Source organism: Stenotrophomonas sp. 22385, assembly GCF_052045085.1.
Lineage (GTDB): Bacteria > Pseudomonadota > Gammaproteobacteria > Xanthomonadales > Xanthomonadaceae > Stenotrophomonas.
In genome coordinates, this window is the sequence record NZ_JBQEOG010000005.1 from 29,556 (window position 1) to 87,226 (window position 57,671).

The 57,671-nt window shown below is 64.5% G+C and carries 39 protein-coding genes and 1 tRNA gene (1 of these 40 only partly in view); 14 read left to right on the plus strand and 26 right to left on the minus strand.

Features of this window, described 5'->3' with window-relative positions; all coding sequences use genetic code 11:
- Positions 1-66: 66 nt before the first annotated feature.
- From ACTJI4_RS10195 to ACTJI4_RS10240, 10 genes are all read right to left on the minus strand, one after another.
- Complete coding sequence (locus ACTJI4_RS10195; protein ID WP_440869283.1) at positions 67-1,350, minus strand: OmpA family protein; 1,284 nt, start codon at positions 1,348-1,350, stop codon at positions 67-69.
- Between the two features lie 121 nt (positions 1,351-1,471).
- Complete coding sequence (gene pgaD, locus ACTJI4_RS10200) at positions 1,472-1,951, minus strand: poly-beta-1,6-N-acetyl-D-glucosamine biosynthesis protein PgaD (RefSeq protein WP_392921288.1); 480 nt, start codon at positions 1,949-1,951, stop codon at positions 1,472-1,474.
- Positions 1,948-3,195, minus strand: a complete 1,248-nt coding sequence (pgaC, locus tag ACTJI4_RS10205) for a poly-beta-1,6-N-acetyl-D-glucosamine synthase (RefSeq protein ID WP_440869284.1) — start codon at positions 3,193-3,195, stop codon at positions 1,948-1,950. Before pgaC ends, pgaD begins: the two co-directional genes overlap by 4 nt.
- Before the next feature lie 7 nt (positions 3,196-3,202).
- Positions 3,203-5,095 (minus strand): poly-beta-1,6-N-acetyl-D-glucosamine N-deacetylase PgaB, encoded by a 1,893-nt coding sequence (gene pgaB / locus ACTJI4_RS10210; RefSeq protein ID WP_440869285.1) that lies wholly within the window; start codon positions 5,093-5,095, stop codon positions 3,203-3,205.
- 10 nt (positions 5,096-5,105) lie between these two features.
- Positions 5,106-7,142, minus strand: a complete 2,037-nt coding sequence (gene pgaA, locus ACTJI4_RS10215) for a poly-beta-1,6 N-acetyl-D-glucosamine export porin PgaA (RefSeq protein ID WP_392921296.1) — start codon at positions 7,140-7,142, stop codon at positions 5,106-5,108.
- 359 nt (positions 7,143-7,501) lie between these two features.
- Positions 7,502-8,713 (minus strand): CynX/NimT family MFS transporter, encoded by a 1,212-nt coding sequence (locus tag ACTJI4_RS10220; protein ID WP_392921298.1) that lies wholly within the window; start codon positions 8,711-8,713, stop codon positions 7,502-7,504.
- A gap of 169 nt (positions 8,714-8,882) precedes the next feature.
- A tRNA-Pro gene (locus ACTJI4_RS10225) sits at positions 8,883-8,959 on the minus strand.
- A 48-nt stretch (positions 8,960-9,007) separates the two neighbouring features.
- The gene (gene cydX / locus ACTJI4_RS10230; RefSeq protein WP_440869286.1) at positions 9,008-9,151 is read right to left on the minus strand and encodes a cytochrome bd-I oxidase subunit CydX; all 144 of its coding nucleotides are present in this window, start codon (positions 9,149-9,151) and stop codon (positions 9,008-9,010) included.
- Positions 9,152-9,261: 110 nt separating this feature from the next.
- Positions 9,262-10,416, minus strand: coding sequence for a cytochrome d ubiquinol oxidase subunit II (gene cydB, locus ACTJI4_RS10235; RefSeq protein ID WP_440869287.1), 1,155 nt, complete (start codon positions 10,414-10,416; stop codon positions 9,262-9,264).
- A 15-nt stretch (positions 10,417-10,431) separates the two neighbouring features.
- Positions 10,432-12,021 (minus strand): cytochrome ubiquinol oxidase subunit I, encoded by a 1,590-nt coding sequence (locus ACTJI4_RS10240; protein ID WP_440869288.1) that lies wholly within the window; start codon positions 12,019-12,021, stop codon positions 10,432-10,434.
- Positions 12,022-12,248: 227 nt separating this feature from the next.
- Here ACTJI4_RS10240 and cydD point away from each other — a divergent pair, with 227 nt between their 5' ends.
- Complete coding sequence (cydD, locus tag ACTJI4_RS10245; protein WP_440869289.1) at positions 12,249-13,976, plus strand: thiol reductant ABC exporter subunit CydD; 1,728 nt, start codon at positions 12,249-12,251, stop codon at positions 13,974-13,976.
- Positions 13,973-15,643 (plus strand): thiol reductant ABC exporter subunit CydC, encoded by a 1,671-nt coding sequence (gene cydC / locus ACTJI4_RS10250; RefSeq protein ID WP_440869290.1) that lies wholly within the window; start codon positions 13,973-13,975, stop codon positions 15,641-15,643. Before cydD ends, cydC begins: the two co-directional genes overlap by 4 nt.
- A 37-nt stretch (positions 15,644-15,680) precedes the next feature.
- Here the strand turns inward: cydC and ACTJI4_RS10255 are convergent, their stop codons facing one another.
- Both ACTJI4_RS10255 and ACTJI4_RS10260 read right to left on the minus strand, forming a co-directional pair.
- Entirely contained in the window at positions 15,681-20,549 is a 4,869-nt protein-coding gene (locus tag ACTJI4_RS10255; protein WP_440869291.1) for an RHS repeat domain-containing protein, read from the minus strand.
- Positions 20,550-20,657: 108 nt separating this feature from the next.
- Positions 20,658-21,692, minus strand: coding sequence for a hypothetical protein (locus ACTJI4_RS10260; RefSeq protein ID WP_440869292.1), 1,035 nt, complete (start codon positions 21,690-21,692; stop codon positions 20,658-20,660).
- Positions 21,693-22,070: 378 nt separating this feature from the next.
- Between ACTJI4_RS10260 and ACTJI4_RS10265 the strand changes: the two genes are divergently transcribed.
- From ACTJI4_RS10265 to ACTJI4_RS10300, 8 genes are all read left to right on the plus strand, one after another.
- Positions 22,071-23,558 carry a hypothetical protein gene (locus ACTJI4_RS10265; protein WP_440869293.1) on the plus strand — a complete coding sequence of 496 codons (1,488 nt, stop codon included), beginning with the start codon at positions 22,071-22,073 and terminating at the stop codon, positions 23,556-23,558.
- A gap of 26 nt (positions 23,559-23,584) precedes the next feature.
- Positions 23,585-25,909 (plus strand): hypothetical protein, encoded by a 2,325-nt coding sequence (locus ACTJI4_RS10270; RefSeq protein WP_440869294.1) that lies wholly within the window; start codon positions 23,585-23,587, stop codon positions 25,907-25,909.
- Between the two features lie 77 nt (positions 25,910-25,986).
- Positions 25,987-28,326 (plus strand): hypothetical protein, encoded by a 2,340-nt coding sequence (locus ACTJI4_RS10275; protein WP_440869295.1) that lies wholly within the window; start codon positions 25,987-25,989, stop codon positions 28,324-28,326.
- Between the two features lie 39 nt (positions 28,327-28,365).
- On the plus strand, positions 28,366-31,281 hold the full coding sequence (locus ACTJI4_RS10280; protein ID WP_440869296.1) for a hypothetical protein: 2,916 nt from the start codon (positions 28,366-28,368) through the stop codon (positions 31,279-31,281).
- 26 nt (positions 31,282-31,307) lie between these two features.
- Entirely contained in the window at positions 31,308-36,089 is a 4,782-nt protein-coding gene (locus ACTJI4_RS10285; protein WP_440869297.1) for an RHS repeat domain-containing protein, read from the plus strand.
- 21 nt (positions 36,090-36,110) lie between these two features.
- Entirely contained in the window at positions 36,111-38,120 is a 2,010-nt protein-coding gene (locus tag ACTJI4_RS10290; RefSeq protein WP_440869298.1) for a hypothetical protein, read from the plus strand.
- Between the two features lie 59 nt (positions 38,121-38,179).
- Positions 38,180-40,834 (plus strand): hypothetical protein, encoded by a 2,655-nt coding sequence (locus ACTJI4_RS10295; protein WP_440869299.1) that lies wholly within the window; start codon positions 38,180-38,182, stop codon positions 40,832-40,834.
- Complete coding sequence (locus ACTJI4_RS10300) at positions 40,831-42,282, plus strand: hypothetical protein (RefSeq protein ID WP_440869300.1); 1,452 nt, start codon at positions 40,831-40,833, stop codon at positions 42,280-42,282. The genes ACTJI4_RS10295 and ACTJI4_RS10300 overlap by 4 nt, the downstream gene beginning before the upstream one ends.
- A 129-nt stretch (positions 42,283-42,411) precedes the next feature.
- Here the strand turns inward: ACTJI4_RS10300 and ACTJI4_RS10305 are convergent, their stop codons facing one another.
- Genes ACTJI4_RS10305 through ccmA form a run of 11 tightly spaced genes read right to left on the minus strand, consistent with a single transcriptional unit; the run spans position 42,412 to position 51,033 of the window.
- Positions 42,412-43,005, minus strand: coding sequence for a DUF1294 domain-containing protein (locus ACTJI4_RS10305; protein WP_440869301.1), 594 nt, complete (start codon positions 43,003-43,005; stop codon positions 42,412-42,414).
- Between the two features lie 3 nt (positions 43,006-43,008).
- Complete coding sequence (gene metX / locus ACTJI4_RS10310; RefSeq protein ID WP_392921351.1) at positions 43,009-44,121, minus strand: homoserine O-acetyltransferase MetX; 1,113 nt, start codon at positions 44,119-44,121, stop codon at positions 43,009-43,011.
- 59 nt (positions 44,122-44,180) lie between these two features.
- Positions 44,181-45,176 (minus strand): tetratricopeptide repeat protein, encoded by a 996-nt coding sequence (locus ACTJI4_RS10315; protein WP_440869424.1) that lies wholly within the window; start codon positions 45,174-45,176, stop codon positions 44,181-44,183.
- Complete coding sequence (locus ACTJI4_RS10320) at positions 45,170-45,625, minus strand: cytochrome c-type biogenesis protein (protein ID WP_392921354.1); 456 nt, start codon at positions 45,623-45,625, stop codon at positions 45,170-45,172. Before ACTJI4_RS10320 ends, ACTJI4_RS10315 begins: the two co-directional genes overlap by 7 nt.
- Before the next feature lie 46 nt (positions 45,626-45,671).
- The gene (locus ACTJI4_RS10325) at positions 45,672-46,253 is read right to left on the minus strand and encodes a DsbE family thiol:disulfide interchange protein (protein WP_392922015.1); all 582 of its coding nucleotides are present in this window, start codon (positions 46,251-46,253) and stop codon (positions 45,672-45,674) included.
- Positions 46,254-46,287: 34 nt separating this feature from the next.
- Positions 46,288-48,207 (minus strand): heme lyase CcmF/NrfE family subunit, encoded by a 1,920-nt coding sequence (locus ACTJI4_RS10330; protein WP_440869302.1) that lies wholly within the window; start codon positions 48,205-48,207, stop codon positions 46,288-46,290.
- Complete coding sequence (gene ccmE / locus ACTJI4_RS10335) at positions 48,208-48,669, minus strand: cytochrome c maturation protein CcmE (RefSeq protein WP_392921360.1); 462 nt, start codon at positions 48,667-48,669, stop codon at positions 48,208-48,210.
- A complete protein-coding gene (locus tag ACTJI4_RS10340; RefSeq protein ID WP_392921363.1) occupies positions 48,666-48,851 on the minus strand; it encodes a heme exporter protein CcmD in 186 nt (61 codons plus the stop codon). The genes ccmE and ACTJI4_RS10340 overlap by 4 nt, the downstream gene beginning before the upstream one ends.
- On the minus strand, positions 48,848-49,615 hold the full coding sequence (ccmC, locus tag ACTJI4_RS10345) for a heme ABC transporter permease CcmC (RefSeq protein WP_392921366.1): 768 nt from the start codon (positions 49,613-49,615) through the stop codon (positions 48,848-48,850). Before ccmC ends, ACTJI4_RS10340 begins: the two co-directional genes overlap by 4 nt.
- Before the next feature lie 54 nt (positions 49,616-49,669).
- Positions 49,670-50,365, minus strand: coding sequence for a heme exporter protein CcmB (gene ccmB, locus ACTJI4_RS10350; RefSeq protein WP_440869303.1), 696 nt, complete (start codon positions 50,363-50,365; stop codon positions 49,670-49,672).
- On the minus strand, positions 50,362-51,033 hold the full coding sequence (gene ccmA, locus ACTJI4_RS10355) for a heme ABC exporter ATP-binding protein CcmA (protein WP_440869304.1): 672 nt from the start codon (positions 51,031-51,033) through the stop codon (positions 50,362-50,364). Before ccmA ends, ccmB begins: the two co-directional genes overlap by 4 nt.
- A 112-nt stretch (positions 51,034-51,145) precedes the next feature.
- Here ccmA and ACTJI4_RS10360 point away from each other — a divergent pair, with 112 nt between their 5' ends.
- The 4 genes from ACTJI4_RS10360 to ACTJI4_RS10375 all read left to right on the plus strand — a co-directional run bounded on the left by ACTJI4_RS10360 (position 51,146) and on the right by ACTJI4_RS10375 (position 54,730).
- On the plus strand, positions 51,146-52,294 hold the full coding sequence (locus ACTJI4_RS10360) for a pyridoxal phosphate-dependent aminotransferase (RefSeq protein WP_440869305.1): 1,149 nt from the start codon (positions 51,146-51,148) through the stop codon (positions 52,292-52,294).
- The gene (locus ACTJI4_RS10365; RefSeq protein ID WP_392921378.1) at positions 52,294-53,115 is read left to right on the plus strand and encodes an amidohydrolase; all 822 of its coding nucleotides are present in this window, start codon (positions 52,294-52,296) and stop codon (positions 53,113-53,115) included. The genes ACTJI4_RS10360 and ACTJI4_RS10365 overlap by 1 nt, the downstream gene beginning before the upstream one ends.
- Before the next feature lie 137 nt (positions 53,116-53,252).
- The gene (locus ACTJI4_RS10370) at positions 53,253-53,687 is read left to right on the plus strand and encodes a hypothetical protein (protein WP_392921382.1); all 435 of its coding nucleotides are present in this window, start codon (positions 53,253-53,255) and stop codon (positions 53,685-53,687) included.
- A gap of 116 nt (positions 53,688-53,803) precedes the next feature.
- Positions 53,804-54,730, plus strand: a complete 927-nt coding sequence (locus tag ACTJI4_RS10375) for an RHS repeat-associated core domain-containing protein (RefSeq protein ID WP_440869306.1) — start codon at positions 53,804-53,806, stop codon at positions 54,728-54,730.
- A gap of 61 nt (positions 54,731-54,791) precedes the next feature.
- Here ACTJI4_RS10375 and ACTJI4_RS10380 read toward each other — a convergent pair whose 3' ends face one another.
- The 3 genes in view from ACTJI4_RS10380 to ACTJI4_RS10390 are tightly spaced (at most 15 nt apart) and all read right to left on the minus strand, a layout consistent with a single transcriptional unit that may run on beyond the window.
- Complete coding sequence (locus ACTJI4_RS10380; protein WP_440869307.1) at positions 54,792-56,519, minus strand: pseudouridine synthase; 1,728 nt, start codon at positions 56,517-56,519, stop codon at positions 54,792-54,794.
- Positions 56,512-57,513 carry an SMC-Scp complex subunit ScpB gene (scpB, locus tag ACTJI4_RS10385; protein WP_440869308.1) on the minus strand — a complete coding sequence of 334 codons (1,002 nt, stop codon included), beginning with the start codon at positions 57,511-57,513 and terminating at the stop codon, positions 56,512-56,514. Before scpB ends, ACTJI4_RS10380 begins: the two co-directional genes overlap by 8 nt.
- A 15-nt stretch (positions 57,514-57,528) precedes the next feature.
- On the minus strand, positions 57,529-57,671 hold the 3' end of the coding sequence (locus ACTJI4_RS10390; RefSeq protein WP_392921394.1) for a segregation and condensation protein A. Its footprint extends 763 nt past the window's final position; the window shows 143 of its 906 coding nt (coding positions 764-906); its start codon lies beyond the right edge, outside the window — the gene reads right to left on this strand; its stop codon occupies positions 57,529-57,531.

Here is a 57,671-nt window from a genome sequence, read left to right on the forward strand (position 1 = left end):
CGGGGGGGAGGGCGTGAACCCCCCCCTCTTTTCCCCCCGCTCCCGGCAGGTAACGACCGTTGGTCGTTACAACGCCCTATAGGCAATCCGCCGGTTCGCCGCGCGGCCTTCCTCGGTGCTGTTGTCGCCCACCGGTCGGTTTGCGCCGAACCCGCGTGCCAGTAACCGGTCCGCCGGTACATTCCGGGCTTCCAGCGCCGCCACGACCGACCGTGCACGTTCTTCGCTCAGCTTCTGGTTGGTCTCGGCGTTGCCCTGGTTGTCGGTGTGTCCCTCCACCTCCACCCGCAGCCCTGCCGGCGCCGCCTGGATCGCTTTTGCCGCACCATCCAGGATCGACTCACTGCTGCGCGTAATCACCGCTGACCCGGTTTCAAAGGTGATTGTGGTCTGGTTCAATGCCTGGGTCAGGTCTTCACTGCTGAACCCTGGCGGTAGCGCACCCAGTGCCGCGGCGCCTTTGTCGAACAGGCCCTCCACCTCCAGATTGCCCAGCTCCTTCTGGAACAGCTGGCTGACCGCCACCCGCTCGGGTTCCGGTAGTTTGCTGGTATCCAGTTTGAGCGAATCACCGTTCAGCGCGAACTGCAGCCCGCTCTGTCTGAGCGCGGGAAACAGCACCGATACGCTCTTCAGCCAGCTGTGCTGCTTCACCCCGGTATCCACCTTGATGTCCGCGCTGACATGGTCCTGGCCGTAGGCAGCGACGGCGTCGCCCAACAGCTTCGCCTTGTCGGCGACCGTGCCCAGCGTTCCGTTCAAGGTGACCTTGCCGTCGGTGTTCTTGAACGACAAGGTGGGTTCCTTCGATACCGCAGCGACGTTCGCGGACGGGGCAGCAACCGGGGGCGCCTTGGCCACGTTGCGGGAATGCCACCCGCACCAGGCGAGGGCAAGCAATGCCAGCAGGGGCAACAGCCAGCGCCAGCTCCGGTAGGGTGACGTCTTCTTTCCCTTCGCACTCAACAGGCCCGTAAACGCCGCCGGAAGCGCGGTGGGCATCACCCCGCCGGAGGTCACCGCACGGATGATCGGCGGCAGCGCGGTTGCCAGCAGCGTAGGGGCCACGCTGGGAGACACCCCGGCTTTGCTGGCAATGTCCTCGATGCTCTGTCCGCCCAGCGCGCTGCGGATCTGTCCTGCATCGACCGACCGCATGTTGGGTTGGCCTGACAACCAGGAGGTGAAGATATCGCCGAGTCCGGCAGCGGAGAACCGGTCGGCCAGGCCGGCCAGGCCGCCGGGCTGCTTGAAGATGTACTCGATTACGACACCGATGAATTTCCGGGCGTTCGGTCCAAGGCCGGTAGCCCGGGCCACTTCAGTGACCAAAGTCTCGATAGACGACATGATGTATCCCCTCACAGTGAAGTGCGGGATGTCTCCGAGGCGGAGCGTACGCCTCGGCCGGGTCAGGGATGTGAAGGGTTCTACACATCCCGGGCAGCCACGCGGGGCGTGGCGCTACGCGTCATCTGATCTGGATGCGCTGGTCAGTCAGGCCTATCGGCCTCGCATGGTCATCCATGTGCAGCGTCACCGCCTTGCCGTTGGCCAGCTGCGCGGCCAGCGCCGGGCTGGCGCCGAGGTTGTGCGCGATCTCTTCAAGCGACACGTCCGCGCGCGGGTTGCGCCGGTCCTTGCCCGCAAAGCGGATGCGGTTGTACTCGGCCCATGCGATCAGCAGTACCGAACAGCACACCAGCATCACCGGCAGCGCGATCACGATGAACGGGTCCACCGACTGCTTGTATTCGTACAGCTGCACGAACGCAAGCCGGCCACCCAGCAGCCAGGAAATGGCGGTGATCAACGGCGCCCACAGGTAGAAGTAGAAGGCCCAGAAGGCAATGGTCACGAACCCCCACGCGGTGCGCTGCAGCCGCGGCTGCTGGCGCGATTTCCGGATCAGGCGCGAATCGTAGCGGCGGCTTTGCTTGGCGGTGTTCATCGTATTCCCCGATCAGGACTGACCCAGATCGCCCGCTTGCCACGACGCTTGAGCAGCGTCTTGGGCAGGGCCACCAGGGTCGTGAACAGGCTGATGAGCCAGTACGCCATCGGGTACCAGATCACCCAGAAGTAATTGCGGCCAATATGCGTTTCATAACGACGATCGATGATCAGGCTGCTGGCGAACTGCAGCAGGCACACCAGTGCCAGGATCACGCCATGCCACTGCGGCAGCAGCGAGGCGATGTACAGGTCCTGCGGCAACGGCATCAACCTGCCCAGCACCCACAGCACGATGATGGCCAGCATCGTGTAGGCCCACAGCACGCTGAACACATACTCCAGCAATACCCCCCACATGCGCCGCTTGCGCCAGTCGAACAGCGAACGGCCGTGCCGCAGCAGCACCTCCACGCCGCCCTGGGCCCAGCGCAGGCGCTGCCGCCACAGCCCCTTGAGCGTCTCGGGCATCAGGATGAAACACAGCGCGTTGGGCTCATAACGGATGTCCCAATGGTCGAGCTGCAGGCGCCAGCTGATGTCGATGTCCTCGGTGATCATGTCATCGGCCCAGTAACCTATGCGGTGCAGCGCGGTGCGGCGGAAGCCGGCAATCACACCGGAAATGGTGAAGATCCGCCCGTACACGCGCTGGGCGCGCTTGATCATGCCGATGATGGAAGAGAACTCGGCCACCTGCAGCCGGCCCAGCAGCGTGGAGCGGTTGCGGATGCGCGGGTTGCCGGTCACCGCGCCCACGCGCGGGCCGGACGTGAGGTGCCACACCATCCAATGCGTGGCATGCTCTTCCAGCATCGCATCGCCATCGATGCACACCAGGTATTCCGAACGTGCCGCCAGCGCGCCCATGCGCAGTGCGTTGGCCTTGCCCAGGTTGCGGTCCAGGTGCACCACGCGCAGGCGCGGGTGCTGGGCCGCCATCGCGTCCAGCCGCGCCCCGGTATCGTCGCGGCTGCCATCGTTGATGGCGATCACCTCGAAATCCGGGTACTTCTGTGCCAGTGCAGCGCCCAGGGTGTCGGCCAGGTTGTCGGCCTCGTTGTGGCACGGAATCAGGATCGACGCGAACGGGTAGTGCTCCATCGGCGGCGGATCGTCTCGCAGGCGCGACCTGCGTTCGCGGCGGAAGAAGTAATACAGTCCCCCGGACATCCAGAAGAACGCCATCACCATCGGGTAGAAGAAGGCGAACTGGAACAGCAGATAGAGGAACGGATGCATGGCGGCCTCACTTTTCCTCGTAAGGGAAGGTGCGTGCCGACATCGCCGCGCGCGCATCATAGGTGGACGGCTTACCGGCAATGAAGTCGTCCGGGTACCAGGCGAAATGGCGCACGCCCTGGGCCTGCAGGCGACGGATCTGGGCGCGCAGCACGGTGCCGGAAATCGGCGTCTGCGTGCGCCAGTCCACCGTCTGCAGCTCGAACATCGTCTGCGACAGCTGCGGGTCGTGCTCGCGCACGGCCTGCACCAGCCGGTCCAGCCACTTCTGCGGGTCGCGGCTGCCTTCCATCCACGGCATCGCCATCAGCGCGGTGTGGTCGTAGGCCTTGTTGAACAGGTCCAGGCGCTGGGCGAACCAGCTGGCGCTCTGCGGCTGCAGCACCGGCTGCGCGTACAGGTTGCGCACCGTGGCCAGCTTCGGCCGCCAGCGCTGCGCGGCGTTGCGCAGCTCCAGGGTGAAATCGATCAGCGCCTGGGTGCGCGCGCCGTCGTCGCCTTCCTGCGGCAGGTTGGCCAGTTCGGTATCGCGCAGGTAGGCATCGTCGTGGAACAGCAGGCCCTCGAAATACGAGTTGATGGCCAGGTCTTCGTAGATGTCACCAATGATCTGACGCACCTTCGGGCGGGTGAAATCGAGCCGGAAGATGCCATCGCTTTCCGGGCTCTCGATCGCCAGTGCCTTGCGGATGCCCGGGTCCTTCAGCTCATAGCCGAGCACCGGCAGCCACGCATACACCTTCACCCCGGCGCGGGTCTTGAGCTGCCAGGCGACGCGGTTGAACAGGTCCGCGCGCATCGGCAGGTGCCGGTTGGGAAAGTACAGCGCGTCGGCCGAGCCGTTGCCGTCCGGATCGGCGAAGGCCTGCAGGAACACATGGGTCGGGCCGATCTTCTTGACCCGGTCGATCAGCGCGTCCAGGTTCTTCGCCTGCTGCGCCGGGTTTGCGTCGTACACCGCATCCAGGTCGATCTGCAGGGCGCGCACGCCATCGCGTTCGACGTCGCGGCGCAGTTCATAGGCCAGTTGGGTCACCGCCGGGTTGCCGGTCACCAGCAGGCGCGCCAGCCCGTGCAGGTCGCGGGTGACCGGCGTGCTGCGGCCTTCCAGGTCGAACGACACCGGCATGCCCAGGTCTTCGGCGATCCGGTTGCTCAGCGCGTTGTAGGCCGCGTACGGCCACACGATCGCCTTAGGGCTCACGCCCACGTTGTCCTGGATGCGCTTTACGCTCAGGCCAAGGTCGGCGCGGATCCGTGCCTCGTACTGCGCGGCGGTTTCGTACTTCTGCGTGGCCGGGTCGTAGGTGCGGGTAATCACCGCCGGGGTCGAATTGCCCTGCGGGTTGGACTGCACGCCATGGTGCAGGTTGTCGGTGTGGCTGGCCAGTTCGATCAGGCCGCTGCGGTTCATTTCGCGCAGCTGTTCCCAGGTCAGGAAGTCGTCGCGGGTGAACGGGCGGTAGCCATAGTCGATCTTGCGCTCGGCCGGCATGTCCACGTAATCGGTGATCACCGCCACCAGCGCCGGATAGTTGTAGGCGCGCAGCAGGGGGAACACCTTGGTGTACACGCTCCGCAGGCCGTCATCGAAGGTCAGCAGCACCGGCTTGGGCGGCAGCGGTGCACCGCCCTGCGAGGCCGTGATCAGCTGCGACAGCGACACCGGGTGGTAGCCGTGCGCGGACAACCAGTCCAGGTGCGCGGCGAAATTCTGCGTGCTCACCGCGTACGCATCGGGGTCGCCCTTGATCGCCACGTCATCGCGGATGTCGTGGTAGCTCAGGACCAGCAGCCCGTTGTCGGCCGAGTCAGGCTCGGGCGGTGCCACGGCCTGCACGTTGGCGCAGACCGCCAGCAGGGCCAGCAGCAGCCAGGAAGTGAAGCGCTTCAAGTCCATGTGTCGCATCTCATTGTCCCCAGCGCAGGCCGGCATCGAGGCCGATATGTCGTTCACGGTTGCCGTCGTAGACCGGCCGCGACCAGCTGATGCCGTATTCGAAGATGCGGCCATCGGCCAGCTGCCACTCGTGGCGATACTCGGCCGACGGCACCAGTGCGCTGCCGAAGCCCTGCTGCCAGTAGTTGCCCAGCGACACCGTCAGGCGGTGGCGGAAGTGCCGCTCGTAGTGGCGCCACAGCTGCTGGTCCACGCGCAGGCCGATCTCCGCCGAACGGTCTTCGGACGGGTTGAAGTAGGGCACGTCATCGCGGCTGCCGCGGCTGGCATACAGGCTGCCCAGGCCATCCAGCAGCAGGGTGGGGCGGGTCAGCAGGCGCTGTTCGATGCTGGTGCTGAGCGTGTCGCGGCGGTTGCCATCGTCGTAGCGGAACTGGCTGGCACCGGCGCTCCAGTGGGTGAGCTCATTGCGGCGGTAATCCACCGCCACGGCCACGCTGTCGGCGGTGATGCCGGAGATGCGCGCCTGCAGCGAGGCATCGGCGGCGTTGCGTGCCGCCGTGATGCCGGCGTGCCAGGTGTCGTTGAACTGCCAGCCGAACCCGGCGCTAAGACCGGTATCGCCGATGTGGTCGTTGGCGCGGTTGACGAACAGTTCCGCATCGGCGCGACCAAAGCGGTACCGCGTGCCCAACCCGACCCACAGCGGGCGGATGGTCTGGTCCTGGAAATCCACGCTGCGGCGGTCGGCGAAGGTCACCAGGCGCCAGCGGTCGTCGATCACCGGCGATTGCAGTTCCAGCCCATAGCGGCCATCGTCGTTGCCCAGCGGCGAGGTGCCACCGCCGCCTTCGCTCCGACCGCCTTCAGCATACGCATGCAGTTGCCAGCCACGGTGGGCCTTCCAGCTGCGGTCCATGCGCTGCACCGAGGGCTGGTTGGGGTAACGCTCCAGCAGCGAATCGTGGATCGGCCGGGCCAGGTCGTCGCGCTGCAGTTGCACGTAAGCGTCGTACTGGCCCAGGCGCGCCGACACATCGCGCGGGTCCAGCGTATTGGCCATGCCATAGCGTTCCAGTGCCCGCCGCGGCCAGCCGCGCATCATGTAGATGTTGCCCAGCGACGACTGGGTGCCGCCGTTGGCCGGCGCCAGTTCCACCATCTTTTCCAGATCCCGCTGCGCGGTGGGCAGGTCGCCGCTGTAGGCGCGGATCATGGCCAGGTTGAGGTCGGCTTCGTACCTTGGCCAGTTGGCGTACGGCGCGCGCGCACCGTTTGCCCAGCGCCAGGCCGGCTCCTGCTTCTGCCACTGGGTGAGCACGTCGATGGCGGCGCCGGCGCGCTCGCTTTCCAGGTGCGCGTAGGCCAGTTCCGAATGCACCTCGGAACGGCCCGGGTCGGCCTTGAGTGCGGCTTCCAGAACGGGAATGGCTTCTTCCGGGTGCTGGCTGGCCATCAGCGAATCGCCGACCGGGGCCATCAGGTAGTTGGGCACCTGGTGGCCTTCGGCGAGCAGCGCGCGGTATTCGGTGCGTACCTGTTCGTGGCGGCCCAGCCGGTTGAGCAGGATCAGCCGGTCGAAACGGATCCGCAGCGGCGCGGTCTGCACCGTGAGGCCATCCCGCTGCAGATAGCGGTCCATCTGCGCCAGCGCGGCTTCGGCCTCGTCCAGACGGGTGTCTTCGCTGGCGCCATAGGCCAGGCTCCAGCCGACCCGCTTGGCCAGGTAATTGGCTTCAAAGCGCTGCTTCTGCGCCTCATCGAACAGCTCCGGGCGCGCCTGGTAGCGCTGCCACGCCAGGTGCGCGTTGCCGATGTCCGACAGCGTCAGCACCTGCAGGCGATAGAGCAGGTCATCGTTGGGCACGTCCGCCTGGGCGCGTTCGATCGCGGCAAGCGCGTCCAGCCACTGCGCCTTATCGCGGTAGGCGCTGATCTCCGCCAGATGGTCAGCCCGCGACGTCGCCGCAGAAGCAGCTGGAACCGTCAAACAAAGCGTGGCGCATGCCAGGCCGACGCACAGCGCCAGCGGCCGATGGTTGTACATGGAACCCCCGGGAGCATCCCTTCAAAAAAACCTGTTTGTGCGTTAAATGTGACGCACATCACATGCCAATCGTGCCCGAAACGGCGTTTGTTGACAAATTGTTAAGACGCAAGGCGGCCTCCGCAGCTGTGGAAACAGACGCGCTCAATACTTCAACTTATTGATTTAAATGACCATCCGGCCGCCGCCACGGCGTTGTTCCGGGGTCTGCACACCCTGAAACCGTTCATCGGCCCCGATAGTGGGTAGCGCACCGGGACCGAACCCACCGACCGCTTCGCAATGCGGGTCAGTAGCTGACACGCTACGTCACAACATGCGCACGGTATGTGACGCAGGTGACGAAATCATGCAATCCGTCACCACACGTCTTCCAGCTTCTGCGGCTTGCACGCCACCCAGGAGGCGCACAACAACACCAGCGCACACACCAGCAGGAAGCCGAACGGCAGGTACCACGCTCCGCTGATCGCATGCAGCCAGCCGAACAGGAACGGCCCCAGGCAGCTGAAGGCATAGCCCACACCCTGCATGAAACCCGACAACGCCGCCGAACCGGCCGGCGTGCGCGTGCGCAGGTTGATCAGCGTCAGCGCCAGCGGGAACGTCGACGGTCCGATCCCCAGCAACACCGCCCACAGCCACGGGGCCTTCATCGGCGCGAACAACAAGCCGGCAAACGCAATCAAAAACGCGCTGAAACCGACAACCACCAACGGGAACGGGTTGCGCAACCGCACCGCCAGCGCCGGCATCGTCAACGATGGCAGCAGGCCCAGCGCCGCGAAGATCGCCACCATGATCCCGCCAAAGCGAGGCGTTGCCCCGGCTTCCACCACGATGCGCGGCAGCCAGGTGAACATCGAATAGGTCATCAGCGAGGTCATGCCGAACATCAGCGCCATGCCCCAGGCCAGCGGGGTACGCCAGACCTTGCCGTGCGGCTGCGCGGCCGGGTCGGCGGCGGTGTCCAGCGGGTCCGGGTGCGGGCGGCGGCGCGCCAGCGCGATCCAGGGCAGGGCAGCGGCCACGGCGAAGATTGCCCAGATGCCCAGCGACACCCGCCAGCCGGCCTGTTCGGCCAGCGGCACGGCCAGCAGCGCTGGCACCATGGTGCCCAGCTGCAGCACCGTTATATAAAGCGTGCTCACCGTGCCCACCCGGTTGGCGAAGTAGCGCTTCACCAGCGGCGGCACCACCACGTTGCCGATGCCCATGCCGGCCAGCGCCACCACCGAGCCGAACAGCAGGCTGCCCACGCCACCGGCCATCGAACGCAGCAGCAGGCCCACCGCCGCCAGCGCCATCGCCAGCAGGGCGGTGCGTTCCAGCCCGATGCGCCGGGCCACCATCGGCGTGGTCACCCCGAACAGCGCGAACGAGGCGGTGGGCAGCATGCCCAGCACGCCGGTCATGGTGGTACCGAAGCCGAAGGTCTGGCCCAGCTGGTCCAGCAGCGGGGTGACCGAGGTCACCGCCGTACGCAGGTTCAGCGCGGCCAGCAGGATGGCGGAAAATGCCAGCACGCGTCCGCGCAGCAGGGACGTGGAATGGGGGGCGGCAGGGGTCATGGCAGGAATCTCTTGCAGGTGGCGCGGCGCGTGTGGGGGTGTAGCGGAGTGCGGGCGCTGCCGCATTGTACGCGCGGTAGAGCCACGCCCTGCGTGGCTGTTTCCGGACGACAAATACAAAAAAGCCCGGAGGACAGATGTCTTCCAGGCTTCAATGTGACCACTTGTATGGTCGGGGAGACAGGATTCGAACCTGCGACCTCTACGTCCCGAACGTAGCGCTCTACCAGACTGAGCTACACCCCGAAGGAGCCGACAAGGATACGGTGTGAAGGGATTATCGGCAACCTTTTTTTACGAGGAGAACCGACCAATGGTCGGTTCCTGCCGCGCGTTGCGGTCGGCCGCGCCAGCCTCACGCGCTTCGAACCATATGCCATTGAGGATGGCGGCGGCCGAGGCCAGGCCGGTGCCGAGGATCCAGGCGAAATACCACATGTGTTTTCTCCCAATGTGTACCGACCAACGGTCGGTACCTACCTGTGTGTGTACCGACCAACGGTCGGTACCTACCGTTCAATGTACCGACCGTTGGTCGGTACGCCTTATCAATACGCGTTCGGGTTGTCGGCCATGTCTTCGGCCGTGGTCTTGCCCTTCATCACCCGGTAGACCCAGCTGGTGTAGGCAATGACGATCGGCAGGAAGATCACCGTGGCCACCAGCATGATGAACAGCGTGAGCTGGCTGGAGGACGCATCCCACACCGTCAGGCTGCCGCTGGGCTGGCTGGACGACGGCAACAGGAACGGGAAGATCGCAAAGCCCACGGTGAGGATGATGCCGGCAATCGACGCGCCCGAGGCCAGGAACGCGGCCATGCCGCGGCGGGCCCGCAGCAGCACGGCGCTGGCCAGTGCACCGGCCAGGCCCAGCAGCGGGAACACCAGGGTCAGCGGCATGCTGCTGTAGTTGCGCAGCCAGCCACCGGCGGCCGTGCCCACCGCAGCGGTCTTCAACAGCGGGTTGGTCGGGCCGTCGGTGACTACCTGCGAGGTGATCTCATAACCCGGCAGGCCAAAGGCCACCCAGGTACCGCCTGCAGCGAACAGCACGAAGCTGACCAGTGCGGCAATGCTGCCGTAACGCGCCGAACGTTCGGCCACCGGGCCGTCGGTCTTGAGCACCAGCATGGCCGCTCCGTGCGACACCATCATCGCCACGCCCACCAGTCCGGCCAGCAGCGCGAACGGGGTGAGCAGGCCAAAGAACGAACCGGTGTAGAAGATGCGCATGCTGTCATCGAAGTGGTACGGCACGCCCAGCAGCACGTTGCCCACCGCCACGCTGGCAATCAGCGCCGGCAGCAGCCCACCTGCGAACAGCACCCAGTCCCACGTGTCGCGCCAGCGCTTGCTGGGCATCTTGCTGCGGTACTTGAAGCCGACCGGTCGCAGGATCAGCCCGAACAGCATGGCGAAGATGGCCAGATAGAAGCCGGAGAAGCTCACCGCATACAGCGGCGGCCAGGCGGCGAAGATCGCGCCGCCGCCCAGCACCAGCCATACCTGGTTGCCTTCCCACACCGGGCCTACGGTGTTGATCACCGTGCGCCGCTCCTCATCGGTCCGGGCCACGAACGGGAGCAGGGTGCCCACGCCCAGGTCGAAACCGTCCATCACCGCCCAGCCGACCAGCAGGATGCCGAGCAGCAGCCACCAGATCACGCGCAGCGTGGTGTAATCAAGTCCAAGAATATCCATCTGGGTTCTCCTGCCTTATGCCTGGCCGGGGGCCGGCGCGGCGGCATGGTGGGGAAGCGGGGTGCGCGAAGGCTGCAGCGACGGAAGGATGTCAGCCGGGCCGGTGCGGATCGTCTTGAGCATCAGCTTCACCTCGATGACCAGCAGCACCGTATAGGTCAGCGTGAACACCGCCAGCGTGGTCAGGATCTCATGCAGGGCCAGACCGGAGGCGGCATAGAAGGTGGGCAGTACGCCATCCACCGCCCACGGCTGGCGACCGTATTCGGCCACGAACCAGCCACATTCAATCGCGATCCACGGCGCCGGGATCGACCACACCGCCAACCGCAGGAACCAGCGCTTCTCGTGGAAGGTGTTGCGGCAGGAGAAGTAGAAGGCCACCGCAAAGAACGCGATCAGGTAGAAGCCCAGCCCGGCCATGATGCGGAACGTCCAGAACAGCGGCGCAACGCGCGGCACGGTATCCATCGCCGCCCTGGAGATTTCCTCCGGGGTGGCGTTGAGGATGTCATCGCGGTAACGCTTGAGCAGCAGGCCATGGCCCAGATCCTGCCAGTGGCGGTCGAACATCTCGCGCGCCTCGACATCGTTCTTGTCCTTGCGCACGCGCTCCAGCGCCCCGTACGCCAGCTGCCCGCCCTTGATGCGGTGCTCGGCGCGTTCCACCAGTTCCAGGATGCCCGGAATGGGCTGGTTGAACGAACGCGTGGCGATCAGGCCCATCAGGTACGGAATCTTGATGGCGAAATCGTTCTGCTGGGTCTGCTGGTTGGGAATGCCGAACGCGGTGAAATCGGCCGGGGCACGTTCGGTTTCCCACATCGCCTCGATCGCGGCCAGCTTCATCTTCTGGTGTTCGCTGGCGGCATAGCCGCTTTCGTCACCCAGCACCACCACCGACAGCGACGACAGCAGGCCGAAGGCCGCTGCCACCGCGAACGAACGGCGCGCCATGTCCTTGTGCTTGTCGCGCAGCAGGTAGAACGCGCTGATGCCCATCACGAAGATCGCGCCGGTCACGTAGCCCGCGCTGACCGTATGCACGAACTTGGCCTGCGCCACCGGGTTGAACAGCACGGCGGCGAAATCCACCACCTCCATGCGCATCGTGTCCGGGTTGAACACCGCGCCGGTGGGGTTCTGCATCCAGCCGTTGGCGATCAGGATCCACACCGCCGACAGGTTGGTGCCCAGCGCCATGAACCAGGTCACCGCCAGGTGCTTGACCGGGCTCAGCCGCTTCCAGCCGAAGAAGAACAGGCCCACCAGCGTGGCTTCCAGGAAGAACGCCATCAGCCCTTCAATGGCCAGCGGCGCGCCGAAGATATCGCCCACGTAATGGCTGTAGTAGGACCAGTTCATGCCGAACTGGAACTCCATCACCAGGCCGGTGGCCACGCCGATGGCGAAGTTGATGCCGAACAGCGTGCCCCAGAACAGGGTCATCTGGCGCCAGACCGGCTTGCGGGTCATGACGTACACGCTTTCCATGATGGCCACCAGGAACGACAGGCCAAGCGTGAGAGGGACGAAAAGGAAGTGGTACATCGCGGTCAAAGCGAATTGCAGCCGCGACAGTTCTACGACTGTCGAATCGATCATGGCCTGGCTACCTCGTTGGGGGTTTTGCCGTATCAGGTGGCGGGAAGGGGTCTACGGGATGAATTCTGTGACCAGCAACTTCAAACAGCCTTGATTGAGATCAATGTATGAACAGGCAGATGCGAGGATCGTGGGCAGCCCCCACTGCGACCGCGTGCCGCACGGGGAGGGTACGCCGGCGCCCATTACAATGGTCGGCACCTCCCTGTGGCCGCCAGTGACCCGCTTTGAGCATACCCCCCGACGCGCCCGCCATCGAGTCCACCGGCCTTCGCCGCCAACGCCTGCAGTGGCTCGACGGCCTGGCCGCCAGCGCCCGCAGCCGCAAGCGCCTGGCCGCGTTGTGTATCTGCACGTCCGGCGCGCTGCTGATCGGACAGGCCGCGGCCATTGCCTGGCTGATCCAGACGGTGCTGGTGGAGCGCCGTCCGTTGGCGGCCGCCACCCCGGTGCTGCTGGGCCTGCTGGCCATACTGGGGGTGCGCGCCCTGCTGGGTAGCGCCACCCAGGCCGCCGCCGGCGATGTGGCCGATGCCGCCCGGCTGACCCTGCGCGAGCGGATCTATCGCCGGCTGATGGCGCTGGGCCCGCTGTGGCTGCGCCAACAGCGCACCGGCGAGCTGGGCGAACTGATGCTGGCCCACAGCGACGCGGTCGAGAGCTACTACGCCGGCTACCAGCCGGTGAAGACCGAAGTCGTGGTCGTGCCGCTGCTGATCCTGCTGGCCGTGGCCTGGGTGGATTGGGTGGTGGCGCTGATCCTGCTGTTCACCGCGCCGCTGGTGCCGTTCTTCATGATGCTGGTGGGCTGGGGCGCCGAAGCGGCCGGGCGGGCGCAGCTGGGCGAGCTGGCGCGGATGAGCGGGCATTTTGCCGATCGCATCAAGGGGCTGGGGCTGCTCCGCCTGTACGGGCGCGGTGAAGCGGAGCTGGAAGGCGTGGCTGCTGCGGCAGAGGGGGTGCGCGAGCGCAGCATGAAGGTGCTGCGCATCGCCTTCCTGTCTTCCACCGTGCTGGAGTTCTTCGCCTCGGTGAGCGTGGCGATGGTCGCGCTGTACCTGGGTTTGAGCTACCTGGGCCTGATGTCGCTGCACGCGTCAGTGCCCACGCTGGGGGCGGGCATGTTCTGCCTGCTGCTGGCGCCGGAGTTCTATGCGCCGCTGCGGCGGCTGGCCGCGCATTACCACGACCGCGCCAATGCGCTGGCTGCTGCTGCTGAAGTGGAGCGGCTGCTCGGCGAGCTGCCCGGGCAGCAGGCGGCGGGCGAGGGCGCAATCGCTCCGGTGCGCGCGCCCGAGCTGGTGGAGCAGCACGCCCCGCCGCTGGTGGTGCGTGACCTCGTGCTGCGGCCCCTGGGGGCCGATCACGACGTGGTGCAGCAGCTTTCGTTCCAGATCGAAGCGGGCCAGCGCCTGGCGCTGGTGGGGCCGAGCGGTAGCGGCAAGAGCACCCTGCTGGAAGCGTTGGCCGGCTGGCTGCCGCCGCGCGAAGGCAGCATCGTGCTGCGTCCCGGGCTGGAGGTCGGCTATGCCGGCCAGCGCCCCTACCTGTTCCACGGCAGCATCGCCGACAACCTGCGCCTGGCCGATCCCGGCGTGAGCGATGCGCGCCTGCAGGCGGTGGCCGAAGCGGCCCAGGTGATGCGCTTCGCCGCGCACCTGCCCGAGGGGCTGGATACGGTGATCGGCGAACGCGGGTTCGGATTGTCCGGTGGCGAAGCACGCCGGATCGGGTTGGCGCGGTTGCTGCTGCGCGATCCGCAGCTGCTGTTGCTGGATGAGCCGACTGCGTTTCTTGATCCGGAAACCGAGGCCGCCCTGCTGCAGACATTGGCCGCGTTCGCGCGTGACCGTGCCGTGGTCATCGCCACGCACAGTGAAACCGCCATGCGCTGGGCCGATACGCGGTTGACGTTGACCGCGCAGGGCCGCGCGGACACGGAGGTGCTGGCATGAGTCCGCCCCGCGAAGATGCCCTGAAACAGGTGTTCACCCGCCATCGCGGCCGGCTGCTGCTGACTGTGCTGCTGCTGTGGATCACCATGCTCGCGGGCACCGCGTTGCTCGGCCTGTCCGGTGGTTTTCTGACCGCCGCCGCGCTGGCCGGTGCGGCGGGCTTGGGCAGTGGCTTCAACTTCTTCTCGCCATCGGCCGGCATCCGTGGCCTGACCATGGCGCGGATCGTCTCGCGCTATTTCGAAAAGCTGGTCGGCCACGATGTGACCCTGCGCATCGCCCGTGATCTTCGCGTGTGGTTCTTCCGGCGTGCGCTGCCATTGGCGCCGGCGAAGCTGGCCGGCATCCGCACCGGTGAGCTGCTGGCGCGGTTGATGTCCGACATCAGCGACGTCGATGGCCTGCTGGTGCGTGCGATTGGCCCGCTGTTGGCGCTGGGCGGGGTCTCGCTGGTGGCAGTGGGCTCGGCCGCGTTGATCTACCCGCCGGCCGCGCTGCTGCTGGCGGTGCTGGCGCTGGTGATCGGGGTGGGCGTGCCGTGGCTGACCGTGCGGGGGGCGGGCAACCAGGAGCGCGACCGCGCGCTGCACCGCGCGCAGCTGCGCACGCAGGCGTTCGAAGGTTTGGAAGGTGCGGCAGACCTGACCGCACTGCAGGCGCGCGAGCATTGGAATCTGCGCCTGCTGGTGGCGGCCAAGCAATTGCGCTCGCGCGACCGCCGCCGCCGTTGGCGGTTGGTGGGGGGCAATGCGCTGCACGGGCTGTGTGCATCGGTCGGATTGGTGGGCATGCTTTGGGTGGCACTGCGTGGATTTGAGCGCGGTGCGATTGATGCGGCGTTGTCGGCGGCGTTGGTGTTTCTCACCGTGGCGCTGCTCGAGCTGTGGGCCGGTATCGGGCTGGCCTGGCAATCGTGGCTGTCCGGACGCGTGGCGGCAATACGGCTGCAGAGCATCGTGGACCAGTCGCCGGGTGTGGCGGATGCCGCTATGCCGGTGACATTGCCCGTGCAGCCGGCCACGCTGCAGCTGGAGCAGGTGGACTTCCGCTGGCCGGGGCAGGGCAGGGCACTGCTGGAGGGTGTGCAGCTGACGCTGCAGCCGGGTGAACGCATCGCGATCCGCGGCGATAGCGGTAGTGGGAAAACCACGTTGTCATCGTTGCTGCTGCGCCTGTGGGACCCGGATGGCGGCCGGGTGCTGTACGGCGGGCAGGACATCCGCAACGCCGCCCAGGATGCATGGCACCGCCGGATCGCCTGGCTGCCGCAGCACGCGCCGGTGTTTGCCGGCAGCATTGCCGACAACCTGCGGTTGGGTGATGCGAACGCCAGCGACGAGCAGCTGTGGCAGGTGCTGGCCGAGGTGCGGTTGCAGGGCTGGGCCGAACGCATCGGTGGACTGCAGGCATGGGTAGGCGAGAACGGTGCCACGATGTCGGCGGGACAAGCGCGCCGGTTGGCACTGGCCCGCGCGCTGCTGCGGGGGGCGCCGATTCTGCTGCTGGATGAACCGACCGAAGGGTTGGATGTGGATACCGCGCATGCGTTGCTGCACGACATGGTGGCTGCGTTGGGCGGGAGAAGCCTGGTGATGATCACGCATGACGAACTGCCCGATGGCATCGTGCACCGCAGTTACCGGTTGCATGATGGCGCCCTGCGATAGCAGGCCCAATCCCACCCATCGTCCTGGCCAGGGCGCATCACATGTACTGGGCAAACGCGGCCAAGCCCGGTGATTGCGGCGAAGCCGACCGCCAGCGGAAGGCGGTGTCCATCGGCAGGGTGGTAAAGAAATCCGCGTTTCGCCGAAGCCGGAGTGGGTTCGCTTTGGTGGGGAGCCGAACGCGTGGGACGTAGTTCTGCGGCGCTGGCGCGCGCGCCCCTACTGCCGTCCAGGGCTGGGATGGCATGGTTCCCGACGGCAATTCCACCGGGCGTATCGCCTTGCTGCCGAGGCTCTGCCCACCTGGAGACCCGCCCAGCTGTGCGCGGGGGATATTGAAGTTGCCGCCTGCATTGAACTTGGCGGCTGCCCCGGCACCCGCCGCTTTCGCCTGCTTGGCCAAGGTGGACGCAGCGGCACTGGCCTTCGACGAGACCATGCCGCCGTAGATGCCCAACCCCATGCCGCCAAGCATGAGAGCCATCTGCAAGTTGGGGTCGGAGACCAGATTGGCGCCTACCTGCATACCGATACTGGCAACCTGCAATGCAACGCCCTTGAGTGATGCCAGGAACACTGGCGAGCTGAGGCCAGCCGTGAACGGCATGGCCACTACCGACGCCACCAGGAAAACGGCCGATATCGCAACGCCGATCCACTTCATCCAACCGCCGCCGCCGCCTTCGGCGGGCTTGGGCTGCTCTACCGGCGGCGGCGGGTAGATATACTCCGGCAGCTCGCGCCGGTGTCCCGATCTGTCGCGGAACGTAACCGGGTTGCCTTCACAGTAGATGTAGGGGTTCAGCCCGCCCATCCCGAACGGACTCTCCGAATCGGGTCGGTTGAAGCGCATCAGGGCGGGGCAGTAGGCGCGGTAGCCACGCCCGAGCAGATACCAGTCGTTGACCTCGCGCATTTCGCCATTGAACCCCAGCAATGCTGCCAGTCCAGCACCGGATTCCCCGTAGGCGGTGTAGGCGGCAGTGGTGACGGTGTTCTGGCGTGCCTCGGCGATCACGCTGCCTATGGCGGTGGTCAACAGCAGCCGGCTCTGCTCGATGTTGTCGTCTGGGATCTGCGCGACCGGCGAATCATTGGCATACAGCAGGTGCGTCACCTTTCCACCCTGTACTTCATGGTTCAGCTGGTAGCCCTGGTAGAAGCGCAGGGTTTCAGCGCCGTCAGCCTCTACCGTGCCTGCCAGTTCGCCATGCCCGTCGTAGTGGTAGGTGGTCTGTTGGCCCGCGGCCACAATGCCAAGCAGCCGACCCAAGGCGTCGTAGTGCAGCTCGCGGCCTTGGGCGTCATTGAGCAGGTTGCCGTCGTCGTCGTAATCCAGCGTTTCGGATGCCGGGTAATCGGGGTGCTGCTCGTGCGTGATTTCCACCAGCTGACAGGCATCGCCGGTTGCATAGTGGTACTCGGCGATATCACGGCTGCCGTCGCCGAACATGGTCAGGCAGCGGGTGACGTTGTCCATCGCGTCATAGGTAAACACCTGCTGGGCGATGGCATTGCCAAAGCGGTCCTGGGGCCGCTGTTCGCCTGTACAGACATGACGCTGCAGCCGGTTGCGCCGGTCGTAGTGGAATTCTTCGTGGAGCAGGCTGTGCCCATCGGTTTCGAGGTGGCGGGTAGCCAGCTGGCTGTCCGCGCGCCACGTCTGGGTGACCGTGAAGTGCCTCCCGCCCACGTTGAGGCTGCGCCCGGTCTCACGATTGAACGTATCGTAGGTCTGGGTGGTGATCAGAATCTGGCCGGTCAGCATGTTCTGCGTGGTCGTCTCCCACGGCCGGCCGAAGACGTCATACGTCATCTCCACCTGAACAGCGCCCTGGGTGGTGCATTTGATACGGCCGTTGGCGTCGTACTGGTGCGTGGTCGTAACCGAGTAAGCGGAGCCAGGTCCACTGTCCTTTCGCTCCAATGGGCGCCCCTCGCGGGACAGCCTATGGGTGCTGAGGTGTTCACCCCCGTTGCTGGTCGTCCAGCGCTCCACGGCGAGTTTGCCGGTCAGGGCATACTCGTACTGGCGCTTGCCCCGCAGGTTTTCCGCGCCGGTGAGCATTCCGCTGTGCGCATCGTATACATAGCTGTCGGCCTTGCCCTGGACCGTGATCGACCTGGGAGCATCGCCCAAGGGGCCCACATAGTCGATGTCGATCATCGTGCCGGAGGGCAGGGTGCGTTTGTTTGGCGAGAGACTGCCTCCGGTGTACTCGAAGGTCTCCGTGCGTCCGCCCACAATGCGTGCGATGACGCGGTCCAGTCCGTCAAAGGTCTGCTCGCCTGCGATCATCTCAGGCAGCGCTGCATTGACCGGATCAACGCGAATACTGACCGGAAGCGCTTCGGTGCTGTGCGCGGCAAAGGCATAGTGCAGAGTGGTTCCGTCGGGCAGGATGGTGGTCACCACCCGCCGCCAGGCGTCGTACGTATAACGGGTCACCCGCTCCGGCATGTCGGACAGCTCATGCGACGCAACGCACTGGCCGAGGCCGTCGTATACCTGTTGAATGGTAAGCACCGGGCGCTCGTCATCGCCCAGGTGCTGCACGATGAACGTCTTTCCAAAGCGGTTGAAGTGTGAGACACGTCGATCACAGATCGCAGGCGGTGTGGCCGCGCTTTCCAGCCAACGGCGCTCCACAGGCCCGTGGGGTCCAAACGGTGAAATCTCGGTGACCTCGCTGACCCCATCCGGGCGGACGGTACGCTTTCGTTCTCCCCAATCGTCGTACTCGTAGCCCGTGGTGAGGGCGCGTACCTCATCCCCGATCCAGTCGACCACGGTCTCCTGTGAGCGTTGGCCCAAGGCATCGTAATGCGCGGTGTAGGTAGGCCGGAACGCGGCCGCAGCCCGGGCCAGCCCGGCAGCCAGCGCCGCATCGACATCCTGGCGCTCCTCATGCACCGCGCGCGAGAGTCCGTCGAACCGGGTGCGGGTTTGGACATTCTGCGCGTCGGTCATGAGCTGCCACGCGGGCCCTGCGTCATTTTCGTTCAAGAGGTGGTACACATAGGTACGGCTGGCTTCGTAGTCTGTCCCTGGCGACACCGTCTCGTTGACCACCCGGTTGAGCGGGTCGTAGGCATAGCGCACCTCCACCCCATCCAGCCCAAGCATCATCACGGTTTGCCCGCTCAGGATGGACTGCTGCTGAACCACAACCTGCTTGGCTCCATCAAAGCCAGTGGTGTGTTCGGTGATCTGCAGGACGTCGGCAGCCAGGTCGGCATTCGGGCCCGCCTGGTACTCGTAGTCAGTGAAGGTGGGCAGGTCGTTGAGCGTCTCGCTCACGGAGCGGGTTCGACCGAGCAGCAGCGCATCGGTTGGATCGCTGAAATACTCGGTGTGCAGACGTTTGAGAACCGGGCCATCAAGCTCGGAAAGTGTTTGCAGCTGCTCGGCGATGAAGGGCCTGCTGTAGCTGCCCGGGATTGGAGGAAGCGTGATGTACTCGATCTCGGTTCGCAGCACTGGCGCGGTACCATGCTCAGCAGGTGCGGGGTGCACGGTCCGGGTACGCAGGTTGCGCAGGAAACCTTCCGGGTCAGGCGGGCACACCCCCGGTTCACCCTCTGCCGGGTAGTAGCTGAAATCCTCGCGCGTGCCGTCGGCGTTGATCTGTACGGTCAGGTTGCCGTGTTCGTCATACTCGGACCGGCTCAGTTCCGTGCGTCGTTTGGTGGAGTCGTCGGTGAGTTCCCAGCTGGTTTCCACGCTCCAGGGGAGCTGACATTGCGCCGGTTGTTCGTCAAAGGACTTGAACCGGTTTTCGGGCAGGTCCGCGTAGTAGGTGTTCACCACCGTCTTCCTGCACGTGGCTTGGGTGGTGGTCTCCCTGGTCATCAGGTGGAAACGGTTGTAGACGCGCTCTACCTTCCGCTGCGCCCTGCCTTCAGCCCAGAGGATCGCGGTGGAGTCGTAGGTGAAGCCTGCATCGGCAATCCGGTACAGGTTATCGAACCCATCATCGGACCAGCTGGAGAGCTCGCCGTAGCCCAGAAAGTTCGTGTTCCCATACTCGTAGTGGACCTCCATGGGAGGCTGCCCGGCACCGGGGTCCACCACATGCCGGGTTACACGGGGTATGGGCGTGTGCGCATTGCCGGGGAACCTGTGCCCTCCATCGAGATACTCGATGGTCTCGTGGGCGCCGGTTGGCGTCCATACCTCGCTCAGTGCGGTGGTCTCTCCCACGGTTTTGTAGGCCAATCGCCAGCAGGCTTTTTCCTGGGTGGGCAGCACTATCTTCTCCACCCGGCCCCCGGAGTTCAGGTGCAGCATGAAGGTTGCCAGCGGTTGACCGTCTGGCCCTTGGCCTGGGTAGAACTGCAGCTCCACTATGTTGGTGGCCTCGTTGCGCCCCACACGTAGCAGTTCCGAGTTGCCATCGCTTACAGTGGAAAGGCGCTCCCTGCCCTGGAAGGTGACGTAGCTCAACTGCACTCCACGCCCATCGGACCCGAGAATCTCTGTGGGCAGCGCGAGCGGCGTACTGCCCCCGAAGACCTTCAGTATCTCGACCATGCCTGACTTGTGCACCACCCGGTAGATGTCGCTGCTCTGCTTGTGAAAGTGGAACGTGGGCAGCTTGCGCTCGGGAATGTTAGGCGTGTCGCCCGTACCGGTGACCTTGAAGGTCTCACCGGTGCCAAGCGACAGCAGGCCGTTCTCCGGAGCGAACTCGGTGAGGTTGATACCCCAGCCAAGGCCAAAGCCCGCGTCGCGGGTGTTCAATGGGTTGAACGCAATGGACAGCTGGAGAGGTGGGCCGGCCAGGGTATGGCTCTTCAGGGCGGGTATTGCCAGTGACACGGTGTACTGCCCAGTGCGTGGGTCCACGCCATGATCCATGTAGCTGCGGAAATTGAATGCGTTCGAATGCACGGACGTGGACATGGCGAGATCCTTGCTGCAGAGCGGTTCGTCTTCACAGAAGTGGGGCCGGGCTTCTTCTGGCGTCATCAATTGCCGGCGGCGGGCTCAGCTCTTTCGCTTCCGTGCCTCTCACGATGCCGGTGGGGCTGGCGAGTTGGTGATTGCCACGCAGGAAAGCGTCTCGCCTATGGGCTTGGCACCATAGCGGTCGTAGCCTACGAGCTTGAGCCCCTTTGCCACGATCTCGCCGGGGGAAAAACCAAGGAACTCGTCGATGTTGATCTGGCTCATCGTGACGGACTTCTCGATGGTCACCAGCTCGATCCAGAAGATGTCGTTCACGTTCGCAACCTTGTCACACGCGTAGGAGTCGGTAAGTAGGATGCGGGTCGCTGACGGAACGTTCTGCAGCTCTATGGACGTCTGCTTGTCTGAGTAGCATGGCGTGAGAGCCGCTTTGAGCATGTAAGTGGCGACTTCCCTGAGTGGCCCGTTCGGCACCGGAAGGGAGCAAGGGATTTTATCCTTGTCCCGGAACGTGATCCTCCCGCCGGGCGTCGTTGATGGCGGGTTGCTCTTCCATATCGATCCGCACACGAACTCCATGTCGCTGTGCAACGCGATAATCGCCATGTTCTTGGGACATTCCATCGTGGCGGTGCGTCTGCTGAGGGAGGCATGACGCCGAAGCTGTTCAGATCGAACGACGAACCGCGCGTCGCTATCCGGATCAACTACCTTGGAGTCAGCGACTTCACCGTGGGCGTTGAAGTCGTACTTGGCGGATGTGGCGACGTGATTGAGATGGGCGTTGTAGTAGAAGTTTCCAGCAAAGGGGCGTTCGTCCGCTACCTCCAGAGCGTGGCCATCAAGCTTGACCCGCCCGCAGGTATAATGGGTGGTGCCGTCAAATGTGTTGCGGAGCTCTCGTACTATCTTGACCAGGACGCGCGAGCCAAGTCTGGGGCATGCCATGATGGCCCCGTCGATCAAACCGAGCTCCACAAAATCATCAATGGTGGCCTGTTCGCCGTCGAAACTGGCGACCGTGCCCTGCCTGTCTCCGATGGCGGTGGCCTGTGCCGACAATCCAAGCGGCGCTGCAGCGACGGTGGCGATCAAAAGTGCGCGAAGAAGACGGGGCGGGTTGAGCAGGATTCGCATGGCTCTACTCCTCAAGGAAGTGCCGTGAGCCACCGTCCGGGCGCCAGGCGCGCCGGATGGTGGTCTGCACATGCATTTCCCCCGCGGGCAGAGCTTAGACGCAGTCGAAATTTTTTTGCAAGCGGATTTTTGCTTCTACAGCGACTTTCACTCCGCCCTAATGTTCGCAGGCATAGCCTGCGCTTCCGGTCCCGGAATCTGGAACATCAGATACGGCCCGGCGCAGTTTAGTCAGCCATGAACCACGGTGCGCCTCGGGGGAGGCCACTACCGGCAGGAGTGAGTGCCGGCAGGGAGTCGGTGTGTGATCGCCAGGCCAGTCGCCTGGCGCGAAACGATGGGTGATGGCTCCGAGCTTGGGATAGCGAGGAGTGAGCCATGTCAGCCGAAACCGCAACGCAGTCTCCGGTGGCGTCATCCGCCAAGCGAACCTGTTCGCTGCAGTCTCATGCTGCGGTGCTTCCCGTGCCGCAGATCCGGCATGCGCATGATCTGTATCTGGATCCGTCGGACATTCCGGAAGCGTGGACCACCGTGGTGGCGCCGCCCTATCCGGGCATGGCAGCCGGCGATGCGGTGAACTTCCACTTCGTGGAGTCTCGTGGCGAAGTGTCCTTGGTGCTGAAGGCTACCGTGCGGGAAAGCGATGTTGGCAAGCCAGTCACCTGGGAACTGGAAACCAACGAGATCTGGCAGGCGTTCATGCTTCAGGTCGACACCTGGTACACGGTCGAACACGTCGGCGCGAGCACGAGTGGCTCCGCTGTCCAGACCCTGATGATCGATACTGTGCCTACTCAACGGCTGCCGGCGCCGAGCGTGGCGGGTCACGATGGGAATGGCATCGATCCCGGCCTTTACCCGGAAGGCGTGTACGTTGTCTTTCCCCTCTACCCTGGAGCCGCCTTAGGGGACACGGTCCTTGTGTACTGGCAGAGCAGGGAAGATGACGGAAGCACGGTGAAGTGGAGGGAGCTCACCGCTGCGGACATCAGCGTCGGGGAGCTGGAGGTGCTTATCGAGCCAGACTGGCTCACTGCCAACATCGGCAGTGAGGTGGAAATCTCCTACCAGTACGCTCGCGAGGGCGCGGCGGAATCCTCCATGGAATCGACGCTCGAGATCCTTGTCCCGGTAGCGCTCGGACCTCCTATCGTCGAGGATGCCGAGGCCGAAGGTGATGGCAGCCAGAACATGGGTTTCCTGATGGCGGCCAAGGCATCCTCCGGGGTGTACATCAAGGTGCCCCCGTCTGACACCGTGGCCGACGCCATTGCCATCGAGGTGCACTGGGTGGGGCACCCGCACGGTGGCCAGCATGTAGCCGAAGCGCCACACAGCGTCGACGAGCCCCTTCGCTTCCGAATCCCGCCCGCAGCGGTAGCTGCCAACATCGGTGGAGAAGGCAAGCGTTTCGAGGTGTTCTTCCGGGTCACGATGCCGGGTGGTCGCAAGCACACGTCCGCGCCGTTCAACCTGTGGATCAAACCTTTGCTCACCAGCGCCTATCACCCGGTGCAGTGCATCCAGGCGCAGGGCAAGCCGGGGCTGTCGATGGCCGACGTGCCTGCGGGAGGGGCCGACCTGCAGGTCAAGAGCTGGCCGTTCAATGCAGCCGGGCAGGCGTTGAGCATCTGGGTAGTAGGCGTCACCACGGGCGGCACGGCGACCGAGCACATGGTTCGCGACGCGGTGCCCGTCACTCAGCAGGAACTGGACGACGCTGCCGTAGGCGGGAAGCTGCCGAAGGAATTCCTGCAGACGCTGAAGGCCAATAGCTCTTTCATGCAGCGCGCTGAAGTTTCTTGCGACGGGGGCGACACAACCATCAGTTTCTCAACCTCCACTGTTATGTGGATGGGCTGACTTCGGCCAAACCTGGAGCGTATGACATGTCTGACACGTCACAGAGCGAGCGAATTCCATCTGAACAGCAGTTGGTTGATTGGCTCAAGGTGAAGCCGCGCACCTTCGGATGGTCGGCGGTCCTGGCCTACGATCGTGTCAGGGCAAACACGCTTCTCTTGCAGGAGTATATAGATCGTCACTCAAGTGAAGAGGATGCGTTTGAGCATATCAGCGGTGAGATGGTCATCTCTGCCGGCAAGCACTGGTCCTACTTCAACGATGTAGTCCTGGATGCACCCAGGCTGTCGTTTGAACGCAGCACCATCAGCAACTCCCTCGCAACGCTGACCCTTCGAATCACGGGCGGGTCACACATGACCGTAGTGCAGGGGGCTAACGGACCCAGGAAGGTAGAGAGGATCGATTGGTATGACCCGCTCCAAGGTCCAAAGCTCATAGTGGGCATTCGGCTCAACGACACCGATGGATCCGTCAGTGAAGATGGTCGCGTCAAACTAAACCTCGCCGCTGGCGTGGACATCCGGCTGACCTTGGGTACCTCCGAGAACGAGCAGGAAGAGGGTGGTAGGTTCTTTCAGCAGATATTTGACAAGTGGCCTGAAAACAAAAAGGTGCTCGTGTTGAATGAACTTGGCCAGGTGGACGGCGCGGAATTTCTCAATCCAGATCAGTTCAGGCTGCGTGGCGTCCCTGCCCCTGGAGCCAACGTGCGGAGATCCAGTACTTACGGTGACGGTGCCGTTACGGTGTTCGTCTCGGCAGTGGGGAGTGAGGTTGGGCTGACACCAGACAACCTCACCGAGATGATGTTCCCCGTTCCTAAAGGGAGGTCGTCCACCGTTTTGATTGGAAACTACTACCTTGTCAAGAATCTCATAGGGGCGAAATGCTGGGATCGTTTTCATGCAAACATGACTTTTGATAATGACAACCCGTTGGCCGCTATTAAATCCGGAACAATCTTGGGCGAGCACTTTACCAAGGTGGATGGCCACTGGTCGCCATTTGTTCCATTTGGCGCACTTCACCTCTTCTCGGATATGCCGCTCTCTGATTCGCCCGGAACAACGGCAAATTTGGCGCTGGATGTGTCCAATGGGACTATCGATATTCGGTGGCAGGGTGAAAATGAAGGTACGAACTTCTGGAGTAAAGTAACTACATCTGATCCAGGTACGGCGACTGATGTAGGGATGAAGTGGAGTTACAAGCGAGTGTACCGTTTTGGCCTGACCGATTCGGGTGCACTAGGGTTGATTGAAATTGCCAACGATTCGGTGACTGATTTCGAACTCTATCCCATGCACGAGCTCGATCCAGTGCTGGATGGTTGGTCAGATGTCATGTTTTATGTGTGCAGCACTCACATTAACAACATTGGAATCGATCAGCTCTCCTGGTTCGTTGACCCAACGGCTGAGTTCAACATGTTTCGTCTGCATGGGTTGCTGTTCCGCAGCAGTGCGGTAGTAGATCTGAAGGCGGCCCATTTCCCTTGTGATCTTGTTGTATTCGGCGATCTCGGGCCTTCTGCCACCGCGTTCGAGCTCGAGCCATTGGAGGATGTCATCGGTGCCGGGGCCAGCATTGCCATGAAAGCGGTGCCGCCACAGGCGGGATTGACATGGCAGGTAGAAGGCGTGACTGGTTTTGAGGGTGACATTGGTTCCATCAGTGAGACGGGTGTGTATCAGGCTCCAACGATGGAAGGCGCGTATCAGCGGTACACGATGGTAAGGATCACCGGAGCGACCGCTACCGCTAGCAGCTCCGCTTTGATGCGAGTTGTGCGTAGTGATGTAGTGCTAAATCCCCTGGTTGTAACGGCCTCGTCCACATCTGGAAAGATTCAGATGGCGGCAGGTTCGGTGGATGGTGGGGAGCTGACTTGGTCATTGAAGAGCGCGACGGGTGCGGAGCTTACGGAAGAGCCGCCGGAAGAAGGCGAGTACGACGACGGCGAACGCTTCTACGTTCCAGGTCCTGGCACGTCTGGGAAGCCCTTCAGTGTCGACGAGGTGACGGTTGTCAATCCCCGCTCCGGCGCCTCGCATACCAGCTATGTCCTCCGGGTCGAGACGGGTGTCAGTGGAAAGGTTTACATCGCCGAGAGTGATCTTCCGGCCAGGAAAGTTCGGTTGGAATTTGACAACAACATGGGGCCGATCAAAAACACGGTTTGGACAGTGATAGCGGGGGGAGGGTCGGTTGATGACGAGGGTGTCTTCACCGCAGATGAAGATCCAGTCCATAAGTTCGCAATCGTCACGGCGTACTTCCTCATCGAGAACGTCGCCGAGCTGACCAACTTCATCATTCTACCGATTCCTTTGGTCGATCTGGGATAGCGAGGCGACGACGCGTCAGGCGTTCGCGGCAATCGCTTGGCTGCGGAGCTGATTCCATTTTCGAAGGAGCCATGGACATGCAAAGCAACTTGGAACTTCTGGGTCTGCCCGATGAACAGGCCGTACTGGATTGGCTGGCTGAAGCACCACGCACCCACGGATGGGATATGTGGATCGCCATTGATCGTTCGACCGTCAACCGTTCGCTTCTACTGGACTATCTCGAGCGGCTCGATACTCACCCGCTTGCGAATTCGATCACGACTGTGGCTGCGACGCAGGAGAACCTACGCTGGGAGCATCTCTATGGCCTCAGGTTTGGTCCTCCGGAACTTTCATTTTCTGAAAGCGTGGTAACCAGTGGTCGGGTTGGTTGGAGCTGCCGAGCCAATGCCGGTGTTCAGTTGACGGTAGATCAACCTGGCGGTGCTTCCAAGCGCATCGTGAAGATTGAGTCCTACAGCCCGCTGCAGGGACCACGGCTCGTTGCGCGAACGACCTTGAAAGAAATTTCTGTTGCGCCGCAGACAGCGGCAGAGGTGTTACTGGATGTTGCGGCCGGTGATGGATATCTGTTTGGCTTTGCTGAGACAGAGGAGGCGCAGCGGGCGGGGGGCGACTGCCTGGAGAAAGAGTTCGGGTCTCTTGCCCCCGGCAGCCACCATGCTGTTATCAGCAGCGTGTCCAACAGCGGCGTGGATTTTCTCTCGCCTGCCGAGATTCGACCACGGGCGTTCATTGCGCCTGGAACAGAAGGTCAGCAAGGCGGTGGCGGAGTGCTGCTCTACGTGGCCTTCAACGGCAGCAAAGTAGGCGCGTTTCCAGGAGATGGAAGTGACTGGCTGTATCCCATTCCTTCGGGCTACAGCACTGCGATGGTCATGAGCAGCTACGCACTGATGACCAACCTGGTTCCTAACAGCCTTGCTGATGGCGCAGTTGGCGCTGAGTTCGAATATGACAACCCTGACAACAACTTCATGCCGGTCAGCACGCTGACGGCCGTGGGGGGGCGGCTGAAATCCATCGAAGTTTCACCAGCCGTTGAGCCCTTCACTGAGGTCAGCTACTCGATTGACCCAGATCTTGCGGACGGAGCCGTTGGCTCTGCCAACTTCCACATTGATCGGGTAAAGGACGGGTTGCTCTTCTCTTGGAAGACCTCGAGCTTTTCCCGCGCAGAGGCGCCGAAGCTACGCACCGCGTCAGCAGATGCGGTCAGCGATGCCGACTACGCGCTGCGAGTTCGGGCGAACTACGGGTTTGCCGCTACTGACGAGGGTAGCATCAAGCTTGCCGACCGCGGTGGAGCTCCCACCTGGGCAACCAGCATCTACCGTCAAGGTGGACTGTTGGCAGCTGAGCATTACCAGCATTTCCCTGCGCTATCTGCGGCGTTGGGTAAAGGCTTGGTGTCGGCGATTGATCAAGCTCTTGGTGGGCAGGGCATTGTCACTCCTCAGTTCGACCTGCTGCGGAACGCAGGGCTGTACTTTCCGGGGAGTCTGCGCCTGCATGGCGAGGCCGCTCACTTGCCCGGAGAGCTCGTTGTGTTCGGAAAGGTCGGCAGCAAGGTAGGCTCGTTTCAAGTGCATCCATCCGAGTATCGCGTCCTGGGCGGGGGGACGGTACAGTTTGGGGTAACACCCGCGCACGATGGTGTGGAATGGTCCGTAGCGCTCGTTGACGGCTTCGTGGGCGGTAGTGGCACAATCTCAGCAACAGGCGAGTACACCGCACCGGATAGTGGCAGCATCGAAGGTTCCTTCACGCTTGTGACGATTACGGGGTCGAAGGGCGAAAGGAAGAGCTCCGCTCTTGTCGCCGTAGTAAAGCAGGATGTTGTCGTAAATCCCCTCGTCTTCAGTACATGGCCGAACGGCGGGGAAACGCGTGTTGCTGGCGGCTGCATTGATGCAGGCACGCTTGAATGGGAGGTCCGTTCCGTCACCGGCGCAACGCTTGAGAAGCCGTCGATGGACGGGGTGACGCTGTTCGACGCCAATGATCGACTCTACATCCCTGGGCCGTCCACAGGCGATCGATTCTATAGTGTCGATGAGATCGTTGCGCGTAATCCCAGGACAGGAGAATCCCAAGCGACTTCGGCACTGGTGATCGAGAAGGTGCTCAGTGCTGAAATTGTCGCGCGCGAAGGCGGGACGGTGCCGGCAAATCAGGTCCAGTTTGACTTCAGGGGAAGCCTTGGGCCTATCGATGGCGCTGAATGGGCGGTGGCAATTGGCGCGGGATCAATTGACAACAATGGTCTCTACACGATGGATCCTTCATCGCCACACGGATTCGCAGTCATTACCGCGTCACTCTCCCAGCCACCGGTGGCGGAATTGTTCAACTATCTGATAGTTCCCATTCCGTTGATTGACCTGAAAGAGATGAAGCGGATTCTTGTTTGAGGATGATGTCGAGGATCACCTGCATCAGGAGAAAAGACCGTGTCCACCAACTCCCTCCAAGAACTGCTCAAGAGGCTGGAAACCTACCCGATAACGCTTGGCTGGGGCGCGGTGTTCGCCTTCAGTCGGCAGCGGGTAAATCGCATGCTGGAGCAGCAGTTTACCGCCGCGTTCACTGCCGATCGTTTCATCGCCCCGTGCAGTGGGGTTGTAGGGCCGGGGCTGGCAACCCTCACTTCCATCGTATTTGGTGCGCCGGTGTTGTCATTTGAGATCGCCAGCGTCGATAAGGCCGCCGCCAAGCTCACCATTCCGTTACTGGCGGGCACTTACCAGGAGGAGGAAACCTCAGAAGGACGCCCGCTCAGTCGTGTATCCGGCAGATCCTTGCGGCTGGACTCTGGCGCAACGCTGACATTGGATATCGATCTTCATGGGGTCGGCAGCGACAGCGATCACACCGGTCGCATCACCATCGATCTGGGCGATGCCAGCAACCCGCGGTGCAACCTTTCAGATGATCCGTCCATGCAGGAAGCCATCGGCCGTTTCCTGCTTGATTACCTTCATGAGCAGCCAAAGCACCAGACCACGTACGTGCTGGGCCTGGTGGATGCGGGAAACTATGCTCCGCTTAATCCGGTGCGGTTCGCAATCCGAACCCAGGCCGCCCCCGGTGCCAAGATGCCCGGCGCGCGCAACGCCGGTGATGGCGCCGTGCTGGTGTTCATGAAGCTGCAGGGCTACGACGACGACGAAACCGACCTGCCCGACGCCGACTACCCTTACCTCATCCCGGACGACAGCTCTGGCGGAGTGCCGTTGTACACGGCATCGCTGTTTGTATCGCGATGGTTGTCGCACTTCGTCAACGATACCAATCTGGATGTGTTGAAGAACAGCATGTTGCCGGCCGGCTATGCGTTCGTGGAATCCACTGGCGGTCGCTACACGCCCAACGACACGGCAATCTTCGGGGACCTTGCCGCGACCCGGACCAACATCCTGATTGAGCCCGCGATCGCCGATCTGGAAAGCATGAACGCACTCGACTTCAAGGCACTGCGAGGTGATGGCTCAGTCGTCAGCGGCGTGAAGTGGGCGAGCGGCTGTCTCAACAACCCCGTATTGAAGGGTGAGATGTCGCAGGAAGGTCGCTTCAGCGCCACCAACTATCCGTTCCGGGCGCCGCCTGTCCTGATGACAACCGTCACCGCGACATACACGGAGAATGGGCAGGATACGCAGGCTACCGCGCTAGTGCTGGTTCGGGTTTTTCCATTGGCCGTGGACTCGCTGGTCTCCAGTTCCGGCCCGGGTGGAAGCGCCATCGCGCTGACGGCGCGGGGGCAAAATACTCTCGATCTGGAATGGGCACTGCTTGATCCCAAGCTGGGTTCAGTGGAGGCAGACGACCAGGTAAGTAAGGCGACCTATACGCCGCCGCCGACGGGTGGCGCGCCGCTTGTGGCCCAGCGGATGCAGATCTTGAATGTGGCTTCGCAGGACAGCGCAGCGGCTGTGGTGATGCTGGAATCGGCGGGCACCGAGATGTTCGCCGTTGAGCCGCCGTTTGTGGGCAACGTATTGAGCGAGTCGGAGATTGCTTTCGAGGTGCCCGAGCAGGCAGTAAGGGAGCTGCTGCGAAATGCCGGCGATCAGGCGGAGGATGACGTGTTCTGGCGCTGGTCGGTCGTAGGTGAGGGAACCGTTGTTGGCGATGGCCGCACGGCACGCTTTTCACCGCCGCGACAGCGCGCGTCCCACAGTTCGATGAGCGTGCTGGTCTGCGAGTTGATCGGGCCCGAAGTCGGGCACGTGCACGGATACGCTGTGGTCCAGTTGACGTCCATGTCTGCGGCAGAAGCGCCCAACTGGGAGGCAATCGATGCATTCGACCTCACTACCCCGGATGGCGAGCAGGCCTTCGCCAACGGCATGCAGCAGATCCGCGTGCGGATAAAGATCGAGACCAAACCGGTCACGATTGACGGCGTGGACCATTACATCCCGATCAGCCCGGTTGAAGAGGCCAGCATCAGGCTGGTACGACATTCCGATAACACGGATGTGCCTTTCGTCGACCCGACCCAGGATGGAATAGAGCACGACGATACGCGCCAGTGGATGGCAAGCATCAGGCGGAATCGCTTCAACTTCTTCAATCCAGCTGCCCGAGAGGAGCCTGCACCCGCCAACTACGATGGCGTTACGTACATCGACCTCTACGTCCACATGAAAACCGATGAAACCCAGGAGTTCTACGCGGTTTTCGAATCGCACAAGGGCGAAACCATCAGCTCTCGCGTGCACGGAGACGATGTGTTCGATACCGTCAGCATCAAGTGTGTGCCGCCGCCCGCCGTAGGCCTGGAAGATTACACGTTCGAGCGTGACCGCATCTGGTACGAAGGCGGGCAGCCGGACGAGAACGATGACTTCAGCTACATCCCTCGCTCACTCGACTTCTGGACGCTTGCCTATCGCAGGTCCGGATTCGACCCGGCCGGCTTCGCCACGCTGAGGATAGAGCGCAACAGCTCCAGCATCCAGTGGGAGAGCGAGCTGCTGGATGAAACCTACTTCAGCTATCTGTCCTGGATCTTCAGCCCCAAGCACCGTCAGTCGCCGCCAGCGCCCAAGGAACTCTCGCACGATCCGTATCTCGCCGCGCTGTTCCACGAAGTAGGGCATGCCCCCCCCAGCACCGACCTCCACCAGACCCCGCCACAGCCTGGCGAGCTGGTCGTCGCCCTGCGCCGCCTGGACGACATGACCTACTGGTACGACGGGCAGGCCCATGACAACAAGGCCAAGCTGTTCCGCAGGCGTCTCGATCCGCCAGTGCTCTACAAGATGCTGGACGAGAACGGTAACCGGCACGACCTGCAGATCGGTTTCCAGAACCCCTCCATGGACGGCAGCCGCAACACGCTGCTCCTGATCCTCCAATAGCTCCAGTAGCAAGGGAGTAGCCGACCATGTCGTCATCCACTGCCGTGCATTCTAATGCGTTCAACTTCCGGAGCTATGTCGAACACGGCGTCGACCCGCGCACCGGGCAGTACACGGTGGCGCTGTCGGTGCCGGACCTGAAGAGCCACGCCTTGGCCGGCCCCGCGCTGCCACTGTCCATTTCCTTCAGCCCGATGAATACCCGTGATGCGGGGTTCGGCCTGGGCTGGGCCATCAACCTGACCGAGTACTCTCCCCATAACGACATGCTGTCGTTGGGCACCGGGGAGACCTACAAAGTCACCGGCACGGGCGCTACCCCGTCGATTGCAGAGAAGAAGCTGGACAGTTTCCGCTTCTACAAGGATTCCGATACCCACTACCGGGTGGTGCATCGCCCCGGGCTGGTGGAAGTGCTTAAGGTGTTCGGTGGCAGTACCCCGCTGGCCTTGCCCGAACAGATCCTGGGGCCGGATGGGCGCGGGCTGCAGCTGACCTACGTGACCTTCCAGGGCGGCGAGCGGCTGTCCACGGTCAGCGATGACAGCGGCGAGCTGCTGCGGATAGAGCGCACGGACACCCGCGTGGAACTGCGGTTCTACCCTGGGCAGGGCGCCGACGGTGCGCCGCTGGCCACGTTTGTGATGCACCTCGATGGCAGCAACCGGGTCACCAGGGTGGTGCTGCCCACGCAGGAGCAGGCGTGCTGGCGGCTGGCGTATGAAAAGGTGCGGGAAATTACCTGCCTGAAGGAGGTGTGGACCCCCACGGGTGCCCACGAAACCATGGAGTACCTCGACCAGGGCCACCTGTTCCCCAATGACGCGCACCCGGCGCTGCCAAGGGTGACCCGCCACGAGGTGGACCCTGGACAGTCGCAGCCCCCGATGGTGGTGGAGTACAGCTACACCCCGGAAAACTTCCTGGGTCATGGCGAGCTGACCGGCTGGAACGACGACGGCCTGGACAACCTCTACCGGGTAGCCAGGGCCAGCTTCCGCTACGGCTCCACGGCCGTGCACGTCAACGAGGACGGCGACAACCGCGTGGTGGAGCGTTCCTACAACCGCTTCCACCTGCTCACCGATGAAATCACCCGCCAGGGCAGATTCCGCAAGCACACCGCCACCTGCTATTACGCCGATCTTCCCGAGTACATCAACGAGAGCTTCGCCAACCAGCCGCATCAGTGCCAGCTGCCGCGCAGGGTGGAAACCAGCTGGGAGATTGACGACGATGCAACTCGCCGACGCAGCGACATCATCGAGACCGAGTTCGACGAGCATTGCAACCTGACCCGGCAGGTCAATGCCGACGGCACCCGCGAGGAGAACACCTACTATCCGGCTGCCGGGGATGGCGCGCTGTGCCCCAAGGACCCGGAAGGCTTCACCCGCAGCCTGCGCACGAAGACAGAGTACCCGGCCACGTCCGCCCATGGCAGCGCGCCCACCCTGCGCAGGAACTACCAGTACATCGCAGTACCGTCGCTGCCGGGCACGCACAGCAAGCCGCACCTGGCCGAATCGGTGGAGATCCTGGAGGAGGTGGGCAAGGGCGAGCTGCTGCGCACGCAGACGGAGTACTTCGACGACCCGGCCGATACCCTGCGCCTGGGGCGCGAAAAGGTGCTGACCGAAACACGCAACGGCAAGGCCACCGTGACCGACCGCCAGTACGCCACCCATCACAACGCCCGGTTGGGTGCGTTCACGCTGCAGGTGATCGAGACCGTCACCGGCTTCGACGGCACCCACCGCGCCATCACCCAGGAACATTCCCTGCTCAACGGCGAGCCGCTGCTGGTCCAGGACGAGGACGGCGTGGAGATCCGCTACACCTACGACGCGCTGGCCCGGGTCACGCTGGAGACGGTTTCGCCGGACAACCCGGAGTTCGAGGCCAGCCGCGAGTACATCTACCACCTGGCAGGTGGGGACGATGGTGACCAGGCTTGGCAGGTGATGACTGATGTAAAGCGGGTGCAGACCCGCACCTGGATGGATGGCCTGGCGCGGCCGGTGCTGGAAGAACGCCAGGACGTGGACACTGCGGATGACGAAGGCCGCGACCGTGCGGAGGCACCGTTCCGCGCTACCTATCGGGCCCTGCACAACGGGTTGGGTGAGCTCGTGCAGGAAAGCCAGATCGATTGGCTGAGAAAGATCGATCTGGAGTTGAAAACCGGCTATGGCTACGACAACTGGGGCCAGCGCACCAGCACCACCCGCCCTGACGGGGTGGTGGAGTGGGAAGTGCTGGATCCGATCGGCTCGCCCGACGCCCCCCATGGGGTTCGCCGTACCTGGCTCGAGGCGTCCGATGGCGCGCTCAGCGGCGTGACTGAAAGCTGGCTGGACCGCTTCGACAAGGAAATCCGCATCGAGCGCTTCGATATCGAAGGCAAATCGGTAAGCGTGGTGCGCAACCACCACGATGGCCTGGGCCGCTTGGCCGAGCAGATTGATCCACGCAGCCGCAGTACCACCTACCTGTACGACGCCTTCGACCGCCAGCTGGAAACCACGTTGCCCGGTGGTGCGGTGGTTGCGCGGCGCTACGCCGAGCACAGTATCGAGGACCTGCCCATCCACATCAGCGTGGATGAGGTTGAGCTGGGCACCCAGAAGTTCGACGGACTGGACCGGATGACCGAGGCCACCACGGCCAAGCGCCGCCGGTTGCTTCACTACGAGGGCGGCAGGGAGAGGCCTTCAAAGGTGGTCACGCCCTCCGAGCGGGTGATCCTCTACGAGTACCAGCCCCAGCTGGGCGAGGAAGTGGAGATACGTAGAATGCCTGACGCGGTGTCTACCTATGGCTACGATCACCAGAATTCGCGGCTGACCCATTGCGACGAGGAGGGCAACGCACTCACTCGTACGTACTACAGCAACGGCCAACTACGCACTGAAACCCGGCAGCGGGACGGCGGCGGCGAAGACGTGGCCGAATTCGGCTACAGCCTGCGCGGCCGGATGCTGGACTACACCACGCTGGGCATGAGCCAATCCTGCACCTACGACGCTGCCGGGCGCGTGGATGTGGCCACCCAGGGCAGCACCACGGCCACGTTCGCGTACGACACGTTCGGCCGGGTATATACGGTCACCAGCGTGGACGGTAGTGATGGCAACCGCCTCAAGGTCACCATCCATTATGACGACTTCGGACGTGAGACCTGGCGCGAGTTCGACGCCAACGGGGCCAAACGCGAACTGACCCTGACCTACGACGCAGCCGACGCACTGGATACCCGGATACTCACCGAGAGCGATACGGTGGTCCGCTCTGAAGGCTTTTTCTACGACGTCCGCGGCCGGCTGCTGCGGCATGAATGCACCGGCACGGAACTGCCGCAGGATGCCTGGGGCCATGCCTTTACCCGCCAGGTGTTCCTGTCCGACGCGCTGGACAACCTCACCTCGATCCGCACGTTCCTGGAAGGGGGCGCGCAGAACCTCACCACCTACCACTACCACCCGACCAATCCGGTGCAGCTGGACCGCATCACCAATGATCTGGAGGGTTACCCGCAGGAAATCACGCTCAGCTACGACCGGGACGGCAACATCACCCGCGACGAGCAGGGCCGCGAGCTGGTGTACGACCCACTGGGCCGGCTTGTCAGCGTAAGCGCATCGGGCACGCTGGCCGAGCGCAGCTACCGCTTCGATGCATTGGATGTGCTGGTAGGGACCAGCGCGGACGGCATCAACGAGCGGCGCTTTTATCTGGATGACACCCTGGTGGCGCGCGCCGAGGGCGCCAACGCTTCGCTGTACCTTCGTGCCGACGGCCGGGTGTTGGCCGAGCAGATGCGCGGTGTGGATTCGGGCACCGTTCTTTTGGCCACTGACCAGAGCAATACGGTGCTGCGGGAGGTGCGCCAAGGCGCCGAACAGGACGTGCGCTATACCGCCTATGGCTTTCCCAGTGGGGGGCCGCTTTGGACAGGATTAGCCTATAACGGCGAGTTTCATGAGCCGGAGCACGGGGTGCAGTTGCTGGGCGCTGGGTACCGCGCGTACAGCCCTGTACTGATGCGGTTCCTTAGCACCGATTCGGAGAGCCCGTTCGGGGAGGGGGGGTTCAATCCGTACGGATACGTGATCAACGACCCGGTGAACCACGTGGACCCTACTGGAAACGTTGCCCTTTGGGCCCTGTCGTTGGTGTTGGGTGGGGCCGCAGTTGCCGGAGGATTTTTTGTCAAGAACGATGCACTGCAGATGGCGCTCTTCACTATCGGCGGCAGCCTGATCACGGTTGGGGGATTGATGGGCGTCAAGGCATACCGTGGGCAACGCTTTGGCAGAGGTGGCTCAAGTAGCCGTAGCTCAGCTTCGAGCCAGGCAAGCAGCGCTACCGCGTATGATTTTTCGTCTCCTCAGCACATGCAGCGTCGCGGCGCTGTGTTTGCGGGTGGCTCCTCTCGCGGGCCGGATCCCGCATTCGCGCAACCAGCGCCAGCCCGTTCCAACACTTATGAATCAATTCGCTCTGCGACGGAGCCGACATCGATCACGGGCTCGGGTTCCGAGCTTTCGTCCATCCGATCTGGGCCCTCCGTCAACTCCCAAACTACGTTCCCACCGAAGGCGATCAGGGATGTAACGCCTGCAAAGCCAACCAGCTCGGCCACCTGGGTACGCCCGAAGCGGGCACCGGCACCGAACTCTACCGCGGCGGAATCGAACAGACGAATTCGTGATTGGGCAGCGCAGACCACTGGCCCAAGGCGGAACCCGATGGTGCCAGCGGAGAGGATTCAGAATCCGCGGCGCTCGTACTCACCCATGTCCTAGCGACTTGAACGGAGCAGCCCCATGAACACTGTCGACAAAAAACAACTGGCCCAGCAGACCCGGGCAGCATGGCGCAAGCAGCGGGCCGAGCGCAGCGTCGCGATACGCAGTGGCGAGGTCCGGAATGGCGAGGGACCTGCGCTGGTGGCTCCCCACCTTCGACCCGAAGACATCGTCGACCCCGCCGACAACACGCTCAACAAGGATGTGATCGCCGCCGGAGCGGGGTTGGTGGTGCGGGTACCGGCGTGGGCGAATCTGCCGAACATACCAGGCTTGGATGACACCCTGTACCTGGAATTCGCGCGAGGGACCTCACCGCCGGAGGAAGAATTCGAACAGGTTGCTTCGGAGCCCATTCCCGCACCTGCGGACGCGTCGCAATTTCCATGGGATATCACGCTTGGCCGGGAGTACCTGCAGCCGGACGGTCCCATCACCGTGCGCTATCGCGTCATCGCCTGGAACACCAGCCAAGAGTACTCCCACCCCATTACGCTGATCGCCGACGCTACACCGCCGTGGGGCGTCGCGGTACCGGAAAAGCCGGGAATTCCCGCCGAACCCATCACCGATGCCTACCTGGACACCAACACGCAAGGTGTTACCTGCACCATTCCGGCCTATGAGGGATGGCAGCCAACGGATGAGGTCGTTTACTGGTGGGTCAATGAAGTCCCCGACGAGCCCGTCGATGTTCCCTCTGCTGGATCGGGACCGGTAACCCAGGTGCCATTGGACATCGTGGTGCCCGCGCAGCTGGTGAAGGAAACGGGCGATGGTGGCTGCTACCTGGCGTACATCCTGTTTGACAAAGCAACCAATCGCAGTGCCCTTTCACACGTCGCCAGGGTAGCCGTTGCACTGGGTGCGCTGCCGGATGAACTTGGCCCGCCCGAGGTACCGCTTGCCGAGGATGGTCAGGTGGATCTCATGGATGTGTTCGTCGGCGTGGATGTTCACATTCCCACCTTCCTCAACAGCAAGCCCACGGACATGATCCAGGTCACATGGGGCACAACGCCGCTTGAGCCGGAACAGATCGGTTCGGCACCCTACTTCCCCATTCCCATCCGCGTACCAACGCATGTACTGAAGGCCGAGTACGGACTGGCCGACGGCCCGGTCAGTACGGTGGTGAGCTATGTGGTCTTTCGCGGAGACGTGGCCTCCGCCGTCATGCAGACCACGGTCGATGTGGACCTCAAGGTGATAGGCCCGGACCTGCCGGAGTGGCCGGACCCGGTAAACCCCGCGTTGATACCCGGAACCGTGCTGGGAGCTGTTTCCGACACGCCCAACGAACTGACCAGTGACGATTTCGAGCAGGACGCGCGCATTGAAATCACGCTCTACGAGCCGCTCAACGCCGGCGAGCTCATCAACGTCTACTGGAACAACGTGCTGGTGGAAGAAGCGCTCTATGAAATCAAAGCCGACGATGCGACCGGCGACATCATTGAGCGCCCCATTCCGTGGAAGTACATCCTTGAGGCGGGCAATCTGCCCGAGCTGCCCGTTCACTACCGGATCAGCGCGCCGGGTTCGCCGAACGAACAACACTCCACCGATACACTCGTCACCGCCAAGGCGGTTGTCCACACGCCGCCGGCGCCGACGTTCATGGACGTGATCCCCACCGATGAAGGCGATATGCTGACCTGCGCTTCGCTGTATGGGCCCGAGCACGCGGTGCGGGTTCAGGTGCCGGATCTGACCAGGTACCTCGCAGCGGGAGATACGGTCACGTTGACCTGGACGCCGACATCGCCGATGGATAACGGAACAGTGCTCACCGACGCGGTCCTTACGGAACCGATCGTGTTGGACGCAACGACGGTGACGGGCTTCGTCTGGCTTGTTAAACCGTACAAAGATCACCTTCTGCCAGTATATGACGCCGATATCTCTCATTCGGGTCACGGCAGGATCAAGTATTCATTCGACTACCAGGGCGACCCGGTCACCTCGTTGGAAGAGGTGGCGATCATGGCGATGCACACGCCCAACGGATCCTGCTCGCTTGAGTAGAGCGGCGCGGCAAACGCGGGACCTGGTCGCGGCATGGAAGTCATGCAGAGGAGCGGATCATGAAGACGAATGCACCAACAGACTTGCTTCCCCCGCCCATCGTGACGGGACTGCTGGAAGGCAACCTGCTGCCGGCGGACATGCTCACCGAACAGCTGCCAGTGCTGGCACCCCGCTGGGACGGGGAACCCAACGAGACCAACACCCATACGCTGAAGATTCTCTGGGGGACCGATCCAGCCGCAATGGTCACATATACGTCGGCGACAGCCCCCGATCCAGATAGTGCAAGAACACTGCGGGTGCCGATCCGGTTCTTCGAGGAAGGCACTTTTGAAGTCCGCTACTCGGTCACGATCATCCAGGACGCGCCAGATCCACCGCTGGAGTTGACGTCACACAGCATCACCATCGTCATCGACACGTCAGTGCCCGAACTGGGCGACCCCAACGAACTGGTCTTCGACCCGAAGCTCTTCCAGGACGGCATCACCGAAGCGTATCTTGCCGCCAATGGCGACAAGATCGTCGCCGAAGTGCCGGCGTACACCCGCCCGCAGATTGGCGATGTGATTACCGCTTACTGGGATGCGCAGGATGACGACGACACGGTCATGGTCCAGCGCGTGCTCAACAGCAACGATTACCAGGAGCCCATCAGCCTGGACATCCCCGGCGACAGCATTCGTCAGCACGGTACAGGCACGTGGAAGGTGCGCTATGAGGTGAAGGATCGCGCGGGCAACCCCAGCGGGTTCTCCAGGTACGTGTCGCTGGAGGTGAAGGAAGACGCCCCGTCAGACCTGATGGACCCGCCACTATTCCACGATCGCGACATCGCAGACCGGAACGACAATACGCTGTACGCGGTGGTGATCACCGCCGAACAAGGACTGGAAGTGCTGATCCCGCCCTGGAAGAACCAGGCACTGCCGGGGCTCAAGGACACGCTCTGGCTGGAATACACCCGCAAGGAGAACCCTGCGGACGCGGACTACGAGGCGACTCCGGTCGTTGAGATCGTGGGGCCGATTCCTCCTGAAAGCTTCCCCATTCCCTTTACGTTGCCCGATGTGGCACTCCGTCCAGATGGGCCCTTCAAGCTGCGTTACGCGGTGCAAGGGTGGAATGGAGGAAAGGCATGGTCAGAGGTGGTGACGCTGATCGCAGACACCACTCCACCGTTCAAAGGGACGGAGCCGCCGCCGCTGACCGCGCCGGACGTGGCCATTACAGACGACTATCTTGACGCCCATCCCGAGGGAGTGACGTGCACGCTCGAGGCGTACGACGACTTCCAGCCAGGTGACAGGATCACGTACTGGTGGGTGGGCGAAGAGCGCCCCGAGGAGCCTTCCGATCTTGAGCCGGCCGGTCGCGCGATCATCACTGAACTTCCGTTCGATGTGATCGTTCCCGCCCAGGTGGTTCGTGAAGCCGGGGACGGCGGTTGCGCGATCGTCTACGTGCTGTTCGATAAAGCCCTCAACCGCAGTCGGCTGTCGGTCTGGCGGGATGTGGCGGTCGCGCTGGGGATGCTCCCCGCCGATCTGAAGGATCCGTTGGTGCAGCAAGCCGAGGACGGCCAGATCGACCTGGCCGATGTTCTCGACGGTGTCCTCGTGCGCATCCCGAAATTTGAAAACCTGAAGGCTGCCGACCGCATCGAGGTGACCTGGGGCGACACGGTACTGGAACCAGAGGAGATCGGCTCTGCGCCGGACTGGCCGGTGCCGATCCTGGTGCCCACCGAGACGGTGCAGGCGGAGTATGGCGACGCGGTGGGCGCCAAGAGCACCCACGTCAGCTACCGCATCCTGCGCGGTGCCGTGGGTTCGGAAGCAAAGGCGATCTCCACGGACGTGGACCTGTCGTACATCGGCCCTGTGGCGCCGGACTGGCCAGACCTGAACAATCCGAACCTGGCAAGCGCCAAGGTATACGGAAAGATCTCTGGATTGCTCGACGAGCTGACCCCGGAAGACACCGGTGAGGACGTCCGCGTGGATATCGCCCTTTACGACCCGGTGAATGAGAACGAGCTGATCGATGTGTATTGGGGCGGCGTGCTGGTGCCGGATGCCCAATACATCATCCAGGCGGGCGACACGCCGGGCAAGGTCGTCTCAGTGACCGTGCCGTGGTCTTTCGTGGAACAGGCCGGCAACGCGGCGCAGGTCCCGGTGGAGTACCGCATCTATGGTCCGGGCTCACCCAACCAGCAGATTTCGCCTACCACCAACGTCAAGGTGGCGGCGGTAGTGGTCACCCCCGAAGCGCCCACGTTCCTGAACCTCAGCCCGGAAGGATGGCTCAATTGCTTCTCACTCGACGGCGCCGATCATGCGGTGCTGGTGCAGGTTCCTGACCTTTCCCAATACCTTGCCGAAGGCGATCAAGTCACGCTCACCTGGACCCCTCTGGCCAAACTGGACGGAGAAGACGTGCTCACGGATGCGATCAAGGTAGAACCCATCACGCTGGATGCAGCGCACAAGCCCACCGGCTTTGTGTGGCGGGTACAGCCGTTCGAAGATCACATTGCCCCAACGCACGATCCCGATGGTCCTGGCGGACCCGCTGGGCGGGCGCGCATCCACTACGCGTTCGACTACCAGGGGCAGCCGGCGACATCTGACGTCACGGAGGCGCGTGTGGGCATGTTCACCGGTGCAGGGGAGTGCAGCCTGAACTTCGGCGAGGAGGAAGGATGAGCAGGAATCTACTGCTTCCACCCATCGTGGACGCCGTGCTACCGGATATCGCGGGCGGTGAACCCAATCTCCTGCCCGTGTCGGCGCTGGACGAACCGCTGCAAGTGGAAGTGCCCATGTGGAAGAACTCGATCCCGACGCCGGGTTCGCCCGAACGGGTGTGGCTGTTCTGGAATGAAACCGAAATAGCGGTCCGGGAGTTCACCGCACCGGTCACCCCGCAGGACCGCATATTCCACGTCGAGGACAGGCACTCACACGAAGGAACGCATCAGATCCGTTATGAGGTCATGACCTTCAATGGGGGCATGGCCGATTCACACGTGCTTGAAATCACCGTCGACACCACCAAGCCCACGTTCGCGTCAGGGCAGGGCATGCTGGTGTTCCCACCGGATGTGATCGCCGACGGCATCACCGGCGAGTACCTGGATCTGCACGACAACGTGATGGCCACGGTACCGGTGTACACCACGCCCAAGGCAGGCGACACGCTCACTTGGTTCTGGGATGAAACCCGTGACGAGAACCGCCAGGTGGGCGCACGTGTGCTGGCCCAGGCCGATATCGGAAACCCGATTGAAATCGGCTTCCGCAGCGACATGATCCGGGAAAGCGGCGATGGCACCCGGCTGGCGCGGTACCGGGTGAAGGACCGCGCCGGCAACCTGGGCGATTTCGCCGGCTATGCCACCCTTGAGGTGGATAGCCAGATGCGGCCGCGCGAGCTCGGTTGGCCGGCGGTGAAGGAGGCCACCGGTAGTGGCGAGACGATGACGCTGGCGCCGGGGGACGCTTACGAAGGCATCACCGTGGAAATTCCCGACACGGCCGACATCCGCCCTGATGACAAGGAGGTTTCCGTGCAATGGGGCGAACCCGGCAAGGTGGGCGCGTACCGCACCACGGTACCCATCACCGAAGGCGGCCGCAGTTATCTCGTACCGATGCAGGCGGTGGCGGCGTACATCGGCAGGACCGCGCCGGTGTTGTATGAGATCGTGGACCGGCGCGACCACGTGCATCCCTCACAGACGCGCAGTATCAAGGTATCGGTGCTGCCGATCAGCACCCTGCCCACGGTGCAGTGCGAGGGTGCCATGGGGCAGCCCCTGAGTCTGGCGCAGGTGCCGGCCAGCGGCGCCAAGCTGACCCTGAGAAGGTGGAGCCTGATCACAACCGATCAATGCGTCACCATAGGTCTGGAGGGCGTTACCCCGCAGAACACCGCGGTCAAGGTCGTGGTGCTGGACAAGCACCGGGTGACGGCAGAGGAGGTGACTGATGGCTTGGGCCAGAACGGCGATGTGGTGATTCCGCGCGCCGTGCTGGAGCAGCTCAAACTGGACACCGTGTTTGACGTGAGGGTAACCGTGAGTTTCGATGCGGGCGCTACCTGGCCACCGGTTCCCAACTTCCCGAGCCTGAGGCCGACGCTGGTCGCCTGATCAGCGCGCAGCCACCCCGGCGGCTCTACGCAATGGAGGCGCACGGATGGCGCCCCGCTACAGAACCGACCGGCAACATGCGTGGATGGATGGCAGGTCCGGCAGTCACGTTGGCTCTGCAGTGCTCACTCATCTGGCAATCCACGCCAGCACTGCAAGATTGATCACGACCGCCGTCCAGAACGTGATCTGGAAAGACCCCTTGCGGTTCTTATGGCGGAGGGTTGCCTGCGCCAACAGCGCGCCCGGCCAACCGCCAGACAGGGCCAACAGCTGCAACACCTTTTCCGGCGTGCGTTGCCGATCGCGCTGCGCCGCGCTCTTGTCGTGCCAGTAAACCAGGAACGTCAACGCGCTCAAGCCCAGATACATCGCAGCAATCCACACAGGACCGCGTCCGAACACAGTGGCTGCCGTCACGCAACCCAGAAAAAGCAGGGCAATGGCGCGTCGCGGGAGCCGGTCACGTCCGCCGTTTGCCTTGCTGGGTGTGCCAGCCCGGAACCCGTTCCGCTGCAGAGCGAAGCGCACATTGGCGGCATTCAAGCGGCCCTGCGCGTCGCGCTGCACGTCATAGGTGATCACATCACCCAGCACAGGCCGTCGGTCGCGGGCCGGGAACGCGCGGATATGCACGAAGCAGCGGTCGCCGCCGCCATTGGGCCGCACGAAGCCAAACCCGCGGGCGTCATTCCACTCGCTCAGCCTGCCCTGCTGGCGCATGGCTCAGAGCGCATCCAGGAACGTACGCACCGCCGGCCCGAAGCGCTCGAAATCGACCAGGAAGGCATCATGTCCCTGCGGCGAGTCCAGCCCGATGAACTGCGCATCGGCTCCGCCAGCGCGCAGGCCGTCGGCAATCTGCTGCTGTTGCTGCACCGGGAAGAGGATGTCGGTGTTGGCGCCGATGGCCAGCGCTTTTTCCACTTGGATCCTGGCCAGTCCCGCCATCACATCGCCATCGGCATATTCGGCCAGGTCGAACCAGTCCATCGAACGGCTCAGGTACAGATAGCAGTTCGGGTCGAAGAAGCGCACGAACCTTCGGGCGTGACCTTCCAGATAGCTTTCCACCTGGAACTCCAACCCGAACGGATCATCATCGGCCTGGTCCGAATCCAGGCGCACGCGGCCGAAGCGGCCATCCCATTCCAGCGCCGAACGGTAGGTGATCACGCCCAGCTTGCGCGCCATGCGCATGCCGGATTCGGGGTAGTGCGCATCGTCGTAGCGGCCGCCGTTCCACTGCGGGTCCAGTCGGATCGCTTCACGTTGCAGCGAGCGGATGGCAATGGAGAAGGGCAGCGCCTGCGCGCTGCCGGAGATGTTGATGTGGCTGCGCGCGATTCCCGGGTGCAGCAGCAGCACCGCCAGCGCGGTCATGCCGCCCATCGAGTTGCCAATCACGCAGGCCAGCTGGGTGATGCCCAGTGCCTTCACCACCTCCACCGCAGCGCGGGCGCCGTCTTCGATGGACAGTTCGGGGAAGCTGAGGCGGTACAGTTCACCGGTGGCCGGATTCACGCTGGCCGGGCCGGTGGAGCCCTTGCAGCTGCCGAGTGAGTTCACGCAGATCACGAACCAGCGGTCGGTATCGATCGCCCTGCCCGGGCCGAGCATGCCTTCCCACCAGCCGGGCAAGGGGTTGGCGTCATTGGCGGCGGCATGCGCATCGGGCGACAGGCCGGTGACGATCAGGATGGCATTGCTGGCATCGGCGCTGAGCGTGCCCCAGGTTTCGAAGGCCACGTGCGCGCCGTGCAGCTGCCCGCCTCGCTTGAACGTGAAGGGCGAGGGCAGGGCGTGGTAACGGGTGCCTGGCGGGATGAATTCGGTCATGGGGCCAGTTTAACCGGGGCGGGCGGCTGCGCCGTGGTGACGGGCGGCATGGTGTGTCGCTACAGCACCAGCTTGATCGTGCCTCCGTGCGGCAGGGCCACCCGAACCGGTTTGGAATCCACATCGCCTTCCTGCCGGGTGGCGGTGCCCGAGGTAGACAGCCGCGCGAACACCTCCACTTCCTTCAGCGACGACAGCATTGCCGTCGGCATGGGGCTGTCGGCATCGTCCAGGCGGATCTTCAACGGCAACGCCGTTGCGGGATGTTTCTCCACGGCCACCGGCATCGGCGGTCCACCGGGCATACGTGCGATCACGAACACCTGCGTGCCAGCAGCCAACGCCTTCGCCGCAGACGCCGGGTCCAGCGTCACCTCGATATCCAGCCCGACCGGGGAGGCCGCCGCAGCAGGCGCCGCGGCCGGCATGCCGGCCTTCTCGCGCGCGATGGCAATCTGCTCACGCAGTGCCTTGGCCGCTGCCGGCTCCAAGCGAGGCAGCAGCGCCTCCCAGGTAGCCGCCGCTTCGGCATCCTGCCCACGTTGGCGCTGCGCGATGCCGATCAGCCAGCCCGCACGCTCGCTGGCAGGGTCCAGCTGCTGCGCATGCTTCAACCACCGTACCGCAGTGTCATCGAACTGCTTGCCCGCATCGGCCTGCGCACGCGCCTGCGCCGCTTCCACCAGCAGCGGCACTTCATCCGGCGCCAAAGCCACGGCGCGCGCAAAGGCCTGGTTGGCCTTGTCCAGGTTGCCCAGCGCCAGTTCCGAACGACCCAGCAGCGCCCAGCCATCGGCACGCTGTGGCTCGCGTTCGAGCGCTTCTTCCAGCTCGCGCACGCCCTGCTTCAACGAAGCAGGACCCTCATCGGCCACGGCATCTACCGCCTGCGGCGTGCCCACCAGCATGTACAGCGCCACCCCGGCCACGCCGAGGGCGATCACCGCCGCCAGGAACGGCCCGCGCCGCCCGCTGCCGCGCAATGGCCACAGCACCACCATGGCCACCACGGCGGCGGCCAGGCCGGCAATCGCCTGCATCCAGGCGCTCACCAGCGTTCCTCGCTGTCACCCATCGGCTGCACCTGGCGGCTGCGCCGACGCACCACCCACACCAGCACGCCCGCACCGGCCAGCACCAGCACCAGCGGCCCGAACCACAGCAGGCTGTTGCGGGTATCCATCAGCGGGCGGTACAGCACGAATTCGCCGTAGCGCTCCACCAGGAACTGCTTGATCTGCGCATCGCTGTTGCCCTGCTGCATCAGCGTGAGCACTTCGCGGCGCAGGTCGTGCGCGATCTGCGCGTTGGAATCGGCCAGCGACTGGTTCTGGCACTGCACGCAGCGCAGCTCGGCGGCCAGCGCGTGGAAGCGGGCTTCTTCGGCGGCATCCCGGTACTGGAGTGGGGTGGGGTCGGAGACGACCTGGGCCAGCGCGAGCACCGGCATCAGCAGCAGCGCTACCGCCACAAAAGCAACCCGCAGGCCGAAAAGCGCACGCATGGCGCGCCCGCACCGTGCCGGCGTTGCCGGGCGCACGACCCCGGGCTCAGCTCGCCGGAGGCGGCGTAGTACGCGGTTGTGCATTGGCACGCTCCAGCTTCTCCAGTTCAGGCAGCAGTTTCGTATCGATCACGCGCTGGGTGAGCGCACCGCTGTACTTCCAGCGCACCACGCCGCTGGCGTCGACCAGGAAGGTTTCCGGCGCGGCGGTCACGCCCCAGTCGATGGCGGTGCGGCCTTCGATGTCGGTAAGTACCAGTACGAACGGGTTGCCCAGCTGTTCGAGCCAGCGCAGCGCGTCTGCCGGCTCATCCTTCCAGTTGTAGCCGATCACCCGTACGCGCTTGGTTTCGGCGAAACGGGTCAGGATCGGGTGTTCTTCGCGGCACGCCGCGCACCAGCTGCCCCACACGTTGAGCACGTACGGCGCGCCGCGCAGCTGGACGCTGCTGACCTTGAGGGTGGGATCGTGCAGCACCGGCAGCTCGAAGGCCGGTGCCGGCTTGCCGATCAGCGCCGAGGGCAGGATGTCGCGGTCCGGCGCGCCGGACTTCATCACCCCGTACACCATCAGCCCGAGCAGCCCGAAGAAGAACAGCACGCCGATGACGATGGCGACCGGGGGCAGGGGGCGGGAGGGGGGGCGGGGATCAGACACGGGACTACTCCTGGAAACGACGGAAACGGCGATCGGCCGCGGTGATGAAACCGCCGAGCGCCATCAGCAGGGCGCCCAGCCAGACCCAGCGCACGAAGGGTTTGATGTGCACGCGCACCGCCCAGGCATTGTTGCCCAGCGGCTCGCCCAGCGCCACGTACACATCGCCGCGCACGCGCGCATGGATGCCCGCTTCGGTCATGACCTGGCCGCCGCTGGCATAGGCGCGCTTTTCCGGATGCAGCAGCGCCAGCTCGCGGCCGTCGTGCAGTACGCGTACATGACCGCGATCGGCCACGTAGTTGGGCCCTTGCTGGTGATCCACGCCTTCAAAGCGCAGGGTGTAGCCGCTCACCTGCAGGTCCTGGCCGGGGCTCAACGCCACTTCGCGCTGCACATTCAATGCTTCCACCAGCAGGGCACCGACCAGGAACACCGCCACGCCGGTGTGGGCCAGCAGCATGCCGACCATTTCGGCGTTGAAGCGGCCGTTGCCGCGCACGCGGGTCCAGATGAAACGCGCGGTGCCCAATGCCACCCACGCCGCTGCCGCCACGCCGGCCGCCGCCTTGAGCTTGCCCTGCGGGGCCATGAACCACGCCAGCGCGCCCAGCAGCAGCGCCAGCACCGCCCACGGTGCGAGCAGTGCCAGGCGCCTGGAGGCCTGGTCGCGCTGCCAGTTGACCAGTGGCCCGAACGGCAGCAGCGCCACCAGCGGCGCCATCAACACGATGAACAGGGTGCCGAAGTAGGGCGGCCCCACCGAGACCTTGCCCAGCCCCAAGGCATCGGCCAGCAGCGGGTACAGCGTGCCCAGCAGCACCATGGCGCAGGCGCCGGCCAGCAGCAGGTTGTTGGCCAGCAGCAGGGTTTCGCGCGAAGTGGGCATGAAGCCGCGGCGTGGATCATCGCTGCCCAGCGCGCCGGCACGCAGGGCATACAGCAGCAGCGCCGCGCCGATCACCAGCGCAAGGAAGACCAGGATGAAGGCACCGCGCGAAGGATCGGCCGCGAACGAATGCACGCTGGTGAGCACGCCCGAGCGGACCAGGAATGCACCCAGCAACGACAGCGCGAACGCGGCGATGGCCAGCAGCAGCGTCCAGCTGGCAAAGCTGCCGCGCTTTTCAGTCACGGCCTGCGAATGGATCAGCGCCGCGCCGGCCAGCCACGGCATGAAGCTGGCATTTTCCACCGGGTCCCAGAACCACCAGCCGCCCCAGCCCAGCTCGTAGTACGCCCACCAGCTGCCCAGCGCGATGCCCAGGGTGAGAAAGCCCCAGGCCACATTGGTCCACGGCCGGGTCCAGCGCAGCCAGCGCGCATCCACGCGGCCATCGAGCAGGGCGGCAATGGCAAAGGCGAACGGCACCGCAAAGCCCACGTAACCGATGTACAGCATCGGCGGATGGATGATCAGGCCCGGGTCCTGCAGCAGCGGGTTGAGGTCGCGGCCCTCCAGTGGCGCCGGCAACAACCGTGCGAACGGGTTGGAGGTGAAAAACAGGAACGCGATGAAGCCCAGGCTGATGATGCCCATCACCCCCAGCACGCGGGCGCGCACGGTATCGGGCAGACGCTTGGACCACAGCGCCACCGCGCCGCCCCACAGTGCCAGCACCAGCACCCACATCAACAACGAACCTTCGTGTGCGCCCCACACCGCCGAATAGCGGTAGGCCAGCGGCAGCAGGGTATTGGAGTTCTCGGCCACGTAGCGCACCGAGAAGTCCTGCTGCACGAAGGCGATGGTGAGCACGACGAAGGCGCCGGCCACCAGGACCAGCTGCGCGAAGGCGGCCGGTACGGCAACGGCCATCCATGTGCTGCGCCCGCGCTGCGCGCCCCACAGCGGCAGCACCGCCTGCAGCAGGGCGGCCAGCAGCGCACAGACCAGCAGAACCTGCCCCAGCTCAGGCAGCACTCAGCGTGTCTCCACGGGCGGCACCGGAACGTCGTGCTTGGTGTGGGCCGCGCCCATCTTGTCGGCCACTTCCTTGGGAATGTAGTTCTCGTCGTGCTTGGCCAGCACTTCGTCGGCCACGAACACGCCGTTCTTCAAGGTGCCCAGCGCGACCACGGCGGAATCTTCGCGGAACATGTCCGGCAGGATCCGCGAGGTGGTCACCGGCAGCGTGGCATCGCCATCGGTCACCACGAAGTGCGCGTCCAGCGAGCCTTCGGCGCGCTGGAACGACCCTTTGACCACCATGCCGCCGAGGCGGAAATTCGATTGGGTGCCCTGTTCGCCGCGCAGCACTTCCGAAGGCGTGTACAGGTAGGCGATGTTGCGCTGGAGCGCGAACGCCACCAGCGTGGTGGCCAGCCCGGAGGCGAGCAGCAGCAGCAGCACCCAGACCAGGCGGCGGCGCTGGACCGGTGTCATCGGCTCAGCTCCGTGGCCAGCGGCGCGGCCGGCGTGGATGCGTCGCGGGCGCGAAGGCGTTCCACCCGGCGCAATGCCTGGCGGCGCGCGCTGCGCAGGCGCAGCCACGAGCCCAGCGCGTCGGCGACCAGTACCAGCACGAATACCGCGTACGCGGCGATGATGAAGGGAACGTGGGTCATCGCGATGGTTCTCCAGCAGCTTCGTTGCCCAGGCGCTCGGCCACCCAGGCCTTGCCGGCTTCGCGGCTGAGGTTGTCGGCGCGGGCCTTGGCCAGCAGCGAACCGACGAACCACAGCTTGGTGGCGACCACCATCCACCACAGCGGCGCGATCAGCTCGGGGCGCACGGCGTTGTCGCCGAACACATTGACGGATTGGCGCTGGTGCAGGCCGCCCCACCAGTCCACCGAGTAGCGGATGATCGGCAGCAGGCCTACGCCCACGATGGCCAGCAGGCCGGCCGCGCGCGCGGCGCTGCGGCGGTCTTCGATGGCGTGGTACAGGCCGATGACGCCCAGGTACAGGAACAGCAGGATCAGTTCGCTGGTCATGCGCGGGTCCCAATCCCACCACGTGCCCCAGGTGCCTTTGCCCCAGATGCTGCCGGTGAGCAGGGTAATCAGGGTGAAGCCGGCGCCCATCGGCGCGCAGGCCATGGCCAGGATTTCGCAGATCTTGATCCGCCAGACCAGCGCGATGGCCGAATACAGTGCCATCAATGCAAACACGAACAGGCTCATCCAGGCGCTGGGCACATGGATGTAGATGATGCGGAAGGCATCGTTCTGGGTCTGCTCGGCGGGCACCACCAGCAGCCCCTGCCAGATTCCGATCAACAGCACGGGCAGGGCGGCGATGGTGAACACACGCGACCAGCGCGACGCAAAGCGGTCGAAGGTGGGCGGCGAACCAAGTTGGTGGAACCAGCGGACAAGGCTATTCATGCAGCGATGGCTATCCAGCTAGGGAAAAACAAACCAACAAAAACGGATGCGACGTCAACTCAATGAAATCCTGATGGCGGCCGCCGTAGCCAGCGGCGCCAAGACCAGCGCCACCACCAACCCGGCGGCCAGCAGCAGCAACGCCCCGACCGGATCCTGCCCGCGCGCGGCAGCGGCCACGCTGCCCGCACCAAACACCAGAACGGGCACAAACAGCGGCAACGCCAGCAACGCTACGAGAATACCAGAGCGCCGGATGCTCACCGTCAGCGCGGCCACGACTCCGCCGATCAGGCTGAGCAGCGGCGTGCCGAGCAGCAACGATGCCAGCAATATCGGCAGTTGGTCATGTGGCAGATGCAGCATTTCGGCCAGCAGCGGGCTCACCACGATCACCGGCAGGGCGGTGGTGGCCCAGTGCACCAGCACGCGCACCAGCACCAGCCAGGCCAGCGGCACCGGCGCCAGCAGCCACTGTTCAAGCGAGCCATCCTCGGCATCACTGCGGAACAGGCTGTCCAGCGACAGCTGCCCGGCCAGCAGCACCGCCAGCCACAGCACGGCGGCGGCCACCTTGCCCATCAACGGCGGATCCCGGCCCAGCGCCAGCGCGAACAGCACCACCACCAGCAGCGCGAACAGCAGCGGCTGCAGCGCATCGCCACGGCGCCGCCACAGCAGGCGCAGATCGCGCCCGGCCAAGGCGCGCGCGGTCTGCCACAGGCCCGGCTGGGTCCCCGGCGCGATCATGCAGCATCCCCGGAAAACGCTGGCGGTTGGCCGGCACCCGCCAGCGTCACCAGCCGCGTGCGCACCGGCGGGGCCGCATAGGCACCATGGGTAGTGATCAAGGCCGCGCCACCACTGCGCAGGTGCGCGGAGATCATCCGGTTGACCAGAGTGATGCCGTCCAGGTCGAGGTTGGCGTACGGCTCATCCAGCAGCCACAGCGGGGCGGGCGACAACCAGATCCGCGCCAGCGCCAGCCGTCGCTTCTGGCCAGCCGACAGCTGCCGCACCAACGTGTCCTCGAAGCCGGCCAGGCCCACGATCGCCAGCGCATTGCCGGGCATCTGCCGGGCGCGCCGGCCGTGCAGGCCGCACAGGAAATTCAGGTTCTCCAGTGTGTCCAGGTCGGGCTTGAGCGCGGTCATGTGGCTCAGGTAGGCCACGAACTGGGCCCGCTCCCGATGACCGGCGCGGCGGCCATCGATCTGGATGCTGCCGCTGCCGGCGCGCAGCAGCCCGGCCAGCACCCGCAGCAGGGTGGTCTTGCCGGCGCCGTTGTCGCCCTGCACCAGCAGCGCCTCACCGGCATCCACCTGCAGGTCCAGCGGCCCGAACACCGGTTCATCGTTGCGACTGAAGGCCAGGCCATGCGCGGCCAGCAACGGAGGGGTATTCGAAGAATTCAGCATCGGCGCAGTGTACCGGTGCAGGGAGGCCGAACCCAATGGCCAGATCCGGCCGTCACGCCCGGAGTGGATTTCGTACACTTCAGGGTCTCCGCCTTTGATCCCCCGGTTGCCGATGAACCCCCAGACCAAGCTGCCCAAGGTGGGCACCACCATTTTCACCGTGATGTCCCAGCTGGCTGCCGAGCACGGCGCCGTGAACCTGGGGCAGGGCTTCCCGGATTTCTCCGCCCCGCAGCGGCTGGTGGATGAAACCGTCAAGGCGATGCACGGCGGCCTGAACCAGTACCCGCCGATGACCGGCGTGGCGCCGCTGCGCCAGGCCATCGCGCAGAAGTCGCTGGACCTGTACGGCGCCCGGATCGATCCGGATACCGAAATCACCGTCACCAGCGGTGCCACCGAGGCCATCTTCAACGCCATCCACGCCGTGGTCCGCCCCGGCGAGGAAGTGATCGTGCTGGACCCGGCGTACGACTGCTACGAACCGGCCATCGATCTGGCCGGCGCCCGCGCCGTGCACGTGCCGCTGGACCCGCAGACCTTCGCGGTGGATTGGGACCGCGTGCGTGCTGCCATCACCCCGCGCACCCGCCTGCTGATGGTCAACACTCCGCACAACCCGTCCGGCGCCATGCTCACCGCGCAGGACATGCAGGCCCTGGCCGACGTGCTGCGCGGCACCGGCATCTACCTGATTTCCGACGAAGTCTACGAACACATCATCTACGACGGCCGCCGCCACGAGTCGGCCTTGCGCTATCCCGAACTGCGCGAGCGCGCGTTCGTCATCTCCAGCTTCGGCAAGACCTACCATTGCACCGGCTGGAAGATCGGCTACGCCGTGGCCCCGCCGGCGATGACCGTCGAGTTCCGCAAGGTGCACCAGTACAACACCTTCACCAGCTTCGGCCCGGCCCAGTACGGCTTTGCCGCGATGATCCGCGACGAACCCGCGCATCACCTGGAACTGGGCGCGTTCTACCAGGCCAAGCGCGACGCGTTCCGCGAGCAGCTGCTCACCACCCGGTTGAAGCCGCTGCCGGTGCCGGGCGGCTACTTCCAGCTGGTGGACTATTCGGCCATCAGCGACCTGCCGGACCATGAGTTCGTGAAGTGGCTGACCATCGAAAAGGGCGTGGCCGCCATTCCGCTGTCGCCGTTCTACGAGACCGCGCCGGAAGGCCAGCGCCTGGTGCGGCTGTGCTTCGCCAAGAACGCCGCCACCCTGGATGCGGCGATTGAACGCCTGCAGGTGCTGTGATGGCTGAGACTGCCCGCACCGACCTGCGTATCACCCTGGTCCAGGGCGACACGCGCTGGCACGACCCGGAAGGCAACCGCGAGCACTATGCTGCGTTGCTGGCCCCGCTGGCCGGCCGGACCGATCTGGTGATCCTGCCGGAAACCTTCACCAGTGGCTTTTCCAACGACGCCATCTTCCGCGCCGAAGACATGACGGGCCCGACCGTGGCGTGGATGCGCGAACAGGCGGCTACCCTTGGGGCCGCCCTCACGGGCAGCGTGCAGCTGCGGGTGGGCGAGGGCGTGTACAACCGGCTGCTGTGGGCCACCCCGGACGGCGAGCTCAAGCATTACGACAAGCGCCACCTGTTCCGGTATGGCAACGAACACCTGCGTTATGCGGCGGGCAACGAGCGCCTCACGGTGGAATGGAAAGGCTGGCGGATCAATCCGCTGGTCTGCTACGACCTGCGTTTCCCGGTGTTCTGCCGCAACCGCTACAACGTGGAGCGTGCCGACGACCTCGATTTCGACCTGCAGATCTTCGTGGCCAACTGGCCTTCGGCGCGTGCGTATCCGTGGCGGACGCTGTTGCGTGCGCGGGCGATTGAAAACCTGTGCTACGTGGCGGCGGTCAATCGCGTGGGTGTGGATGGCAACGAGTTGCACTATGCCGGCGACAGCGCGGTGATCGATTTCCTGGGGCAGCCGCAGGTGGAAATCCGCGAGCGCGAACAGGTGGTGACCACCACCATCTCCGCTGCCGCGCTGGCCGCGCACCGGGCGCGGTTCCCGGCGATGCTGGATGCCGATACCTTCAGCCTGCACGAGCGCGATTGAATCCAGTGTGCGTGGTTGACAGCCATGGGCTGTCACTACGTGAATGGTTGCCACATGCAGGCCGGAAGCCTCATGCCGGCGCTACGCGCGCGCTGCTAGATTCGGGGCCGTTCCCACCTTTGCATGAGTGCATGGCTATGAAGAAGCTTTCCCTGGCACTGATCGCGCTGGCCGGCCTGGGCGCGGTCCCGGCCGCGCAGGCCGCCGGCAACATCGATTGCGAACTGCATTACAACCTGGCCGGCTGGTCGGTGATCTACAAGACGGCCTCGGGTACCGGCACCATCACCTGCGACAACGGCGCCCGCATCCCGGTCAAGATCAGCGTCAAGGGCGGCGGCCTGACCGTGGGCAAGTCCAAGATCACCGATGGCAAGGGCAAGTTCTCTGGCGCGTATTCGACCAACGACCTGATCGGCTCCTACGCGGCGGTGGAAGCCCACGCCGGCGCCGACAAATCCAGCAGCGCGCAGGTGGTGACCAAGGGCGATGTCTCACTGGCGCTGGCCGGCACCGGCAAGGGCTGGGACCTGGGGGTGGCCGGCAGCCGCTTCACCATCGAGCGCCGCTGACCGCTCCAGTCCGACGCAGGCGACGTCCCTCACATGGGCACAACGCGTCTCTCCCGACACTTGCTGTGCCTGCGGGGGACACGTGAGGCCCGGCCGTACCAGGATGGGGTGAGCGGATGTCGCTTCAACACATCGAACGCGGGAACCGCTTCGCCCGCATCGGCTTCAACGGCGAGCTGCACGAGGCCGGTGCCCACTGGCAGATACTGGGTAACGGGCGACGTGTGTACAACCCGGTTCTGCACCGGTTCCACAGTCCGGACCCGCTCAGTCCGTTCGGCCGCGGCGGGATCAATGCCTACGCCTACTGCGGCTGCGATCCGCTCAACTTCCGCGATCCCAGCGGACGATTCGCGCTTCCGGTAATGCTGCTTGGCCTGCTGGCCGGGGCAGGCGGAGCGGGCATCGCGGCCGCGGCCGGCGCAGGTGACCGCGAAGGCGGGGGCAATTCCCCGCTGCCCTGGATCATTGGCGGTGCGATCGCAGCGGTGGGGTTGATTGCGAGCGTCGGGATGGCCGGCCGGCAGCAGTTGATGAAGCTGGGCAATTCAAGTGCGGGTGCACCGGGCGGGTCGTGGGCAAGCAGAGTGGGTGCCGCATCGCCGAGCGTGCGCACCGCCCCCTCAGCGCCTGTCTCACGCGCGACGGCCCCGCCCCGCAGCCGCTCGCCCAGTCCTCATTCGTCGGTGGATGCCGTCCGCCGTGACGAACGCGGGACGGTGGTCAAATCCATGTCCGAGCTGCCCTCGCCAGTCAGCCGCAAGATCACCGAGATCCGTGAGTTCGGCCCCCGCGGGCTTGCTCCGGATCCGGGCAGGGTGCCGAAAGCCAAGCCATTCTTCAATGAAGACAGGCTGCTGCCCCCGGCGCGTGGCAGTAGCTTCTATCATCGCTACCCGGTGTATCAGGGCAGGGGGCATGGGTACGAAAGCTGGCGCATCGTTACCGCCAGCAGCTACAGCGGCGGTATGCACGCGGTGTACGTTACCCCGAACCATTACGGTAGCTTCTTCAAGGTCACGGACTGGAGCAGGCCCCGGTAACCCGGGCCAGCGCGATCTCCAGAAAAAAAACCCGGTCATTGACCGGGTTTTTTCTGTTCAATCAGCCGCCACGCGGGCCGCCACCCCGGGGGCCACCGCCACCCGGACCGCGGCTGCCACCCGGGCGTGCGCCGCCGGGACGACCGCCGGGACCGCCCGGGCCGCGGTTGCCGCCGGGACCGCCGGGGCCTCGTGCGCCGGGGCCACCCGGACCACGGTTGCCACCGGGACCGCGGTTACCGCCAGGACGGCCGGCCGGGCGGGGCGTGCCATACGGGCTGGCGCCCGGATTGGCGTGGTCGGACGGGAAGCTCGGCGCATTGCCCGGATGACCGTACGGGTGGCGCTGTGCGCCCTGGCCGCTGCGGTTGCCCGCACCGGCCCCGGCCGGACGGCCCTGGCCCGCATAGCCGCCACGGCCTTCGCCGCGACCTTCGCCACCGAAGCCGCCACGACCCTGTTCACCGTAAGCGCCACGACCCTGGCCGCCGGCGCCGCCCGGGCCTTTCGGCTTGCCGTACGGACGGCCCTGGCCACCCGCGCCTGCACCCGGGCCGCGCGCACCCGGGCCACGGGCTGCGCCCGGGCCGGCATTGCGGTGGTTGCTCGGGCCGGTGCTCACGCCATCGGGCACGTACCAGCTGCGGAACGCGGCCGGGTTGCCTTCGGGAAGCGCGCGGTTGCCCTTGTCCGGGCGCTGCTTGAACGGACGCTGCGACTGCTTGGCCGCCGCTTCACCGGTGACCGTCAGGCCACCCTTGAAGCCGCCGCCCTTGCCGCCGCGACCGCGGCCGCGCTCTTCGCGGACATTGTCGAAGCGACGCAGTTCGCGGCCCTCATCGGCCTGGTTGTGGCCGTTGACGTAAGCGTTGCCCCGGCCGCCTTCGCGCGACACGCGCACGGTGGTCTTGGCGGCGCGGCGCTGGCCGATCACCGGCTGCAGGGTCAGCGCCGACGGCGCGCCTTCTTCCAGCTTCAGTTCGGCGCGCAGCGCTTCGACCTGCTTGGCCGGCAGTTCCACCGACTGGCCACGCAGCAGTTCACGTGGCAGCGAGACCTTGCCGTAGCGGGTGCGCTTGAGGCGGCTGACCTGGCAGCCCTGCGATTCCCACAGGCGGCGCACTTCGCGGTTGCGGCCCTCCTTGACGACCACGCGGAACCAGTCGTGCGAATCGGTGCCGCCGATGCGTTCGATCTCGTCGAACCTGGCCGGGCCGTCTTCCAGCGCCACGCCACGGGAGAGGCGGTCGACGATGCTGTCGGGCACCTTTTCTTCGCCTTCCGGTGCCCGCACGCGGACGACGTATTCGCGCTCGACCTCGTAGGAGGGGTGCATCATCGCGTTGGCCAGCTCACCGTCGGTGGTCGCCAGCAGCAGGCCGGTGGTGTTGATGTCCAGGCGGCCGATCGCGATCCAGCGTGCGCCCTTCAGGGCCGGAAGCGCCTCGAATACGGTCGGGCGGCCTTCGGGATCTTCGCGGGTGGTCACTTCGCCTTCGGGCTTGTTGTAGGCCAGCACGCGCGAGGTTTCGGTCAGCGCGGTGGCGACGAAGCCACGGCCGTCCAGTTCAACCTTGTCGCCGCTCTTGATCGACTGGCCGGTCTGGGCGACTTCGCCGTTGACCTTGACCAGACCGTCGGCGATGCGCTGTTCCAGCGCACGGCGCGAACCGAGGCCGGCCTGGGCCAGCACCTTGTGCAGGCGCTCTTCGAGCTTGGGCTGGTCGGTTTCGTTCTCGCGCTTGAGCGAAAGCTTGTTCAACGACAGCTTGCGGGGGGTGTCACTCATTTACTTGGCTCCGGCCGGCGACGGTTTCGTCGGCCTCTGGTTCGGGATCGGCTTCGTCAACAGCCACGGTCGTCTTCGCGACGGCGTTGTTTTCGGTTTCGTTCTGGTACCCCGCGCGTGTTCCCGGCGCGGTATCGGGGTCGCCATCGCTGGCAGTCGTATCCGCGTCGTCGTCGGGGGGCGACGGCGACGCATGGGATGGGGTATCGCTATTGTCTGACTCGGCGTCCTGTTCCGCCAGTCGTGCGGCCATCAAGGCGGCGCGGGCAGCGGAGCGGGCGGTGGCCGGGTCCTGTTCGGGCTCCGCTCCGGATTCCGGTTCCGGGATGGTTTCCGGCTCCGGTTGTGCGTCACCTGCCTCTGCAGGGTCAGCGGTGCCTTCCTCGCCGTCCGGGTTCGATACACCTGCGGTGATGCGGCCAGCCAGCTGGCCGTCGTTGTCCAGCGGCAGCTGCGGTTCCAGTTCACCCAGGTCGCGCAGCTCGGACAGCGGCGGCAGCTCGTCCAGGCGCTTGAGCCCGAAATAGTCCAGGAAGCCCTTGGTGGTACCGAACAGCGCCGGTTTGCCGGGCACGTCACGGTGGCCGATCACGCGGATCCATTCGCGCTCTTCCAGGGCCTGGATGATGTTGCTGCTGACCGCCACGCCACGGACCTGTTCGATCTCGCCGCGGGTGATCGGCTGGCGGTAGGCAATCAGCGCCAGCGTTTCCAGGGTGGCACGGGTGTAGCGGGTCTTGCGTTCGGTCCACAGCCGGGTAATGAAGCCATGGACTTCGTTGGTGACCTGGAAGCGGAAGCCGGAGGCGACCTCGACCAGCTCCACGCCACGGTCGGCGCAGCCTTCGCGCAGCAGTTCCAGCGCGCGTTCGATGCTGCCCGGCGGGGCCGGTTCCTCTTCCGGGAACAGGCCCTGCAGCTGGGCCAGGGTCAGTGGCTGGCTGGAGGCCAGCAGCGCCCCTTCGACAATACGGTTGATCAGCGGTTGATCCATGCGTGGGTCGGGTGCTCAGTCGGATTCGTTGGCGGCGTCGTTGTCGTCGAACTCACTGTTGAACTGCAGCGGTTCGTTGGTATTGCCGGCGGCCAGGGACTTGACGTAGATCGGCGCCAGCGGAGCGTCCTGGACGATGTCCAGCAGCTGCTCCTTGG

What these genes read in the sequence shown, in the direction of transcription:
- ACTJI4_RS10195 (WP_440869283.1), bottom strand. Translation starts at nt 1,350, where the DNA reads ATGTCGTCTATCGAGACTTTGGTCACTGAAGTGGCCCGGGCTACCGGC.
- pgaD (WP_392921288.1), bottom strand. Translation starts at nt 1,951, where the DNA reads ATGAACACCGCCAAGCAAAGCCGCCGCTACGATTCGCGCCTGATCCGG.
- pgaC (WP_440869284.1), bottom strand. Translation starts at nt 3,195, where the DNA reads ATGCATCCGTTCCTCTATCTGCTGTTCCAGTTCGCCTTCTTCTACCCG.
- pgaB (WP_440869285.1), bottom strand. Translation starts at nt 5,095, where the DNA reads ATGGACTTGAAGCGCTTCACTTCCTGGCTGCTGCTGGCCCTGCTGGCG.
- pgaA (WP_392921296.1), bottom strand. Translation starts at nt 7,142, where the DNA reads ATGTACAACCATCGGCCGCTGGCGCTGTGCGTCGGCCTGGCATGCGCC.
- ACTJI4_RS10220 (WP_392921298.1), bottom strand. Translation starts at nt 8,713, where the DNA reads ATGACCCCTGCCGCCCCCCATTCCACGTCCCTGCTGCGCGGACGCGTG.
- cydX (WP_440869286.1), bottom strand. Translation starts at nt 9,151, where the DNA reads ATGTGGTATTTCGCCTGGATCCTCGGCACCGGCCTGGCCTCGGCCGCC.
- cydB (WP_440869287.1), bottom strand. Translation starts at nt 10,416, where the DNA reads ATGGATATTCTTGGACTTGATTACACCACGCTGCGCGTGATCTGGTGG.
- ACTJI4_RS10240 (WP_440869288.1), bottom strand. Translation starts at nt 12,021, where the DNA reads ATGATCGATTCGACAGTCGTAGAACTGTCGCGGCTGCAATTCGCTTTG.
- cydC (WP_440869290.1), top strand. Translation starts at nt 13,973, where the DNA reads ATGAGTCCGCCCCGCGAAGATGCCCTGAAACAGGTGTTCACCCGCCAT.
- ACTJI4_RS10255 (WP_440869291.1), bottom strand. Translation starts at nt 20,549, where the DNA reads ATGTCCACGTCCGTGCATTCGAACGCATTCAATTTCCGCAGCTACATG.
- ACTJI4_RS10260 (WP_440869292.1), bottom strand. Translation starts at nt 21,692, where the DNA reads ATGCGAATCCTGCTCAACCCGCCCCGTCTTCTTCGCGCACTTTTGATC.
- ACTJI4_RS10265 (WP_440869293.1), top strand. Translation starts at nt 22,071, where the DNA reads ATGTCAGCCGAAACCGCAACGCAGTCTCCGGTGGCGTCATCCGCCAAG.
- ACTJI4_RS10270 (WP_440869294.1), top strand. Translation starts at nt 23,585, where the DNA reads ATGTCTGACACGTCACAGAGCGAGCGAATTCCATCTGAACAGCAGTTG.
- ACTJI4_RS10275 (WP_440869295.1), top strand. Translation starts at nt 25,987, where the DNA reads ATGCAAAGCAACTTGGAACTTCTGGGTCTGCCCGATGAACAGGCCGTA.
- ACTJI4_RS10285 (WP_440869297.1), top strand. Translation starts at nt 31,308, where the DNA reads ATGTCGTCATCCACTGCCGTGCATTCTAATGCGTTCAACTTCCGGAGC.
- ACTJI4_RS10290 (WP_440869298.1), top strand. Translation starts at nt 36,111, where the DNA reads ATGAACACTGTCGACAAAAAACAACTGGCCCAGCAGACCCGGGCAGCA.
- ACTJI4_RS10295 (WP_440869299.1), top strand. Translation starts at nt 38,180, where the DNA reads ATGAAGACGAATGCACCAACAGACTTGCTTCCCCCGCCCATCGTGACG.
- ACTJI4_RS10300 (WP_440869300.1), top strand. Translation starts at nt 40,831, where the DNA reads ATGAGCAGGAATCTACTGCTTCCACCCATCGTGGACGCCGTGCTACCG.
- ACTJI4_RS10305 (WP_440869301.1), bottom strand. Translation starts at nt 43,005, where the DNA reads ATGCGCCAGCAGGGCAGGCTGAGCGAGTGGAATGACGCCCGCGGGTTT.
- metX (WP_392921351.1), bottom strand. Translation starts at nt 44,121, where the DNA reads ATGACCGAATTCATCCCGCCAGGCACCCGTTACCACGCCCTGCCCTCG.
- ACTJI4_RS10320 (WP_392921354.1), bottom strand. Translation starts at nt 45,625, where the DNA reads ATGCGTGCGCTTTTCGGCCTGCGGGTTGCTTTTGTGGCGGTAGCGCTG.
- ccmE (WP_392921360.1), bottom strand. Translation starts at nt 48,669, where the DNA reads ATGACACCGGTCCAGCGCCGCCGCCTGGTCTGGGTGCTGCTGCTGCTG.
- ACTJI4_RS10340 (WP_392921363.1), bottom strand. Translation starts at nt 48,851, where the DNA reads ATGACCCACGTTCCCTTCATCATCGCCGCGTACGCGGTATTCGTGCTG.
- ccmC (WP_392921366.1), bottom strand. Translation starts at nt 49,615, where the DNA reads ATGAATAGCCTTGTCCGCTGGTTCCACCAACTTGGTTCGCCGCCCACC.
- ccmB (WP_440869303.1), bottom strand. Translation starts at nt 50,365, where the DNA reads ATGATCGCGCCGGGGACCCAGCCGGGCCTGTGGCAGACCGCGCGCGCC.
- ccmA (WP_440869304.1), bottom strand. Translation starts at nt 51,033, where the DNA reads ATGCTGAATTCTTCGAATACCCCTCCGTTGCTGGCCGCGCATGGCCTG.
- ACTJI4_RS10360 (WP_440869305.1), top strand. Translation starts at nt 51,146, where the DNA reads ATGAACCCCCAGACCAAGCTGCCCAAGGTGGGCACCACCATTTTCACC.
- ACTJI4_RS10365 (WP_392921378.1), top strand. Translation starts at nt 52,294, where the DNA reads ATGGCTGAGACTGCCCGCACCGACCTGCGTATCACCCTGGTCCAGGGC.
- ACTJI4_RS10370 (WP_392921382.1), top strand. Translation starts at nt 53,253, where the DNA reads ATGAAGAAGCTTTCCCTGGCACTGATCGCGCTGGCCGGCCTGGGCGCG.
- ACTJI4_RS10375 (WP_440869306.1), top strand. Translation starts at nt 53,804, where the DNA reads ATGTCGCTTCAACACATCGAACGCGGGAACCGCTTCGCCCGCATCGGC.
- ACTJI4_RS10380 (WP_440869307.1), bottom strand. Translation starts at nt 56,519, where the DNA reads ATGAGTGACACCCCCCGCAAGCTGTCGTTGAACAAGCTTTCGCTCAAG.
- scpB (WP_440869308.1), bottom strand. Translation starts at nt 57,513, where the DNA reads ATGGATCAACCGCTGATCAACCGTATTGTCGAAGGGGCGCTGCTGGCC.